This is a genomic window from Vreelandella zhuhanensis (assembly GCF_009793355.1).
In the GTDB taxonomy this organism is placed as follows: domain Bacteria; phylum Pseudomonadota; class Gammaproteobacteria; order Pseudomonadales; family Halomonadaceae; genus Vreelandella; species Vreelandella zhuhanensis.
The window spans coordinates 1-57,030 of sequence record NZ_WTKP01000004.1 but is presented as its reverse complement, the minus strand read 5'-3'; the positions used below and the strand labels follow the sequence as shown (position 1 = coordinate 57,030).

At 57.8% G+C, this 57,030-nt stretch carries 51 protein-coding genes, 2 tRNA genes and 1 other RNA gene (1 of these 54 only partly in view); 30 read left to right on the top strand and 24 right to left on the bottom strand.

Features of this window, described 5'->3' with window-relative positions; genetic code table 11:
* Both ssrA and smpB read right to left on the bottom strand, forming a co-directional pair.
* Nucleotides 1-294, bottom strand: a transfer-messenger RNA (tmRNA) gene (gene ssrA, locus GPM19_RS06455) (it extends 87 nt beyond the left edge of the window).
* A gap of 144 nt (nt 295-438) precedes the next feature.
* Nucleotides 439-930, bottom strand: a complete 492-nt coding sequence (gene smpB / locus GPM19_RS06450) for an SsrA-binding protein SmpB (protein ID WP_160418108.1) — start codon at nt 928-930, stop codon at nt 439-441.
* A 125-nt stretch (nt 931-1,055) separates the two neighbouring features.
* Between smpB and GPM19_RS06445 the strand changes: the two genes are divergently transcribed.
* Nucleotides 1,056-1,490, top strand: a complete 435-nt coding sequence (locus tag GPM19_RS06445) for a type II toxin-antitoxin system RatA family toxin (protein WP_160418106.1) — start codon at nt 1,056-1,058, stop codon at nt 1,488-1,490.
* Complete coding sequence (locus GPM19_RS06440; RefSeq protein WP_160418105.1) at nt 1,480-1,803, top strand: RnfH family protein; 324 nt, start codon at nt 1,480-1,482, stop codon at nt 1,801-1,803. Before GPM19_RS06445 ends, GPM19_RS06440 begins: the two co-directional genes overlap by 11 nt.
* Here GPM19_RS06440 and bamE read toward each other — a convergent pair.
* Nucleotides 1,782-2,258: an outer membrane protein assembly factor BamE gene (gene bamE, locus GPM19_RS06435; RefSeq protein WP_160418103.1), complete on the bottom strand. Its 477-nt coding sequence runs from the start codon at nt 2,256-2,258 to the stop codon at nt 1,782-1,784. The two genes, GPM19_RS06440 and bamE, sit on opposite strands and share 22 nt — an antisense overlap.
* 72 nt (nt 2,259-2,330) lie before the next feature.
* On the opposite strand from bamE, the gene fur reads away from it, so the two are divergent.
* Nucleotides 2,331-2,783, top strand: coding sequence for a ferric iron uptake transcriptional regulator (gene fur, locus GPM19_RS06430; RefSeq protein ID WP_160418101.1), 453 nt, complete (start codon nt 2,331-2,333; stop codon nt 2,781-2,783).
* A 110-nt stretch (nt 2,784-2,893) separates the two neighbouring features.
* On the opposite strand, the gene recN is transcribed toward fur, so the two are convergent.
* Nucleotides 2,894-4,567, bottom strand: a complete 1,674-nt coding sequence (recN, locus tag GPM19_RS06425; RefSeq protein WP_160418100.1) for a DNA repair protein RecN — start codon at nt 4,565-4,567, stop codon at nt 2,894-2,896.
* Nucleotides 4,568-4,777: 210 nt separating this feature from the next.
* On the opposite strand from recN, the gene grpE reads away from it, so the two are divergent.
* The 3 genes from grpE (at nt 4,778) to dnaJ (ending at nt 8,734) form a co-directional block, all read left to right on the top strand.
* Nucleotides 4,778-5,413: a nucleotide exchange factor GrpE gene (gene grpE / locus GPM19_RS06420; RefSeq protein WP_160418098.1), complete on the top strand. Its 636-nt coding sequence runs from the start codon at nt 4,778-4,780 to the stop codon at nt 5,411-5,413.
* Nucleotides 5,414-5,551: 138 nt separating this feature from the next.
* Complete coding sequence (gene dnaK, locus GPM19_RS06415) at nt 5,552-7,474, top strand: molecular chaperone DnaK (protein ID WP_160418096.1); 1,923 nt, start codon at nt 5,552-5,554, stop codon at nt 7,472-7,474.
* 108 nt (nt 7,475-7,582) lie between these two features.
* Entirely contained in the window at nt 7,583-8,734 is a 1,152-nt protein-coding gene (gene dnaJ, locus GPM19_RS06410; protein ID WP_160418095.1) for a molecular chaperone DnaJ, read from the top strand.
* Between the two features lie 72 nt (nt 8,735-8,806).
* Here the strand turns inward: dnaJ and GPM19_RS06405 are convergent, their stop codons facing one another.
* Nucleotides 8,807-10,909: an MBL fold metallo-hydrolase gene (locus GPM19_RS06405; protein WP_160418093.1), complete on the bottom strand. Its 2,103-nt coding sequence runs from the start codon at nt 10,907-10,909 to the stop codon at nt 8,807-8,809.
* On the opposite strand from GPM19_RS06405, the gene dapB reads away from it, so the two are divergent.
* The 4 genes from dapB (at nt 10,908) to greA (ending at nt 16,910) form a co-directional block, all read left to right on the top strand.
* Nucleotides 10,908-11,726, top strand: coding sequence for a 4-hydroxy-tetrahydrodipicolinate reductase (dapB, locus tag GPM19_RS06400; protein ID WP_160418091.1), 819 nt, complete (start codon nt 10,908-10,910; stop codon nt 11,724-11,726). The genes GPM19_RS06405 and dapB overlap by 2 nt on opposite strands.
* Nucleotides 11,727-12,011: 285 nt before the next feature.
* Nucleotides 12,012-13,157, top strand: coding sequence for a glutamine-hydrolyzing carbamoyl-phosphate synthase small subunit (gene carA / locus GPM19_RS06395; protein ID WP_202114744.1), 1,146 nt, complete (start codon nt 12,012-12,014; stop codon nt 13,155-13,157).
* 49 nt (nt 13,158-13,206) lie between these two features.
* Nucleotides 13,207-16,437 carry a carbamoyl-phosphate synthase large subunit gene (carB, locus tag GPM19_RS06390; protein WP_160418087.1) on the top strand — a complete coding sequence of 1,077 codons (3,231 nt, stop codon included), beginning with the start codon at nt 13,207-13,209 and terminating at the stop codon, nt 16,435-16,437.
* Nucleotides 16,434-16,910, top strand: coding sequence for a transcription elongation factor GreA (greA, locus tag GPM19_RS06385; RefSeq protein ID WP_160418085.1), 477 nt, complete (start codon nt 16,434-16,436; stop codon nt 16,908-16,910). The genes carB and greA overlap by 4 nt, the downstream gene beginning before the upstream one ends.
* A gap of 82 nt (nt 16,911-16,992) precedes the next feature.
* Here greA and yhbY read toward each other — a convergent pair whose 3' ends face one another.
* Nucleotides 16,993-17,319 (bottom strand): ribosome assembly RNA-binding protein YhbY, encoded by a 327-nt coding sequence (gene yhbY, locus GPM19_RS06380; protein ID WP_160418082.1) that lies wholly within the window; start codon nt 17,317-17,319, stop codon nt 16,993-16,995.
* Nucleotides 17,320-17,419: 100 nt separating this feature from the next.
* Between yhbY and rlmE the strand changes: the two genes are divergently transcribed.
* From rlmE to pnp, 15 genes are all read left to right on the top strand, one after another.
* Nucleotides 17,420-18,124 (top strand): 23S rRNA (uridine(2552)-2'-O)-methyltransferase RlmE, encoded by a 705-nt coding sequence (gene rlmE, locus GPM19_RS06375; protein WP_160418080.1) that lies wholly within the window; start codon nt 17,420-17,422, stop codon nt 18,122-18,124.
* Between the two features lie 248 nt (nt 18,125-18,372).
* Nucleotides 18,373-20,358 (top strand): ATP-dependent zinc metalloprotease FtsH, encoded by a 1,986-nt coding sequence (gene ftsH, locus GPM19_RS06370; RefSeq protein WP_160418077.1) that lies wholly within the window; start codon nt 18,373-18,375, stop codon nt 20,356-20,358.
* A 113-nt stretch (nt 20,359-20,471) separates the two neighbouring features.
* On the top strand, nt 20,472-21,374 hold the full coding sequence (gene folP, locus GPM19_RS06365) for a dihydropteroate synthase (RefSeq protein WP_160418075.1): 903 nt from the start codon (nt 20,472-20,474) through the stop codon (nt 21,372-21,374).
* Complete coding sequence (gene glmM / locus GPM19_RS06360; protein ID WP_160418073.1) at nt 21,371-22,720, top strand: phosphoglucosamine mutase; 1,350 nt, start codon at nt 21,371-21,373, stop codon at nt 22,718-22,720. Before folP ends, glmM begins: the two co-directional genes overlap by 4 nt.
* Nucleotides 22,721-22,801: 81 nt before the next feature.
* Nucleotides 22,802-23,551, top strand: coding sequence for a triose-phosphate isomerase (gene tpiA, locus GPM19_RS06355; RefSeq protein WP_160418071.1), 750 nt, complete (start codon nt 22,802-22,804; stop codon nt 23,549-23,551).
* A gap of 4 nt (nt 23,552-23,555) precedes the next feature.
* Nucleotides 23,556-23,915: a preprotein translocase subunit SecG gene (secG, locus tag GPM19_RS06350; RefSeq protein WP_160418069.1), complete on the top strand. Its 360-nt coding sequence runs from the start codon at nt 23,556-23,558 to the stop codon at nt 23,913-23,915.
* Between the two features lie 21 nt (nt 23,916-23,936).
* Nucleotides 23,937-24,023 (top strand) — tRNA-Leu (locus tag GPM19_RS06345).
* Nucleotides 24,024-24,140: 117 nt separating this feature from the next.
* A tRNA-Met gene (locus tag GPM19_RS06340) sits at nt 24,141-24,217 on the top strand.
* Nucleotides 24,218-24,460: 243 nt separating this feature from the next.
* The gene (gene rimP / locus GPM19_RS06335) at nt 24,461-24,919 is read left to right on the top strand and encodes a ribosome maturation factor RimP (RefSeq protein ID WP_160418067.1); all 459 of its coding nucleotides are present in this window, start codon (nt 24,461-24,463) and stop codon (nt 24,917-24,919) included.
* Nucleotides 24,920-24,995: 76 nt separating this feature from the next.
* Entirely contained in the window at nt 24,996-26,510 is a 1,515-nt protein-coding gene (gene nusA / locus GPM19_RS06330) for a transcription termination factor NusA (protein ID WP_160418066.1), read from the top strand.
* 27 nt (nt 26,511-26,537) lie between these two features.
* The gene (gene infB, locus GPM19_RS06325; RefSeq protein WP_160418063.1) at nt 26,538-29,087 is read left to right on the top strand and encodes a translation initiation factor IF-2; all 2,550 of its coding nucleotides are present in this window, start codon (nt 26,538-26,540) and stop codon (nt 29,085-29,087) included.
* Between the two features lie 19 nt (nt 29,088-29,106).
* On the top strand, nt 29,107-29,523 hold the full coding sequence (gene rbfA, locus GPM19_RS06320) for a 30S ribosome-binding factor RbfA (protein WP_114486807.1): 417 nt from the start codon (nt 29,107-29,109) through the stop codon (nt 29,521-29,523).
* A complete protein-coding gene (truB, locus tag GPM19_RS06315) occupies nt 29,523-30,443 on the top strand; it encodes a tRNA pseudouridine(55) synthase TruB (protein WP_160418061.1) in 921 nt (306 codons plus the stop codon). Before rbfA ends, truB begins: the two co-directional genes overlap by 1 nt.
* A gap of 107 nt (nt 30,444-30,550) precedes the next feature.
* A complete protein-coding gene (gene rpsO, locus GPM19_RS06310) occupies nt 30,551-30,820 on the top strand; it encodes a 30S ribosomal protein S15 (protein WP_114486805.1) in 270 nt (89 codons plus the stop codon).
* Between the two features lie 155 nt (nt 30,821-30,975).
* Nucleotides 30,976-33,123 carry a polyribonucleotide nucleotidyltransferase gene (pnp, locus tag GPM19_RS06305; RefSeq protein WP_160418058.1) on the top strand — a complete coding sequence of 716 codons (2,148 nt, stop codon included), beginning with the start codon at nt 30,976-30,978 and terminating at the stop codon, nt 33,121-33,123.
* Nucleotides 33,124-33,259: 136 nt separating this feature from the next.
* Here pnp and GPM19_RS06300 read toward each other — a convergent pair whose 3' ends face one another.
* From GPM19_RS06300 to dksA, 11 genes are all read right to left on the bottom strand, one after another.
* Nucleotides 33,260-34,438, bottom strand: a complete 1,179-nt coding sequence (locus GPM19_RS06300; protein WP_160418057.1) for an acetyl-CoA C-acetyltransferase — start codon at nt 34,436-34,438, stop codon at nt 33,260-33,262.
* Nucleotides 34,439-34,615: 177 nt separating this feature from the next.
* Nucleotides 34,616-34,996, bottom strand: coding sequence for an aspartate 1-decarboxylase (gene panD / locus GPM19_RS06295; protein WP_114486802.1), 381 nt, complete (start codon nt 34,994-34,996; stop codon nt 34,616-34,618).
* Between the two features lie 11 nt (nt 34,997-35,007).
* Nucleotides 35,008-35,910: a pantoate--beta-alanine ligase gene (gene panC / locus GPM19_RS06290; RefSeq protein WP_160418055.1), complete on the bottom strand. Its 903-nt coding sequence runs from the start codon at nt 35,908-35,910 to the stop codon at nt 35,008-35,010.
* A gap of 76 nt (nt 35,911-35,986) precedes the next feature.
* Nucleotides 35,987-36,778 (bottom strand): 3-methyl-2-oxobutanoate hydroxymethyltransferase, encoded by a 792-nt coding sequence (gene panB / locus GPM19_RS06285; protein WP_160418053.1) that lies wholly within the window; start codon nt 36,776-36,778, stop codon nt 35,987-35,989.
* Nucleotides 36,779-36,875: 97 nt separating this feature from the next.
* Entirely contained in the window at nt 36,876-37,406 is a 531-nt protein-coding gene (gene folK / locus GPM19_RS06280; protein WP_160418051.1) for a 2-amino-4-hydroxy-6-hydroxymethyldihydropteridine diphosphokinase, read from the bottom strand.
* A 5-nt stretch (nt 37,407-37,411) separates the two neighbouring features.
* Nucleotides 37,412-38,806 carry a polynucleotide adenylyltransferase PcnB gene (gene pcnB / locus GPM19_RS06275; protein ID WP_160418049.1) on the bottom strand — a complete coding sequence of 465 codons (1,395 nt, stop codon included), beginning with the start codon at nt 38,804-38,806 and terminating at the stop codon, nt 37,412-37,414.
* An 848-nt stretch (nt 38,807-39,654) separates the two neighbouring features.
* A complete protein-coding gene (locus GPM19_RS06270) occupies nt 39,655-41,031 on the bottom strand; it encodes a sigma-54-dependent transcriptional regulator (protein ID WP_160418046.1) in 1,377 nt (458 codons plus the stop codon).
* A 16-nt stretch (nt 41,032-41,047) separates the two neighbouring features.
* Nucleotides 41,048-43,960 (bottom strand): ATP-binding protein, encoded by a 2,913-nt coding sequence (locus GPM19_RS06265; RefSeq protein WP_160418044.1) that lies wholly within the window; start codon nt 43,958-43,960, stop codon nt 41,048-41,050.
* Nucleotides 43,950-44,126, bottom strand: coding sequence for a hypothetical protein (locus tag GPM19_RS15215; RefSeq protein ID WP_181870735.1), 177 nt, complete (start codon nt 44,124-44,126; stop codon nt 43,950-43,952). The genes GPM19_RS06265 and GPM19_RS15215 overlap by 11 nt, the downstream gene beginning before the upstream one ends.
* Nucleotides 44,127-44,132: 6 nt before the next feature.
* Nucleotides 44,133-45,032, bottom strand: a complete 900-nt coding sequence (gene gluQRS, locus GPM19_RS06260; RefSeq protein WP_160418043.1) for a tRNA glutamyl-Q(34) synthetase GluQRS — start codon at nt 45,030-45,032, stop codon at nt 44,133-44,135.
* Nucleotides 45,033-45,119: 87 nt separating this feature from the next.
* The gene (dksA, locus tag GPM19_RS06255) at nt 45,120-45,557 is read right to left on the bottom strand and encodes an RNA polymerase-binding protein DksA (protein ID WP_114486795.1); all 438 of its coding nucleotides are present in this window, start codon (nt 45,555-45,557) and stop codon (nt 45,120-45,122) included.
* A 151-nt stretch (nt 45,558-45,708) separates the two neighbouring features.
* Here dksA and GPM19_RS06250 point away from each other — a divergent pair, with 151 nt between their 5' ends.
* Complete coding sequence (locus GPM19_RS06250; protein ID WP_160418041.1) at nt 45,709-46,869, top strand: aminotransferase class I/II-fold pyridoxal phosphate-dependent enzyme; 1,161 nt, start codon at nt 45,709-45,711, stop codon at nt 46,867-46,869.
* Complete coding sequence (sfsA, locus tag GPM19_RS06245) at nt 46,869-47,636, top strand: DNA/RNA nuclease SfsA (RefSeq protein ID WP_160418039.1); 768 nt, start codon at nt 46,869-46,871, stop codon at nt 47,634-47,636. The genes GPM19_RS06250 and sfsA overlap by 1 nt, the downstream gene beginning before the upstream one ends.
* On the opposite strand, the gene GPM19_RS06240 is transcribed toward sfsA, so the two are convergent.
* From GPM19_RS06240 to GPM19_RS06215, 6 genes are all read right to left on the bottom strand, one after another.
* Complete coding sequence (locus tag GPM19_RS06240; protein WP_160418037.1) at nt 47,608-48,063, bottom strand: DUF4426 domain-containing protein; 456 nt, start codon at nt 48,061-48,063, stop codon at nt 47,608-47,610. The genes sfsA and GPM19_RS06240 overlap by 29 nt on opposite strands.
* A gap of 27 nt (nt 48,064-48,090) precedes the next feature.
* On the bottom strand, nt 48,091-48,687 hold the full coding sequence (gene metW, locus GPM19_RS06235; protein WP_114486833.1) for a methionine biosynthesis protein MetW: 597 nt from the start codon (nt 48,685-48,687) through the stop codon (nt 48,091-48,093).
* The gene (gene metX / locus GPM19_RS06230) at nt 48,687-49,871 is read right to left on the bottom strand and encodes a homoserine O-succinyltransferase MetX (protein ID WP_160418036.1); all 1,185 of its coding nucleotides are present in this window, start codon (nt 49,869-49,871) and stop codon (nt 48,687-48,689) included. The genes metW and metX overlap by 1 nt, the downstream gene beginning before the upstream one ends.
* A 30-nt stretch (nt 49,872-49,901) precedes the next feature.
* Nucleotides 49,902-50,495, bottom strand: coding sequence for a YggT family protein (locus tag GPM19_RS06225; protein ID WP_160418034.1), 594 nt, complete (start codon nt 50,493-50,495; stop codon nt 49,902-49,904).
* 48 nt (nt 50,496-50,543) lie between these two features.
* Nucleotides 50,544-51,368: a pyrroline-5-carboxylate reductase gene (proC, locus tag GPM19_RS06220; protein ID WP_160418032.1), complete on the bottom strand. Its 825-nt coding sequence runs from the start codon at nt 51,366-51,368 to the stop codon at nt 50,544-50,546.
* 78 nt (nt 51,369-51,446) lie between these two features.
* Entirely contained in the window at nt 51,447-52,151 is a 705-nt protein-coding gene (locus GPM19_RS06215; RefSeq protein WP_160418030.1) for a YggS family pyridoxal phosphate-dependent enzyme, read from the bottom strand.
* Nucleotides 52,152-52,186: 35 nt separating this feature from the next.
* Between GPM19_RS06215 and GPM19_RS06210 the strand changes: the two genes are divergently transcribed.
* Together GPM19_RS06210 and GPM19_RS06205 are read left to right on the top strand one after the other, a co-directional pair.
* Nucleotides 52,187-53,221, top strand: coding sequence for a type IV pilus twitching motility protein PilT (locus GPM19_RS06210; protein WP_160418028.1), 1,035 nt, complete (start codon nt 52,187-52,189; stop codon nt 53,219-53,221).
* A 43-nt stretch (nt 53,222-53,264) separates the two neighbouring features.
* Complete coding sequence (locus GPM19_RS06205) at nt 53,265-54,431, top strand: PilT/PilU family type 4a pilus ATPase (RefSeq protein WP_160418026.1); 1,167 nt, start codon at nt 53,265-53,267, stop codon at nt 54,429-54,431.
* Nucleotide 54,432: 1 nt separating this feature from the next.
* Here the strand turns inward: GPM19_RS06205 and GPM19_RS06200 are convergent, their stop codons facing one another.
* Complete coding sequence (locus GPM19_RS06200; RefSeq protein WP_227842221.1) at nt 54,433-55,581, bottom strand: anhydro-N-acetylmuramic acid kinase; 1,149 nt, start codon at nt 55,579-55,581, stop codon at nt 54,433-54,435.
* A 120-nt stretch (nt 55,582-55,701) separates the two neighbouring features.
* Between GPM19_RS06200 and tyrS the strand changes: the two genes are divergently transcribed.
* Entirely contained in the window at nt 55,702-56,901 is a 1,200-nt protein-coding gene (gene tyrS / locus GPM19_RS06195) for a tyrosine--tRNA ligase (RefSeq protein WP_160418022.1), read from the top strand.
* Nucleotides 56,902-57,030: the final 129 nt, after the last annotated feature.

The following is a 57,030-nucleotide window of genomic DNA, read 5'->3' as shown; positions in this document are numbered from 1 at the left end:
TACCGGCTCCGACGATCAGGATCCGGTAACGCGAGCCTTCTTAAGGTTTAGCAATTGGCGCGAAGACACCACCAACTGCGATCCCATTATTTTTAGCTCGTATCCCGTCCGTGCTGAATGGGCACAGCACTTCGGGGCCGGACAAGAAGCTAACAGCTATTAAGCTGCCAGCGCGCCCTGAGCGTAGTTGTCGTCGTTTGCGACTATTTGTCGTGATGTTGGATTTACGAGATACATCACGCTCTCGGCATGCACCGCAGGGGTTGTCACCGGCGTCGAAACCATGTCGCCCCCTTAATCAAGCGCCATTCTAACGCGCTTGTACTACATTGACCAGCGATGCTGTATTAGGTTCCGCATGCTGCGACATTTTTGTCGACTCCCGGACATTTCTCTACTTTTTCCCCGGGAGTGCCGTTTCCTGCAAAGATAGACCCGTCATGCCTTGTTTTGTTCCCGCATGATACGTCCTTTTTGACGTGTCCAGTCGCGATCTTTCTCCGTGGCACGTTTGTCGTGCAGCTTCTTGCCGGTGACCAGCGCCAGGTCGCATTTTACCTTGTTGCGCTTCCAGAACAGTTTGAGCGGCACGCAGGTATGCCCCTTATCCTGGGTGATCGAAAAGAGCTTGGCAATTTCCTTTTTATGCAACAGAAGCTTACGCGTACGGGTAGGGTCAGCGAGTTCATGGGTGCTGGCAGTATTCAGCGGCATGATATGACAGCCCAGCAGCCAGGCCTCGCCATTACGAATCAGAATATAGGTATCGGTCAATTGTGCCTTGCCGGCACGCAGGCTTTTGACTTCCCAGCCCGCCAGAACCAATCCCGCTTCGAATGTCTCGTCGATATGATATTCAAAGCGCGCTTTCTTGTTCTGGGCAATGACGCCGGTGCCGGTACCCTTGTTTTTACCTTTCTTTGTGGCCATGGAACCTCATGTTTGCTCTGTCGATTGCCTATCCTTGGTTGAATAGGAAGGCGTGATACCATTCAAGGCCTGGAAAATAATTCCCATGATACGCCTTGGGCACTGTGAAGTCAGCGGAGAGGTCAATGCCAACCGTCAATCGTTCCGCCTTGGTGCGGCACACCCCCAAACAAATGTTCGAATTGGTTAATGACTTCGAGCATTATCCAGAGTTCCTGCCCGGCTGTCGGCGAGCGCGTTTGCTTGAACGCGACGAGACACACCTGATAGGGGAAATGACCCTGGGACGCGCGGGCGTCGAACAGACCATCACTACACGCAATGACCTGGAGTCGCCCGAGCGAATCGAAATGACGCTGGTCAAAGGCCCTTTCAAGCATCTGAAAGGTCATTGGCGGTTCATGCCGATGGGTGAGGGCGTGTGCAAGATCAGCCTGGAGATGGAGTTCGAGTTTTCCAACCGTTTGCTAGGCATGGCATTCGGCAAGATTTTTCAGCAGATCGCCGGACAGTTGGTCGACGCTTTTCATCAACGGGCCGATGAGCTGTATGGCCGCTGAACTGCGCGTGGAAGTCGCTTTTGCGCTGCCTCACAAGCAACGGATCGTCGCCTTGCGCGTGATGGAAGGCACCACCGCTCGCGAGGCGGTGGCCCTTGCACAGTTGCCGCAATTTTTCCCGGAACTGCCGGTGGAAACATTCACCCAGGCAACCCTGGGAATTTTCGGCAAGGCGCTGCGCGATCCTGATGCGCATCAATTGCGTGAGGGTGAACGCGTTGAGGTGTATCGACCTCTGTTGATTGACCCTAAACAGGCCCGCCTGGCACGCGCACGGCGCCAGGCGACTGTTTACTCTTCGTCGGGAACATAGATCGGCACTGCTTCTGGGTCAGGTGCTGTGCGTGGTGTCTCCGGCAAGGGGTCATCCAGAACGCCAGGTTGTCTCGCAGGGGCGCGATCTTCAGCCGTGGGAAGCTCGAGATCTCCGGCAAAGTCTCCTTCGCGCTGAATTTGCTCCAGGCGGCCGTCCTCACCGAATACCAGGGTGACACGACGCTGCTCCACACCCTCATAAGCTTTGTCGAGTCGAAAGACATAGTCCCATTCGTTGGCCTCGAAAGGGGCCTGCAGCAGGGGGCTACCCATGAGGTAGGTGACTTGGTCCTGGGTCATGCCGGGCTGTAATTGGCTGACCATCTCTTGGGTCACCAGGTTGCCTTGAGGTAAATCCCGCTTGTATACCCCTAAGTAGCTACAGCCTGTGGTTATCAGCACAGTGGCGGAAAGGGCAACGGAAAGCGTTACGATTCTAGTCAACTTTTGCATTTGGGCCTGTTCTTCACTATCGTGGTTTCGGTCGATCATACCCGACCTAACCTGTCACTGCGAAGAGCAACCATGGCCCATCAGAACCATGAATTACGCAAAGCCGGGCTGAAAGTCACCCTGCCGCGCGTCAAGATCCTGCAAATCCTCGAGAATGCTTCTGGCCAGCACCATCTGAGTGCTGAAGAAGTATATAAAACACTCATCGATACGGGTGAAGACGTAGGTCTTGCAACCGTTTACCGGGTGCTGACTCAGTTCGAGTCGGCGGGACTGGTGATTCGTCATAATTTCGATGGCGGTCACGCGGTCTTCGAAATGACCCAGGAAGACCATCACGACCATATGGTGTGCCTGGAAAGTGGGCAGATCATCGAGTTCGTGGACCCCATCATCGAGCGCCGTCAGCAGGAAATTGCCGAAGAACATGGCTACGAACTGGTCGACCATGCGCTGGTACTGTATGTGCGTCCGCGAGGCTCCAATGTGACTCGCCAGGACAGCGGGCCGGTTAACAAGAAGTAATCAACCGAAAGTAAATGGATTCATTTGCTTGGCAAGCGCCCTGGCAGGCCCTGACCTGCCAGGGCGCTTGTGGTGTCGATGTTTCAGGCCAAGTAAGTCAGACCAAGTAATTAGTGAGGTGCCCGCTGGCTGGCGTGGAGCATTTCGCGGGCGTGAGCCAAGGTCTGTTCGGAAAGCGTGACCCCGCCCAGCATGCGCGCCAATTCACTGATCCGCCCCCCTTCATCGAGCACCGCCATGCGCGTAAGCGTCGTGTCGCGCTTGGCCTGTTTCTCGATATGTACATGCTGGTGGGCCTGAGCCGCGACCTGCGGCAAGTGAGTGACGGTCATCACTTGGCCGGTATCGCCTAGTCGACGCAACAGCTTGCCGACGATTTCCGCCGTGGCCCCCGAAACGCCTACATCGACTTCATCGAATACCAAGCTGGGAATGGTCGAATGCGTGGCGGCTACCACCTGAATGGCCAGGCTCAGGCGTGAAAGTTCACCCCCAGAGGCAACTTTTGCCAGTGGGCGTGCCGGCTGGCCGGGGTTGGCGCTGATAAGAAACTGAACGTGATCCATGCCCATGGCGCAGGCGGAGTCGCGTTGGCTGACCGCGACCTCGAAGCGGGCCTTGTCCATGGCTAGAAACGCGAGTTGCTGCTGAACATCCTTGCCGAAACGCTTTGCGGCCTGCTGGCGCGCTGTACTGACCTTTTTGGCCTGGGCGCGCCAATGCTCGCGTAACGCGGCAATTTCAGCGCCCAATGCTTCCAGGTCTTGTTCACCGCTATCGAGTTGATGGTATTCCGTCTTTAGCTGAGCGTGCAGCGCACAGAGTTCTTCCGGCGCCACATGATGCTTGCGTGCGACGCGATGAATATCGCCAAGCCGCTCTTCCACCCAGGCCAGGCGTTCGGGGTCGAGCTCGGTAGCGGCGGCCAGTTGGTTAAGCTCGCTGGTGGCCTCCTCCACCTGAATGCGGGCATCACGCAGCATGGCGAGGGTATTGGCCAGCGTGCCCTTGTCGGCGCCGGGCAAGGCACTTAAATGCGTGAAGGCCTGGTTAAGCAGAAATAGCGCGCCGCCTTCTTCGCCGGCACAGCAATCCGCGGCAAGCTGCGTTTCGCGTAAGCTCTCTTCGGCATGCGCCAAGGTGTGCTGCTCTTCTTCAAGTAGGTCCAATTCACCGCTTGCCAGGGCCAGTTGATCGAGTTCTTCGACCTGATAGCGCAGTAGCTGACGTTTGGCTTCCAGCTCACCGTCGTCCTGAGTGAGGCGTTTGAGCCTTCGCCGCGCAGCTTGCCATTGACGGTAGGTTTCGGTGAGTTGGTCAACGTCCTTGCCCAAACCTGCGTAGTCGTCGAGCAGTGTCAGGTGGGTATCTTCACGTAACAACGCCTGATGCGCGTGCTGGCCATGTACCTGGACCAAGCATTCGCCGAGTGCCTTGAGGTCGCTGATAGTGGCGGGCTGGCCGTTGATCCAGGCCTTCGAGCGGCCATTGGCGGTTACCGCACGGCGCAGCAGGCAATCATCCGTGGGCAGCTCGCGGGTTTCCAGCCATGCCTGTGCCGCAGGCAGATGAGCAATGTCAAAGCGTGCGCTGATATCCGTCCGGGGGCAGTCATGACGCACGCTGCCGGCATCGGCGCGCTCACCCAGGCATAGCCCCAGGGCACCTAGCAGAATGGATTTTCCAGCGCCGGTTTCGCCGGTAATGGCCGTCATGCCGCTCATGAAGTCGAGTTCAAGGCAGTCGACGATGGCGTAATCCTGAATGGCAAGCTGCGTGAGCATGTTTCCTCCTGGCACCGAGACTGATAAGAGCAGCTGGATAGGTATACATGAATTGTTGATTTATACAGTAGCCGAAAAGTCGCTGCAACGCCCTCTTGACTTCAAGCGCATGGCCCCCATATAGCCCCGCACACGATAATTTCTAGACAGTTGCTCGCGATGCCAGGGTTCATGTCGGCACGGTATCACTCAAATTTTCAGGAGACTCGCATGGCTAAAGATCCACAGACCCCCCTTGATGAAGAGCTGAAGCGGCGCGATGAAAAGCCGGAAACGCCCGAACAGGAAGCCGAAGAGCGCCTGGTGGAAGGGGAACTTGAAGGCTTGATTGAAGATGAAGAGCCGCTGGTGGAGCCAGCCTCGGGCAGCGAAGCGGAAGCCGATGTGTTGGCGGCCCGTGTGCAAGAGCTGGAACAGAGTCTGGAACAGGCCAATGACCAGGTCTTGCGTGCCGCTGCCGAGGCTCAGAACGTACGTCGACGTGCCGAACAGGAAGCCGAAAAAGTGCGCAAGTTCGCCTTGGAGCGCTTCGTGAAAGAACTATTGCCGGTGGTCGATAGCCTGGAAAAAGCCTTGGAATCCATGGGCGAGGATGCTTCCGAAGTTCACCGCGAAGGCGTGGCGATGACGCTGAAGATGCAGCTGGACGTACTGGGCAAGTTCGGCGTGGAAAGCATCGAGCCGCAAGGTGAACCGTTCGACCCCCAGGTGCATGAAGCCATAGCCATGGTGCCTAACCCTGAGCTTGAGCCCAATACTGTGATGGAAGTGATGCAGAAGGGCTATCTGCTCAATGGACGCCTGGTTCGTCCTGCCATGGTAGTGGTCAGCCAGAAGGCCGGTTAAGTCGCAGGGCAGATGCTCAATCGGTAAAAAAGCCCTTGAAAAGCTGCCGGCGGCCCCCAAATAGAGGGGCAACCCGCGGTAAATGCCGCACTTAACATCTTCGTATTTTTTGTCACAACTAATTTTGAGGTTTTCGCTATGGGACGCATCATTGGTATCGACCTGGGCACCACTAACTCCTGTGTTGCTGTGCTTGACGGCGACAGCGCCAAGGTCATTGAAAACGCTGAAGGCGGTCGCACGACGCCTTCCATCATTGCTTACACCGATGAGGGTGAAATCCTGGTGGGCCAGGCGGCCAAGCGCCAGGCGGTCACCAATCCGGAAAATACCCTCTACGCCATCAAGCGTCTGATCGGCCGTCGCTTCAAGGATGACGTGGTTCAGAAAGACATCCAGATGGTGCCTTACACCATCACTGAGGCCGACAACGGTGATGCCTGGGTGCAGGTGAAAGACAAGAAGATGGCGCCGCCGCAGGTCAGTGCCGAAGTGCTGAAGAAAATGAAGAAGACCGCGGAAGACTACCTGGGTGAAACCGTCACCGAAGCTGTCATTACTGTTCCGGCCTACTTCAACGACAGCCAGCGTCAGGCGACCAAGGATGCTGGGCGCATCGCCGGTCTGGACGTCAAGCGCATCATCAACGAGCCAACTGCAGCCGCTCTGGCCTATGGCATGGACAAATCGCGTGGCGACAAGACCATCGCGGTCTATGACCTGGGGGGTGGTACCTTCGATATTTCCATCATCGAAGTGGCCGATGTCGACGGCGAAACTCAGTTCGAAGTGCTGGCCACCAACGGAGACACTTTCCTGGGTGGTGAAGACTTCGACCTGGCGTTGATCAACTATCTGGTCGACCAGTTCAAGGCGGATAGCGGTATCAATCTGTCCGGCGACAACCTGGCCATGCAACGTCTGAAAGAAGCTGCAGAAAAAGCCAAGATCGAGCTTTCCAGCGCCCAGCAGACCGACGTCAATCTGCCGTACATCACGGCTGACAACACCGGTCCGAAGCACCTCAACGTCAAGGTGACCCGCGCCAAGCTGGAAGCCCTGGTCGAAGAGCTGGTTCAGCGCTCACTCGAGCCGTGCAAGATGGCGCTCAAGGATTCCGGCCTTTCCGCTTCCGAGATCGACGAAGTGATTCTGGTCGGCGGCCAGACGCGCATGCCGATGGTGCAGAAGAAGGCGGCTGAATTCTTCGGCAAGGAAGCGCGCAAAGACGTCAACCCGGACGAAGCCGTGGCGGTGGGTGCCGCCATTCAAGGTGGCGTATTGGGCGGCGACGTGAAAGACGTACTGCTACTTGACGTCACACCGCTGACCCTGGGTATCGAAACCATGGGCGGCGTGATGACACCGCTGATTGAAAAGAACACCACCATCCCGACCAAGAAGACCCAAACCTTCTCGACCGCGGATGACAACCAGACGGCCGTGACCATTCACGTCCTGCAGGGTGAGCGCAAGCAGTCCACCGGCAACAAGTCACTGGGTCGCTTCGACCTGGCCGACATTCCGCCGGCGCCGCGTGGCGTGCCGCAGATCGAGGTTGCCTTCGACTTGGATGCCAACGGTATTCTTAACGTCTCGGCGAAAGACAAGGCCACCAACAAGGAACAGTCCATCGTCATCAAGGCGTCCAGCGGCCTGACCGATGAAGAAATCGATCAGATGGTACGTGATGCCGAAGCGCATGCCGACGAGGACAAGAAATTCGAAGAGTTGGTGCAGCTGCGTAACCAGGCCGATGGCATGATTCATGCCACGCGCAAGACGTTGGAAGAAGCCGGTGACAAGGCCTCGGATGACGAGAAGCAGGCGATCGAAACTGCGATTACCGAGCTTGAAGAAGTGATCAAGGGGGATGACCGCGAGGTGATCCAGACCAAAGTCGACGCCTTGACCGAAGCCTCGGGCAAGCTGGCGCAGAAGCTCTATGCCGAGCAAGCCGATGCCGCCCAGCAAGAAGGCGGTGAAAGCGAAGCCAAGCCGGAAGAAGACGTGGTTGACGCTGAGTACGAAGAAGTCAACGACGACAAGAAAAAGCAGTAACCACTCTTTCTGCTTCTGCCAAGGAATGCGGTGACGCGGGGGCCAACCCCCGCGTTGCTGTATCCGTGGTCAAGACTCTTTGCTTAAACCAGGAGGCGCAAAGGACCCATGTCCAAACGCGATTATTACGAAGTCCTGGGTGTGGAAAAAGGGGCCGATCAGAAAGAGATCAAGCAGGCCTATCGCCGACTGGCGCAAAAATTCCACCCTGACCGTAACCCCGAAGATAGTACTGCCGCCGAAAAATTTCGTGAGGTTTCCGAAGCCTACGAAGTGCTTAGCGACAACGAAAAACGGGCTGCTTATGACCAGTTCGGTCATGCAGGCGTTGATGGCCAGGGCGGCGGTGGCGGCTTCGGTGGAGGTGGCGCCGGCGACTTCAGCGATATCTTCGGCGATGTGTTCGGCGATATCTTCGGTGGAGGTGGCGGAGGCCGTCGGCGCGGGCCCAATGCCCCAGCCCGCGGTTCGGACCTGCGCTACAATCTGGAGCTTGACCTGGAAAGCGCGGTATCCGGGACCACAGTGGATATCCGAGTGCCGCGTCATGTGGCATGTGACCGCTGCGATGGAAATGGCGCCGAGCCGGGTTCCAGCGTGGAAACCTGCCCGACCTGTGCCGGGCATGGCCAGGTGCGCATGCAGCAAGGCTTCTTTGCCGTCCAGCAGACGTGCCCGACCTGTCATGGCAGCGGCCAACACATCAAGGTGCCGTGCCACAAGTGTAATGGCGAAGGCCGTGTGCGCGAGACACGCACCCTGTCGGTCAAGATTCCGCCCGGCGTGGATACCGGCGACAGGATTCGCCTGAACGCCGAAGGTGAAGCGGGAATCAACGGTGGCCCACCCGGGGATCTGTATGTCCAGGTGGCCATCAAGCCGCACCATATCTTCCAGCGGGAAGGGCGTCATCTGCACTGCGAGGTGCCGATCAACTTCGTTGACGCGGCGCTGGGCGGCGAGCTGGAAGTGCCAACCCTGGACGGTCGGTTGAAGCTGAAGATTCCGCCCGAGACCCAGACAGGCAGGCTGTTCCGCTTGCGTGGCAAGGGTGTCAAGCCGGTACGAGGCGGCCCGCCTGGAGACCTGCTGTGCAAGGTGGTGGTGGAAACTCCGGTCAAGCTCAATGAAGAGCAGAAAGACCTGCTGCGCCGGTTCCAGGAAAGCCTGGAGAGCAGCACCAGCAAGCACAGCCATTCGCCTAAGAAGAGCGGTTTCTTCGACAGCGTGAAGAAGTTCTTCGAAGAGATGAAACCGTAACAGGCAATGTGCTTTGCATGTTGAACAAGCCCCGGCCTTCGCAAGAAGTCGGGGTTTTTTAATGACTTTAGCTCAGTCCGGCTCGTGGCCAAGCGTCTCGGCCAGGCGGGGGAAATAGGGCCTGATCTCGGCATAAAGCGTTTCAGCATCGTTGGCGTGGCGCCGCGAGAAATGAAAGGGTACTAGCTGGCCGACACCTGCGGCGGTGGCTATTTCGCCGCAGGCGCGAGCGGTCAGGTGGCCGGTACGCTTGGCCTGGTCGGCTTCATCTTCACGAAAGGGCGCCTCGCAGAATAGCACATGAGCATTTCTAGCCAGGGTAATCAAACGCTTGCGGTTATCTTCGGTGTCGCCCAGGTCGGTGGCGTACACCAACCGTTTAGCTGGCTCGGTAAACAGCAAGGCTTGGGACAGCGCTTCTATCGGTGCAGTCTCGCCATTGGGCAGGGTCATCCGGGTATCGCTGTTGCCTGCTCGAACGTGGTGCTTGAGTTCGCCCAGCCAAGGCCCCGGTGCCAAGCCATGGGCTTCAAGTCGCTCTTTGCGCACTTTTAGCTGGGTTTGGGGTTCGAAAGCGAACGCCAGCACTGGCGTGCCGTGATCGAGCGTCGTGGCGCGTACCCGAAACTCGCGTTCTTCGAGCAATACGCCATCTCGGGCCGGGCGGGCGGGAAGTGCTGTCAGCGCTTGACCGGCGGTCAACAAATAACGCTTGAGGGTGTCCCCATGAAGTTCCTGGATTTCAAAGCGTGGCGCCCTGTCGGCCACCCTGTCCCAAAGTACCCCGCGCACCAGCCCGGCCAAGTGCTCGGCAAGGCCGGGCGGGCCGTAAAATCGGCAGGCGGGAAAGTCCCCAATTCGCGAGCGCAGTAGCCAGAGAAAACCGCCAATGTGATCGATATGCGCATGGCTGATAAACACATCGCTCACTTGGTGGGCGAGGCGCGATGTCAAGCGGCCAGGGTCGCCCAGATCGAAAAGCAGGCTGCGCTTTTGGTGCCGTATGCGTAAATGCAGCAAAGGGTCACCGTAAGCCCCGTTCATCAACGTTGCTATGCAGTCATTGAGACGCACCGTCGGACGCGGCCCGCTTTGCGCGTCGAGTGGGGGGAGCACCATGGCCGGCTCAATAGTCGACGCTGGCTGAGGTGTCCGGTAAGGTCGAGCGGTGCCTAGCTGGCCATTGCGACGGCGTTGCGCATCGCGGACCACTAGGGTGCGGGGAGGCTGCTCAAGGGCTGGGGTTAGAAAGTGCAGCCTGCCGTCCCGAAGCTCAATGACCTCGCCCAGGGCCAGTGTATTGCCTTGGGCATCGAGTAAGCCGAGCTGTCGGCCACGCCAGGCATCGGTGGCGCTGCGCGGGGGTGGTGTGCCGATCACGGCCAGGTGCGAAAGCTCGATACTCTGCTCGGTGGCGTCGGACAGATAAGCGTCCCAGGCCTGGGTGCGGCGTTGAGTGCGCAATTGCTTGCCCGGATGCTGCGCCTGGGGGTCGGGGGTGAGTGTCAATTGCTCGATGACCAGAGCGCGATATTCCTGGCTGAGTGTATCGGGAGCATCACTGGGTTTCAGCTTGACCAAGGTATCGATGTGCCCCGCACTGACAAGTGCCGGCAGCAGTTCGGCGCCACCAATGCCTCGTGCTACACCGGGTGCGTCGACGATCAAGGGAGCTTCGGCCAAGGAGGCACAGAGGTGGCGCAGTGCCTCGATCAACGGCAACCGGAAGCGCGAAGCGTCGAGTGTCGCCAAGGCTGCCATTTTCTTGAGCTGCCAGTCACCTGCGCCATGTTCATCCTGCTGCCATTTTCCCAGGCACAGCGCTCCGGGCGGGCCGAAACCGGGCAGGCCGGGGTCGGCGCTCAGGCAGTAGCAAGGTAGGTTCTGATCGACGAGGCTGGCTGCGGCAGCTCGGGCAAGGGTGGTCTTGCCGCTGCCGGAAGGGCCGGTCAATAACACTCGCGAGTGTCGCTTCAGCCGTAGAACTAGAGGGTGGTCTGTCGAAAGAGGACCAGGGATTGGCTGCATGGCGGCTCCTTGTGTCGGCTTGCCGGGGGTATCTCCAGTGTGGTTGATTCGGTTGTGCTTGCCCAGCCGCCTGCTGCCCGAGAAGGGGGTGGCTCTGGTATACTCACCGCCATTGTCGATGTCATTGAACTTTGCAGGAGTCCGCATGAGCCGTCACACCCCTCGTATCGCCATTGTCGGTGTCGCCGGCCGCATGGGCCGCACCTTGGTAAACGCTGTTGAACAAGAGGCTGGTGCCACCTTGGCTGGCGGTATTGTCGAGCCGGGAAGTTCGCTTGTCGGGACGGATATCGGTGAGCTGGCCGGACAGGGCAAGCTGGGCGTGACGGCGGTGGATTCGTTGGCCGCGATCGTCGATGACTTCGACGTGTTGATCGACTTCACCGCTCCCCAGGTGACACTTGCCAACTTGGCGTTTTGTGCCGATCACGGCAAACGCATGGTGATCGGCACCACCGGCATGAACGATGCCGAGCTTGCCCAACTGGACGGCTATCGTACCAAGTTGCCCATGGTATTCGCGCCCAACATGAGCGTGGGGGTCAACTTGACGCTTAAGCTATTGGAAACCGCTGCCAAGGCACTGGGCGACGAAGGCTACGATATCGAAGTGATCGAAGCCCACCATCGCCACAAGGTGGATGCACCTTCGGGTACCGCGCTCAAGATGGGAGAAGTAGTGGCTGAATCCCTGGGGCGTAGCCTCGATGAACACGGAGTATTCACTCGCGAAGGGCAGTGCGGGCCGCGCACCGATAAGGAAATCGGCTTTGCCACGGTGCGGGCCGGCGATATCGTGGGGGAGCATACGGTGATGTTCGCGACAGAAGGCGAGCGCATCGAGATCACTCATAAGGCCAGTAGCCGCATGACATTCGCCAAAGGCGCAGTGCGTGCCGCGCGCTGGGTGGCGGACAAGGAAATCGGCCGTTACGACATGCAGGATGTGCTGGCATTGAACTGAGGCTCCTTGGGGGTAGTCGAGGGGTGCTAAATCCTGTAAAATTGCAAAAATTTTGGCCGGGTGCCTGAAGTAGAGAAGTCATAAAGCGACGCGCTTGTTGCGTTGGCCAACCCGAGCATCGAACAACAAGCGGGATGAAACCGATTTTTCCATCGGCTTTGTCCCGCTTTTTTACGACCCGAAATTCGTTGATCGTGGGTGCGAACGTTCGCATCCGCAGGATTGCCGAGCCTGCGCCCACGGGCTCCACCAGCATGGGAGGATCTTGTCTTGAACAAACCCGCATTGAACAAACCCGCGATACTGGCTCTGGAAGATGGCAGTGTATTTCATGGCACGGCCATCGGTGCCGATGGACAAACCAGCGGTGAGGTGGTGTTCAATACGGCCATGACCGGTTACCAGGAGATTCTGACCGACCCCTCCTATACCCGTCAGATCGTTACCCTTACCTACCCGCATATCGGTAACACCGGGGTTAACGCTGAAGACGTGGAGTCCGGCGGTATCGCTGCTGCCGGCCTGGTAATTCGTGACCTACCCTTGATCGCCAGCAATTTTCGCAGTGAACAGACTCTTTCCGATTACCTGAAAAGCCAGAACGTCCTGGGTATCGCCGATATCGATACTCGCCGCCTGACGCGGATTCTGCGCGACAAGGGGGCTCAGAAAGGGGCGATTCTGGCGGGGCCGGATGCTGAGGGTGAAGACGCTGTCGAGCGTGCGCTTGAAGCAGCCAAGGCGTTCCCGGGGCTCAAGGGGATGGATCTGGCCAAGGTGGTCTCCTGCCAGGCGCCTTACCAGTGGTCAGAAGGTGAATGGGATCTGGGTAGTGGCCATGCCGATGCCCCCCAAGGCGAGCATCCCTTCCATGTGGTGGCCTTCGATTACGGAATCAAGCGCAACATCATGCGCATGCTCGCGTCACGCGGTTGCCGCCTGAGTGTGGTGCCGGCGCAAACACCGGCCGCCGAGGTACTGGCGATGAACCCCGATGGGGTTTTCCTGGCCAATGGCCCGGGCGACCCGGAGCCCTGCGATTACGCCATCAAGGCGATCGAGCAGCTTCTGGAAACCGATATTCCCTTGTTCGGTATTTGTCTGGGCCATCAACTGCTGGCCCTGGCCAGTGGCGCCAAGACAGTGAAAATGAGCCATGGCCATCATGGCGCCAACCATCCGGTGCAAGACCTGGATACCGGCAAGGTAATGATCACCAGCCAGAACCACGGCTTCGCTGCCGATGAGTCGACGCTGCCCGCGACACTGCGCGCCACGCACCGTTCGCTGTTCGACGGCACCTTGCAGGGAATCGAGCGTACCGATCGCCCGGCCTTCAGTTTTCAAGGCCATCCGGAAGCCAGTCCTGGCCCGCGCGATGTCGCACCCTTGTTCGATCGTTTTGTCGCGATGATGCAGGCGCGTCGCTAACGCGAGCCCGAAATCCGTCGTCATTCGTCACTTTTTTGCGGGAACCGTCATGCCCAAGCGTACCGATATCAACAGCATTCTTATCATTGGCGCTGGCCCGATCGTGATCGGCCAGGCCTGTGAATTCGACTACTCCGGCGCCCAGGCGTGCAAGGCGCTGCGCGAGGAAGGCTACCGAGTCATTCTGGTCAACTCCAACCCGGCCACCATCATGACCGACCCGGCTATGGCCGATGCCACCTATATCGAGCCGATTACCTGGCAGACGGTGGAGAAGATCATCGAAGCCGAGCGCCCCGATGTGATCTTGCCCACCATGGGCGGCCAGACCGCGCTCAACTGCGCCCTGGAGCTGGACGAGCATGGCGTGCTCGAGAAATACGGGGTGGAGATGATTGGCGCCAACGCCGAGGCGATCAACAAGGCCGAGGATCGCGACCTCTTCGACAAGGCAATGAAAAACATCGGCTTGGCGTGCCCCAAGGCCAAGGTGGCTCACTCCATGGCTGAGGCCTGGGAAATCCAGGCCGAACTCGGCTTTCCGACCATCGTGCGACCCTCCTACACCATGGGTGGCTCCGGCGGCGGGGTGGCGTACAACAAGGAAGAGTTCGAGGAAATCTGTGGGCGCGGCTTCGAGCTTTCCAGCAACCATGAGTTGCTGATCGATGAATCGCTGCTGGGTTGGAAGGAATACGAGATGGAAGTCGTTCGCGACAGGAACGACAACTGCATCATTGTCTGTGCGATCGAAAACTTCGACCCCATGGGCGTACATACCGGCGATTCCATCACCGTGGCCCCGGCCCAGACGCTGACCGATAAAGAATATCAGATCATGCGCGATGCCTCCCTGGCGGTGCTGCGTGAAATCGGTGTCGAGACCGGTGGCTCCAACGTCCAGTTCGGTGTCGACCCCAAGACCGGGCGCATGGTGGTGATCGAGATGAACCCCCGCGTCAGTCGCTCGTCGGCGCTGGCCTCCAAGGCGACCGGCTTTCCGATCGCCAAGATCGCCGCCAAACTTGCCATCGGTTACACCCTGGATGAGCTACAAAACGACATTACCGGCGGCCGCACCCCGGCGTCGTTCGAGCCTTCGATCGACTACGTGGTCACCAAGATTCCGCGTTTCACCTTCGAGAAGTTTCCTCAGGCCAATGACCGTCTGACCACGCAAATGAAGTCGGTCGGCGAGGTGATGGCCATCGGGCGCACGTTCCAGGAGTCCTTGCATAAGGCATTGCGCGGTCTGGAAACCGGCAACGACGGTCTCGATCCGATCATTACCGATTTCACACCGGATGCCATGGCGCGTATCAAGGGTGAGCTTCAGGCTGCTGGCGCCGAGCGCATCTTTTATATCGCCGATGCCATGCGTGCTGGCATGAGCGTCGAGGAAATTTTCGAGCTAACCAATATCGACCCCTGGTATCTGGTGCAGATCGAAGACCTGGTACGCACTGAGCAGGAAGTCGCCAAGCGCTCTCTGGCCGACTTCAGCGCAAGCGAGCTGTATGCCATCAAGCGCAAGGGCTTTTCCGATGCGCGTCTGGCAAGCCTGTTGGGCGTCTCGGATAAAGAGTTCCGCAAGACACGCCAGAAACACGGTATTCGCCCGGTCTACAAGCGCGTGGATACCTGTGCCGCCGAATTTGCCTCCGATACCGCCTACATGTATTCCACCTATGAGGAAGAGTGCGAGGCTGAGGTTTCCGATCGCCAGAAAATCATGGTGCTGGGCGGTGGGCCCAACCGTATCGGTCAGGGGATCGAGTTCGATTATTGCTGCGTGCATGCGGCGTTGGCGATGCGCGAGGATGGTTACGAGACCATCATGGTCAACTGTAATCCGGAAACTGTCTCCACCGATTACGATACCTCGGACCGTCTCTATTTCGAGCCGGTGACGTTGGAAGACGTTTTAGAGATCGCCGACAAGGAAAAACCGGTCGGTGTGATCGTGCAGTTTGGTGGTCAGACACCGCTCAAGCTTGCTCGTGAGCTGGAAGCCGCTGGTGTGCCGATTATTGGCACCACGCCGGATGCCATCGACCGTGCTGAAGATCGCGAGCGCTTTCAGGTGATGATCGAAAAGCTAGGTCTCAAGCAGCCACCCAACGCCACGGCGCGCAGCTTCGATGAGGCCTTTGCCAAGGCGGAGAACATCGGCTATCCATTGGTGGTGCGTCCCAGTTATGTGCTGGGCGGTCGGGCCATGGAGATCGTCTACGACGCCTCCGAGCTTGAAAACTACATGACTAATGCGGTCAAGGTGTCCAACGATTCGCCGGTACTGCTGGATTACTTCCTGAGTGCGGCCGTCGAGATCGATATCGATGCGGTCAGCGACGGCAAGCAAGTGGTGATCGGTGGCATCATGCAGCACGTAGAGCAAGCAGGCGTTCACTCCGGCGACTCCGCCTGCGCTTTGCCGCCGTATTCGCTGCCTGCCGAGGTGCAGGATGAAATGCGCGCCCAGGTCAAGCGCATGGCCGTGGAGTTGGGTGTGGTGGGGCTGATGAACGTCCAGCTGGCCTGGCAGGATGGCGAGATCTACGTGATCGAAGTCAACCCGCGTGCCTCGCGCACGGTACCCTTCGTCTCCAAGTGCATCGGCACGTCGCTGGCCAAGATCGCCGCACGCTGCATGGCAGGGAAATCCTTGGCCGATCAGGGCTTTGAGCGTGAAATCGTGCCGCATTTCTACAGTGTCAAGGAGGCGGTATTCCCGTTTAACAAGTTTCCCGGGGTCGACCCCATCCTGTCGCCGGAAATGAAGTCTACTGGGGAAGTCATGGGAAGCGGCGACACCTTCGCCGAGGCCTTCTACAAGGCGCAGCTAGGGGCGGGCGAAGCCATTCCGGCGCTTAGCGGCGAGCGCAAGGCGTTTCTTTCGGTGCGTGAGCCGGACAAGGCGGGTGTTATCGAAGTTGGCCGTTCTCTGCTAGCATTAGGGTTCACGTTGTGCGCCACAAGCGGCACGGCGGTAGCCTTGGAGGCGGCCGGGCTTGCTGTGGAGCGTGTCAATAAAGTCTTTGAAGGCCGCCCGCATATCGTCGATCTACTCAAGAACGACGAGATAGCCTATATCGTTAATACCACCGAAGGTCGTCAGGCGATCAACGACTCTTCGGTCATCCGCCGTACCGCACTTGCACGCAAGGTGCCTTATGCCACCACCTTGGCGGGCGCTAATGCGGTGTGCATGGCACTGGAATACGGCAGTGACATTACCGTACGGCGGTTACAGGAACTGCATGCAGGAGCAACGCAATGAATAAGGTCCCGATGACCGTCGCTGGTGAGAAAAATCTGCGCGATGAGCTGAATCATCTCAAGAGTGAAGCGCGCCCTCGGGTGATCGCCGCGATTGCCGAAGCCCGCGAGCATGGCGACCTCAAGGAAAATGCTGAATACCATGCCGCCCGTGAGCAGCAAGGATTCATCGAAGGGCGGATTCAGGAGATCGAAAGCAAACTTTCCACCGCTCAGGTGATCGACGTGACCAAGCTGCCCAGAACGGGCAAGGTGATTTTTGGTGTCACCGTCGAATTGATCAACCTGAATACCGATGAGGAAGTTACCTATCGTATCGTGGGTGAAGACGAAGCCAATATTAAAGAAGGGCGTATCTCCGTGACGTCCCCCATTGCGCGAGCCATGATCGGTAAGGAAGAAGGCGATGTCGTCGTGGTGAAAACCCCCGGCGGTGAAGTCGAGTACGAGATTGGCAACGTCGAACATAGCTAGCGTCTTGTCGGCATAAAAAAGCCCGCGACCAAGTCGCGGGCTTTTGCGTACGGCTAGCCCCGGTTAGGGGCGAGCAATGCGTTCAGTGGCGGCCGTGATGATTCTCGAAGCGCTTGATGTTGGAAAGCTTCGGGTTGACCTGAGGGTTGTGACGATACAGCAGCGCCATCTTGCCGATGGTCTGGATCAGTTCGGCGCGGCTATCAGCCAGTAGTTCCCCGATCATCACCGCCCGATCATCGCGCTCCGGCAAAGCTAGCTTGACCTTGATGAGCTCGTGATCGTTGAGGGCGCGGTCGAGTTCCGCCAGCAGATTCTCCGACACACCATTCTCGGAAACGGTGACGACGGGGCTGAGGTGATGGCCGATGCTGCGAAATGCTTTCTTTTGTGCCTGTGACAAGCTCATGGTATCTTGCGGTATCCCAGTTAGCGCTTAACGCTCCATCTTACGGTGAAACGCCTTAGGGTGAAAGCGCTCTTATTTTTCCGACGTGCCTAGATCCCTCATGCAACAAAAGCCTTCAAGTCGCAAGCGTACCAATGTCAGTAAAAAGCCTAGTAGCAATGAAGCTGCTGGTGGCCACAAAAAAACCAGCAAGACAAAAACCAGTTCCACCTGGATGAAAGAGCATTTTGACGATCACTATGTACAGCGCAGCTGGGAAGATGGGTACCGCTCGCGGGCCAGCTACAAGCTGTTGGAGCTGGATGCCAAGGATGCGTTGTTTCGTCCCGGGATGACAGTAATCGACTTGGGGGCGGCGCCTGGTGGCTGGAGTCAAGTGGCCGCGGAAAAGGTAGGGCCCGAAGGGGTTGTGATTGCCTCGGATATTCTGGAAATGGATGCCCTGGCGGGGGTTGAGTTCATACAGGGAGATTTTACCGAGCAGAAGGTGCTGGATGCGATCCTCTCAACGCTGGGGAATCGGCCGGTTGATCTTGTGTTGTCGGATATGGCCCCCAATATGAGTGGTATGGCGGCTATTGATCAGCCTCAAGCGATGTACCTGGTCGAGTTGGCGCTGGAATTGTCGAGGGAAACGCTTTCTCCACAAAGCCGTTTTTTGGCCAAAGTTTTTCAGGGGGAAGGATTTGATGCCTACCTGAAAATGCTGCGCGTCCACTTCAAACGTGTGGTAACGCGCAAACCAGAGGCCTCTCGTGCGCGTTCGCGGGAAGTGTATCTGTTGGCGGAAGGTTTTCGTGGCTAAACTCGATATTAGCTGTATCAAGGCCAAGGTGAATGTTTTCTCTTGAATGGATTGAAGCTGCAATAGACTGAATTAATCGAAGCGATTGCCGGACAGGCAGCGCAAGGTGTGTCACATTAGGCAGCATTGACAGGCGTGACACAGATGGCCCGAAGCCGACCGGCTTCGGTAATGGTTGAACGCTTGATGCCGGAGTAGGTCAAACCATCAACGTTTAACTGACAGATTCTTGCAATGAGGGTACTCCCTTGAATGATATGGCGAAGAACCTGATTCTGTGGTTGGTCATCGCGGCCGTTCTGCTGACAGTGTTCAATAATTTCACGACGGAAAGCGCTCCTCAGACCATGAACTATTCTCAGTTCGTGGAACAGGTGCAGAATCAGCAGGTACGCAGCGTCACCATCGATGGTTACACCATCAGCGGTGAGCGTGCGGATGGATCACAGTTCCAGACCATCCGTCCGGCGGCGGAAGATCCCAAGCTGATGGATGACTTGCTGGCCAATGACGTCACCGTGGTAGGCAAGGAACCCGAACAGCAAAGTATCTGGACGCGACTGTTGATCGCGAGCTTCCCGATTCTGCTGATCCTGGCGATTTTCATGTTCTTCATGCGCCAGATGCAGGGCGGTGCTGGTGGCGGCAAGGGCGGCCCCATGAGCTTTGGTAAATCCAAGGCCAAGCTGCTTTCCCAAGATCAGATCAAGACGACGTTTGCCGATGTAGCCGGCTGCGATGAAGCCAAGGAAGAAGTTGAAGAGCTGGTCGACTTCCTGCGCGAACCCACCAAGTTTCAGCGTCTGGGCGGTACCATTCCCCGTGGCGTGCTGATGGTGGGGCCACCGGGTACCGGTAAGACGCTGCTGGCCAAATCGATTGCCGGCGAGGCCAAGGTGCCGTTCTTCTCGATCTCGGGTTCCGATTTCGTCGAGATGTTCGTGGGTGTTGGTGCATCCCGTGTGCGTGACATGTTCGAGCAGGCTAAAAAGCAAGCGCCTTGCATCATTTTCATTGATGAAATCGATGCCGTAGGCCGTTCACGCGGTGCAGGCATGGGCGGCGGCAATGACGAGCGTGAGCAGACGCTGAACCAGTTGCTGGTGGAAATGGACGGTTTCGAGGCCAATGAAGGCGTTATCGTCATCGCTGCCACCAACCGTCCCGACGTGCTGGATCCGGCGCTGATGCGTCCGGGCCGCTTCGATCGCCAGGTAACGGTGGGCCTGCCCGATATTCGTGGTCGCGAGCATATTCTGGGCGTTCACCTGCGCAAGGTGCCGCTGGCGGATGACGTCAAGCCGCAACTTATCGCACGGGGTACCCCGGGCTTTTCCGGTGCCGACCTGGCCAACCTGGTCAACGAGGCGGCACTGTTCGCCGCACGGCGTAATCGGCGTCTGGTGGGTATGGACGAGCTGGAACTTGCCAAGGACAAGATCATGATGGGTGCCGAGCGCAAATCCATGGTCATGACCGACAAGGAAAAGCTCAATACCGCCTATCATGAATCCGGTCATGCGGTGATCGGTCTGGTGATGCCGGAGCACGACCCGGTCTACAAGGTGACTATCATTCCGCGCGGTCGAGCGCTGGGTGTGACCATGTTCTTGCCGGAAGAGGATCGCTATAGTCTGTCGCGCCAGCAGATCATCAGCCAGATATGTTCACTGTTTGGCGGGCGCATTGCTGAAGAGATGACCTTGGGGCCGAATGGCGTGACCACCGGGGCCTCCAACGACATCAAGCGTGCTACCGAGTTGGCCCATAACATGGTGGCCAAGTGGGGCCTTTCCGATGAGATGGGCCCGATCATGTACGATGAGGACGAGTCACATCAGTTCCTCGGTGGTCCGGGTCAGGGCGGCTCCAAGATGAAGTCCGGTGACACGACCACGCGGCTCGACAAGGAAGTGCGCAAGATCATCGATGGTTGTTACCACCAGGCCAAGCAGATCCTGGAAGACAATCGCGACAAACTTGATGCCATGGCCGAAGCATTGATGAAGTACGAAACTATCGATGCCGACCAGCTCAAGGATATCATGGGAGGGCGTGCTCCTCGGCCGCCCAAGGACTGGGATGAAGGTGATTCCAGCGGAGGTGCCAAGGTCGAAGATGATGTTCGAAACGATACCAAGGCATCCAAGCCAAGTGACGATAGCGATGGGGAAGGTGATGACGAGCCGAATCGTCGCCCCTCCGACCCCTTGGGTGGGCCGGCCGGCTCCTAGTCGCTGGTCCGCTTGATATGTGCTTTCGTACTGATGGGCGTCCCTAGTGGGGCGCCTTTTTTGCTATTCTGGAGAGAATCAGTAACATTTCTTCTTTTTAACCAGGCGACAACATGCAATCCACGGTTGACACCCATACCGACCACGAGCCCCATTTGCGTTGTGGGCGACACCTTCTGGATCTTTCCTTTCCCCGCGTCATGGGAATCCTTAATGTAACGCCGGACTCCTTTTCCGATGGCGGCCAGCATCTGGCTCAGGAGGATGCCCTGCGCCATGCCGAGACGATGTTGGCCGAAGGGGCGGCAATCATCGATGTCGGCGGGGAGTCGACGCGTCCTGGCGCATCGCCGGTCAGTGCTCAGCAGGAGCTGGACCGCGTTGCGCCGATTGTTGAGCGGTTGGTGCGCGAGCTGGATGCGTTGGTATCGGTGGACACGAGTTGCCCGAAGGTGATGCGTGAGGTTTCCGCCTTGGGGGGAGGCATGATCAATGATGTGCGGGCGCTTGAACGTGAAGGGGCGCTGGCGGCGGCCATGGGAAGTGGTCTGCCGGTATGTTTGATGCATCGCCAGGGTGAGCCGCAGGATATGCAGCAGGCGCCGCACTATACGCTGCCGATTGAAGAGGAAGTGGCCGAGTACCTAATCCAGCGAGTCGCCCAATGCGAAGCCGCCGGGCTGCGTCGAGAGCGGTTACTTGTGGATCCAGGTTTTGGTTTCGGCAAGAGCGTGGAGCACAATCTGCGCCTGCTCAGCCGTATGCAGGGATTGACCCGGCTAGGATTGCCGCTGCTGGTGGGGATGTCGCGCAAGAGCATGATCGGCAAAGTGCTCGGGCGTCCCGTGGAAGAGCGCCTGGCCGGTGGATTGGTGTTAAGCGCCATGGCGGTGGAGCGCGGTGCCAGAATTCTACGGGTGCATGACGTCGCCCCTACAATGGATGCCATCAACATGGCGTGGGCGGTGCTCCAGGAAGGAAGTGAACAGCAGGCAAGAGAGGGAGCCGGCTCATGACACGACGTTATTTTGGTACCGACGGTATTCGAGGGACGGTAGGGCAAGCCCCGATTACCGCTGACTTCATGCTCAAGCTGGGCTGGGCGACAGGCCGTGTGTTGAATCGCGAGCGTGGGCGCGCCCGGGTCTTGATCGGCAAGGATACGCGGATTTCGGGGTATATGTTCGAATCTGCTCTGGAGGCAGGATTGTCGGCGGCAGGTGTCGATGTGTCACTGCTTGGGCCGATGCCGACGCCGGGTATTGCTTACCTGACGCGTACATTTCGTGCCGATGCGGGCATTGTAATTTCTGCTTCGCACAATCCTTTTGCCGATAATGGCATCAAGTTTTTCTCTTCGGAAGGCACCAAGCTTGACGACGGAATCGAAGAGCGGATCGAAGCTGAGCTCGAAAAGCCGTTGACCACGGTGGCTGCATCACAGCTGGGCAAGGTGGCGCGTATCGACGATGCAGCAGGTCGCTATATCGAGTTTTGTAAATCAACGCTAGCGGACCGCTTGAGCCTGCACGGGCTGAAGATCGTACTCGATTGCGCGCATGGGGCGACGTATCATATCGCGCCTAATGTATTCAGGGAGTTGGGCGCCGATGTCAGTGTCATCGGCGCCAGCCCGGATGGCTTGAACATCAACCACGAAGTGGGTTCCACCCATCCGGCGGCTCTGCGCGCCGCAGTGATCCAGCAGGGTGCGCAGCTGGGTATCGCCTTTGATGGCGATGGCGATCGTGTCTTGCTGGTGGATGCCGATGGCCGTGAGATCGATGGCGACGACATTCTGTATCTGATTGCCACGGACCGTCATGCGCAAGGCAATCTCAACGGCGGGGTGGTGGGCACCCTGATGTCCAACTTTGGATTGGCCATGGCCATGGAGCAGTTGGATATTCCTTTCGAGAGGGCCAAGGTTGGCGACCGCTATGTGGTGGAGCGCATGGCGGCCAATGGCTGGTATTTGGGTGGGGAATCCTCCGGGCACATCGTTTGTGGCCATGTACAGTCTACCGGTGACGGGATCGTCTCTGCGCTGCAGGTGGTGGCGATAATGATGCGCGAGGGCAAGCCCTTGTCGAAACTGCTCGCCGGTTTGGAGAAAGTGCCTCAGGTGCTGGTTAATGTACGTTTGCCGACCGGCACTCATGCCAAGACGGTAATGGCATCGGAGCCGTTGCAGCAGGCGGTGATAGCGCTGGAAGCCGAGCTCGGCGATCAGGGGCGTGTCTTGCTGCGGGCCTCGGGCACCGAGCCTTTGATCCGCGTGATGGTCGAAGGCAGGGCGCATCTGGATGTCGAGGCGCTGGCGCAGACGCTGGCCCGAAAGGTACAAGCCTTGCTCGATTAGTCCAGCTGTGCTTGCGTCAGCGGTTGTCTTGACAAGGCCGCTCCTATACCATTTCGCTCCACCTTGAGTTAGGAAAGTACGATGCGTACGCCCTTGATTGCCGGCAATTGGAAAATGAATGGCTCCACTGCGTTGGTGGAAGCTTTTGGTAAGGTATTCTCACAGCCAGGGTTGCCGGCGAACGTGGACGTTACGATTCATCCGCCTTTCCCTTATCTGGAAGCGGCGCGGCGTGCCTTCGCCGATACGCGGCTCACCCTGGGGGCGCAAACACTGAACCCGTTGCACTCTGGAGCGCATACTGGCGAAGTGAGTGGCGGTATGCTCAAGGAGCTGGGTGTCGAATACGTGCTCATCGGCCATTCCGAGCGGCGCGAGCTGTATCGTGAAAGCGATGGCCACGTTTACGATCGTGTGCTGGCAGCCTTGAATGCGGATATAAAGCCTATCTTGTGTGTCGGAGAAACACTTGAAGAGCGTGATGCCGGGCGCACCATGGACGTGGTGTTGCGGCAGGTGGGGTGTGTGATGGCGCCTCTGGATCCAGTGCAGCGTGCCCAGTTGGTAGTCGCCTATGAGCCGGTATGGGCCATTGGCACCGGTCGCACGGCAACGCCTGAGCAGGCTCAGGAGGTCATGGCCGGGATTCGCCACCATCAAGCGGGTTATGATGAAGAATTGGCGCAGCAGTTGCGCTTGCTTTACGGCGGTAGCATGAACGCCAAAAATGCGGCTGAGCTGCTTGCTCAGCCGGATATCGACGGCGGCCTGGTGGGGGGAGCCTCGCTTAAGGCCGAAGACTTTTACGCCATTTGTCAGTCAGCAGGATAATTCCATGCAAGTTGCAATTCTCATGATTCATGTGGTGATCGCGATCGCCTTGGTTGTCTTGATCCTGTTACAGCAGGGCAAGGGCGCAGAAGCTGGTGCCGCTTTTGGTGGGGGGGCCTCGCAAACCGTATTCGGCTCACGCGGTAGCGGAAGTTTTCTTGCGCGTTTTACCGCCTTCCTGGCAGCGGCGTTCTTCGTGACATCAATGACCTTGGCGTATTTCGCCACCCAGGCCGGTCAGGCGCCTGAGGCCGGTGTGCCGGGTGCGCGTTTAATCGATCAACAACGCAGTTTGCCAACGCTTGACGACGAAGCCCCAAGTGTGGATAATACCGCGCCAGTGCTTGAGGAAAGCAGCGACTAGCTTTCTTGAGCCTCCCCTGATGCCGAAGTGGTGGAATTGGTAGACACGCTATCTTGAGGGGGTAGTGACCGTATGGTCGTGCGGGTTCAAGTCCCGCCTTCGGCACCATCTGATTTACTGACAGCTTTAACGTCAGTTCTCCAGAATTCAGGTTTGGTACCTGAGACGAAAAAGAATAGCTTGACGTAAGCGCCAAGTAGGTCTATTATCGTCAACCTAGATTGATGCGGGGTGGAGCAGTCTGGTAGCTCGTCGGGCTCATAACCCGAAGGTCATCGGTTCAAATCCGGTCCCCGCTACCATTTTTTAGGCAGTCACTTGTTGGTCCACTTGAGTGGAAGCATGTGGGGATAGCCTAAGTGGTACAACAGGTTTCTTTCAAAAAGCCCCTTCCTGTGAAGGGGCTTTTTGTTAGCAAACCTTCTCAATAGCGGATGTCTGCCGGTTTGCCGGAGACACGTTTCCGGGTAATGCCAATCAGCCACCTAGCTTCTCTTTCAACGCCTGGCCAGGTGCCTGATGCAACGGCTATAGGAGCTTTGTCTGTGGCCATTAAACACGCTGCGCTTCACGCGCTGATCGAGCCTGTCGTTGCCGCCATGGGATTTGAACTATGGGGTATCGACCATCTGTCCCAAGGCAAGCACTCGCGACTGGTAGTTTACATTGAACGCGATAGTGGCATCAGCGTTGAAGATTGCGCCGATGTCAGTCGTCAAGTAAGCGCTGTCTTCGATGTGGAAGATCCCATTGCTGGTGAATATCGGCTTGAAGTCTCTTCTCCGGGTATGGCGCGCCCACTTTATACCTTGGACCATTACATCCGCTTTCAGGGACACCAGATAGCCTTGAAGTTACGTCTTCCTTTCGATGGACGACGCAAATTTCAAGGATTGCTAGCCGGTGTTGAAGGGGACGACGTGCTGCTCCAGTTCGAAGGTGAAGAGTACTGTTTTCCCATAGAAAGTATTGACCAGGCGCATATTGTACCGCAGTTCGAGTAGTGCTCTATGGGGTGACGCCGTCGGCAGGCAGCCGGGCTGATGCACATAAGGACAGGTTTTCTGGCGAGGCAAACGCATGAGTAAAGAAATTCTAATGGTCGTTGACGCGATCTCCAATGAAAAAGGCGTCCCGCGAGATGTAATCTTCGAAGCGGTCGAGGCAGCATTGGCTAGTGCGTCGCGTAAGCGGTTCGAGAACGAAGAAGCTAATGTGCGCGTGCATATCGATCGGCGCACCGGCGAATATGAAACGTTTCGTTTCTGGACGGTGGTAGAAGACGATGAGTTCGAAACCCCGGATTACGAAATCAAGGAAAGCATTGCCGAGCAGCGTGATCCGCCGCTCAAGCGTGGCGATGTGGTTGAAAAGCTGATCGACAATGCCATGTTCGGACGCATTGCGGCACAAACCGCGAAGCAGGTCATCGTGCAGAAAGTGCGCGAGGCCGAGCGAGCGGAAGTCGTGCGGCAATATACCGATCGCGAAGGCGAACTGGTGGCGGGTATTGTCAAGAAGACGACCCGCGACGGCTTGATCATCGACCTTGGGGATAATGCAGAAGCGTTCCTGCCGCGCCAGGAAATGATCCACGGCGAACGCTACCGCATGAATGAACGAGTGCGGGCGTTGCTGGTCAAGGTGGATCCGGAGGCACGTGGCGCACAGCTGCTGCTGTCACGCACTTGCCCCGAACTGATCATTGAACTATTCAAGATCGAAGTGCCGGAAATTGCCGAGCAACTTATCGAGATCAAGGGCGCAGCCCGGGATCCCGGCTCAAGGGCCAAGATCGCGGTCAAGACCAACGATCGCCGCATTGACCCGGTCGGCGCCTGTGTCGGCATGCGTGGTTCGCGGGTGCAGGCGGTGTCCAGTGAGCTGCAAAATGAGCGTGTGGACATCGTGCTATGGGACGACAACCCGGCGCAACTGGTTATCAATGCCATGGCACCGGCGGATGTGGGTTCCATCCTGGTGGATGAAGATGCCCACGCCATGGATGTCGCGGTGGCCGAAGATAATCTGGCTCAGGCGATTGGTCGCAGTGGCCAGAACGTACGCCTGGCGTCGGAGCTTACCGGCTGGCGGATCAACGTCATGACCGAGGGCGAAGCCGAGTCAAAGCGCGATCAGGAAATTGATACGTTAGTGGATTCCTTCGTTCAGCACCTGGGCATCGATGACGATGTTGCCCGGCTGCTGGTGGAAGAGGGCTTCACTACCCTGGAAGAAATTGCCTACGTGCCGCTGGAAGAAATGCTTGAAATCGAGGAGCTGGACGAAGACTCGGTGGAAGAGCTCAGAGCGCGCGCCAAGGATGAACTGCTGACCATGGCGATTGCCTCGGAAGAAGCACTCGACGGGGCCCAGCCGGCAGAAGACTTGCTGGAAATGGAAGGCATGGAACGTCATCTGGCGTTCATTCTTGCCAGTCGCGGTATTGTCACAATGGAAGATCTTGCCGAGCAGGCTGTCGATGATCTGGTCGATATCGAGGAGTTGGACGAAGCGCGCGCAGCGGCACTGATCATGACTGCCCGTGCGCCCTGGTTTGAAGACGACGCCGTGTCGGAATCAAACACACAGTAAACAGGTCACGGGCTGAGGAGGGTCGAGATGTCAGATATGACAGTAAAAGATTTTGCAGCAAAGGTGGGCCGCGATGTGCCCCGCCTGCTGGAACAAATGAAAGAAGCCGGATTGGAACACGCGTCTGAAAACGCCGTGGTGTCCGAAGAAGATAAGCATAAATTGCTGAGTTTTCTGAAGAAAAGTCATGGTGATGAAAGTGATGCCAGCAAGAATCGGGTCACGCTGACCCGTAAGACGCGCAGCCGGATAAAAACCGGTGAACGTGGCAAGACGATTGAAGTTCAGGTGCGTAAGAAGCGTACTTACGTCAAGAGTGACGAGGAAGAAAAGCCCAAGGCACCGGAACCCAAGCATAGCGGACCGCGTCAGCTGGTCGGCGATATGGCGGATTCTCAGCAAGCCAAGGCTGAAAAGAAAGTCCGTGACGCTGAAGAAGCCCGCGTGCGTGAAGCCGAGCAAGCCAAGGCTCACGCCGCTGAGAAAGAAGCGCGTGAGGCTGCCGTCAGACTCGCCACTGCCAAGTCTCAAGAAGTACCTGAGGTGCCGGTCCCCGAGCTTGACGACAATCAGCCTTCCGAGGAGCAGCCTCCGGCACCGCCCAAGGAAGGTCGCAGCGACCGTCGTACCGCACCGCCCAAGAAGACCGCGGCGAAAGCCAAGAAAGGGCATCGGGATGACGAGGATCGCGGTGATCGCGAAGAGCGCAAACGGGGCGGCGGGGCTAAAAAAGCCAAGCGCGCCGAGCGTCGTGGTGGCCGTCGCAGTGGCGGTGGCAGCCAGGGCGGCGGCAAGCACGGCTTTCAGAAGCCTACGCAGCCGATCGTGCGTGAAGTGTCGATTCCTGAATCGATCAGCGTCGCTGAGCTGGCGGACAAGATGTCGATCAAGTCCAATGAAGTGATCAAGGCGATGTTCAATATGGGCGCCGCGGTCACCATCAATCAGACTATCGATCAGGACACCGCTGCGGTCGTTGTCGAAGAGATGGGTCACAAGGCCAAGCTGGTCAAGGACGATGCGCTCGAGACTGAAATGCTCGCGGGCATCTCCTATGAAGGCGAAGAGATCACCCGTTCACCGGTAGTCACGGTGATGGGTCATGTTGATCACGGTAAGACGTCTTTGCTGGATCATATTCGTCGCGCCAAGGTGGCAACCGGCGAAGCCGGCGGTATTACCCAGCATATCGGCGCCTACCATGTTGAAGATCAGCACGGTGGTGTCACCTTCCTGGATACACCCGGCCACGCGGCCTTTACCGCCATGCGTGCTCGCGGTGCCAAGGCGACCGATGTGGTCATTCTGGTAGTGGCGGCCGATGACGGCGTTATGCCGCAAACGGTCGAGGCGATCGAGCATTCCAAGGCTGCCGAAGTTCCCATGGTGGTGGCGGTCAACAAGATCGATAAGCCAGGTGCCGATTTCGATCGTATCCGTAATGAATTGTCGCAACACGGCGTCATTTCTGAGGAGTGGGGTGGCGATACGCAGTTCGTGTATGTCTCCGCCAAGACCGGTGACGGCATCGAAGAACTGCTGGAAGCCATTCAGCTGGTCTCGGAAGTGCTTGAGCTTAAAGCCGTGCCGGAAGCGCCGGGTAAAGGTGTGGTGGTCGAATCACGCCTGGACAAGGGCCGCGGCCCGGTCGCCACGGTGCTGGTACAGAACGGCACCTTGAAGAAGGGCGATATCGTGCTGGCTGGCCTGCATTACGGCCGCGTACGTGCTCTGACCAACGAACTTGGCAAACAAGTTGCGGAAGTCGGCCCGGCAATGCCTGTGGAAATTCAAGGGCTAGACGGTACACCTGATGCCGGTGATGACTTCATGGTCGTCGCGGACGAAAGAAAGGCGCGTGAAGTCGCCAACTTCCGTCAAGGCAAGTACCGCGAAGTACGCCTGGCACGCCAGCAGAAATCCAAGCTGGAGAATATGTTCAGCCAGATGGGTCAGGATGAAGTGGCCAAGGTCAACATCGTGCTCAAGGCTGACGTTCAAGGCTCACTGGAAGCTATCAAGGGCGCGCTTGAAGAGCTGTCCACCGATGAAGTCGAAGTGGCGGTGGTGTCTTCCGGTGTGGGTGGTATCACCGGTACCGATGCCAACCTGGCCTTGGCCAGTGACGCTATTGTGGTCGGCTTCAACGTGCGTGCTGATGTCGCGGCCCGTGAGATCATCGAGCGTGAAGGCTTGGATCTGCGCTACTACAGCGTCATCTATCAGCTGATCGACGAGGTCAAGCAGGCGATGAGCGGTATGCTCGCGCCCGAGTGGAAGGAAGATATCGTCGGTATCGCTGAAGTGCGTGATGTCTTCCGCGCGCCCAAGATTGGCGCCGTGGCAGGTTGCATGGTTGTCGAAGGCAGCGTGCATCGCAACAAGAAGATCCGCGTGTTGCGTGAAAACGTCGTCATTTACGAAGGCGAGCTCGAATCCCTACGTCGTTTCAAGGACGATGTCCAGGAAGTGCGTAGCGGCATGGAGTGCGGCATCGGGGTGAAGAACTACAACGATGTTCAGGCCGGCGACAAGATCGAAGTCTTCGACCAGATCAGAGTCGAGCGTAGCCTGTAACGCCTAGCGGGAGATAACGATGCGTGAATTCAAGCGTACCGACAGAGTCGCCGACCAGCTCCAGAAGGAGCTGGCGGTACTCATCCAGCGTGAAGTGAAAGATCCACGTCTGGGCATGGTGACTGTCAGTGGTGTGACGGTAAGCCGCGATCTGGGCTACGCCGATGTCTATATCACGCTGCTAGGTGAAAATAGCGATGAGGACATCAAGGAAAACCTGAAGGCACTCAAGCGTGCCGGCGGGTTTCTGAGAAGCCAAGTCGCTAAACGCATCAAGTTGCGCCACGTACCGGAATTGCGCTTTCATTACGACGAGAGCGTAGTACGCGGTCAGCATCTCTCTTCACTGATTGATGAGGCCGTCACCACTGACCGTGCACGCTATCAAGGCGATGAGGATGACACTGACGCCGAGCAAAGTGAGGAAACTCGCTAGTGGCGCGTCAACGTCGCGGTTTGCCAGTGAATGGCGTACTGCTGCTGGACAAGCCTAAAGGGCTTTCCAGCAACCATGCCTTGCAACGTGTTCGGCGCCTGTTTCAGGCGCAAAAGGCGGGGCACACTGGCACGCTCGACCCCATGGCGACCGGCTTGCTGCCGGTGTGCCTGGGGGAGGCGACCAAGTTTTCTGCACACTTGCTGGAAGCCGACAAGGTTTACCGTACCCGTGTCGAGCTAGGGGTGATAACCGAGACCGGAGATGCCGAAGGTGAGGTCATCGAACGGTGTGAAGTGCCACCCTTGGCAAATGCCGAAATAGAGGCGGTGCTTGAGCGTTTTCGTGGTGAAATCGAGCAAGTTCCCCCGATGTATTCGGCGTTGAAGCACCAGGGCCGCAAGTTGTACGAACTGGCCCGTGAGGGCAAGACGGTCGAGCGTGCAGCGCGTCGCGTAAGCGTGTATGATGCGCGCCTGCTGGCATGTGAAGCGCTGGCTTTCGAGCTGGAAGTCAACTGCAGCAAGGGCACTTACATCCGTACCCTGGCTGAAGATATCGGGCATGCCTTGGGCTGCGGGGCGCACATCAGCGCACTGCGCAGGCTCAAGACAGGCCCCTTCACGGCGCAACACATGTGGACACTTGAAGCGCTTGAGGCGCTACCGGATCAGGCCGCGCGCGAAGCGCAGCTGCTTTCGGTGGATGCCTTGGTTGAGCATTTGCCAATATTGATGGTGGATGCTCAAGCTTCGGCTCGATTGAGCCATGGCCAGAGTACCCAGCTTGATGGCTTGTCGTTGGGCTCGGGTGAGCTGGCAAGACTTTACCATGATGCGGCCTTTATCGGTCTCGGTGTGGTGAAGGGCGCACAGGAAATCGCGCCCAAGCGTTTGTTGAGTACGGTCGCCATTTCTTGAAATGGGCCCAAGCAATGAACGTAAAATGGAACAAGCACGCTTGAGACTGCAAATATGCGTGGTCTCACACATTCATTTATTAGGCATATTGCTTACTGGAGAAACAGATGGCACTGACCGCTGAACAGAAAGCCGGAATCGTCAACGATTTCGCGCGCGGCGACAACGATACCGGCTCCCCTGAAGTGCAAGTTGCACTCCTGAGCGCCAACATCAATGGCCTGCAGGATCACTTCAAGACCAACAAGCAGGATCACCACTCCCGTCGTGGCTTGATCCGCATGGTTAACCAGCGTCGTAAACTGCTGGATTACCTTAAGCGTAAGGACCTGGCGCGTTACCAAGCGTTGATCCAGCGTCTGGGCCTGCGTCGCTAAACAGCACGCAGCCGAGGTACCGAAACGGGCAACCCCAAGGGGTTGCCCGTTTTGCTGTGGGGGTGGTGAGCAACGATGGTAGCCCTCGGGCGCTACAGCGCCTAGAATGACGAGAGTCAAAACGACCAAACAGAATAGACAAGTAGATATCGATAATGCTGAAGGAAGTCGCCGTGAATCCGGTCAAGAAAACGTTCCAGTACGGTCGTAGTACCGTTACTCTCGAAACCGGGCGTATCGCCCGTCAAGCCACTGGCGCTGTCATGGTCACCATGGATGATACCGTGGTGTTGTGTACGGTCGTGGCCAAGAAAGAAGCCAAGCCCTCTCAGCCGTTCTTTCCGCTGTCGGTCCACTATCAGGAAAAAACCTACGCGGTAGGCAAGATTCCTGGCGGTTTCTTCAAGCGTGAAGGTCGCCCGACCGAGAAAGAAACCCTGACATCGCGATTGATCGACCGCCCGATTCGTCCGCTGTTTCCCAAAGGCTTCATGAACGAAGTCCAGGTGATCTGTACGGTGCTTTCGACGGATCGTAATCACGATCCCGATATTGCCGCGCTGCTGGGCACGTCGGCGGCATTGATGATTGCCGGTGTGCCGTTCAATGGGCCGATCGGCGCGGCACGCGTGGGCTTCAACGAAGAGCAGGGTTACTTTCTCAACCCGACCGTGGAAGAACTGGCCTCCTCCGAGCTGAACATGGTGGTGGCGGGTACTGAAAAAGCTGTCCTGATGGTGGAGTCGGAAGCCCAGGAGCTACTCGAAGACGAGATGTTGGGCGCCGTCTTGTACGCTCATCAGGAAATGCAGATCGCTATCAGCGCAATCAAGGAACTGACGGCCGAAGCGGGTAAGCCCAAGTGGGGTTGGCAGCCGGCGGAAGAAAACGTTGCTCTGAAAGCCGCCGTTGCCGATGCCTTTGAAGCCAAGGTCGGCGAAGCCTATCGCATTATCGACAAGATGGCGCGCCAGGATGCGTTAAGTGCTTTCAAGGCCGAGGCTATCGAAGTCCTGGCTGGAGAAGAAAACGCTTTCAGTGCCGAAGACGTTGCTTCCGCCTTCTCCGCTCTTGAAAAGCGGGTGGTGCGCTCGCGTGTCATCAAAGGCGAACCACGCATCGATGGTCGTGACAACTTTACCGTTCGTCCGTTGGCCATTGAAGTCGGTGCGCTGCCCAAGGCTCATGGCTCGGCCATTTTCACCCGAGGTGAAACTCAGGCGATCGCAATTGCCACGCTGGGCACCTTGCGCGACTCTCAGCTGATCGAATCACTGGAAGGCGAGCGTAAGGATCGCTTCATGCTGCACTACAACTTCCCCCCTTATTGCGTGGGCGAAGCGGGCTTCATGGGAGGCCCCAAACGGCGTGAAATCGGACACGGTCGTCTGGCTCGCCGGGGCGTGCAGGCAATGCTGCCCTCGGAAGAGGCTTTCCCCTATACCATTCGTGTGGTGTCGGAAATCACCGAATCTAACGGCTCAAGCTCAATGGCCTCGGTGTGTGGTACCTCTCTGGCGCTGATGGATGCCGGGGTGCCGCTCAAGGCGCCGGTAGCCGGTATCGCCATGGGGTTGGTGAAAGATGCCGATGGTTTTGCGGTACTCACCGATATCCTGGGTGATGAAGACCATCTGGGCGACATGGATTTCAAGGTGGCCGGTTCCGCTGAAGGCGTGACCGCGCTGCAGATGGACATCAAGATCGAAGGCATCAACGAAGAAATCATGGAGACCGCACTGCAACAGGCAAATACGGCGCGTTTGCAGATTCTCGACCAGATGAGCCTCGTCATTGGCCAGAGCCGTACCGATGTGTCCGACAATGCTCCCTCGATGGCCACCATCAAGATCGCGCCGGACAAGATCCGTGACGTGATTGGCAAGGGCGGCGCGACCATTCGCAAGATCTGTGAAGATACCGGTGCCTCCATCGACCTCGACGATGACGGCAGTGTGCGTATTTACGCGGAAGACAAGGCCGCTGCGCAACGTGCCATCGACACGGTATTGGAAATCACCGCAGAAGCGGAAATCGGCAAGCTCTATATGGGCAAGGTCGTGCGTATTGCCGATTTTGGTGCTTTCGTCAACATCATGCCGGGTACCGACGGGCTGGTGCATATCTCCCAGATCGTGCCGGAACGGGTCAATGATGTGCGTGAATACCTCAACGAGGGCGATAATGTCGTGGTCAAGGTGCTCGACATCGATAACCGTAACCGGGTGAAGCTCTCGATCAAGGAAATCACCGAAGAAGAGAAGACGGCTTTCGACGCGGAAGGTGTGGCGACAACGGAATAACTCTAACGCTTAGAATAACTCTAGCCGTTAGGATGTAGCTACACTGCAAGAAAGCAGAGTAAGAAAACGCCCGCGATGAGGTTTCACTAACCTTGTCGCGGGCGTTTTGTTTTAGGCGAGTCTTAGCCGCTTGGTGTTAGTTGCGCTCGATGGCGAGTGCCACGCCTTGGCCACCGCCGATACAGAGTGTTGCCAGGCCTTTCTTGGCATCACGCGCAATCATTTCGTGCAGCAGGCTGACCAGTACCCGGCAGCCGGAAGCGCCGATCGGATGACCCAAGGCAATCGCACCGCCATTGACATTGACCTTGTCGGTATTCCAGCCCAGTTCCTTGTTGACTGAAAGGGCTTGAGCGGCGAAGGCTTCGTTGGCTTCGACCAGGTCCAGGTCATCCAGGCTCCAGCCGGCTTTTTTCAGGCACAGGCGAGTAGCGGGTGCCGGACCCAAGCCCATGATCGCCGGGTCGACGCCGGCATTGGAATAGGCGACGATGCGCGCGAGCGGCTCAAGGCCCAGCTGCTTGGCCTTTTCCGCCGAGCAGAGCATGGCTACTGCAGCGCCATCATTGATCGAAGAGGCATTACCTGCAGTCACCGCGCCGTCTTTCTTGAAGGCCGGGCGCATGCCGCCGAGTTTTTCCGCCGTTACTTCGCGCGGCCCCTCATCGGTATCGAACACGACCGGGTCGCCTTTGCGTTGGGGAATCTCCACCGGCACGATCTGGCCCTTGAACCGACCTTCCTTGATCGCCTGGGCCGCATTGTGTTGAGACGCTGCGGCAAATTCGTCCATCTGCTCACGGGTGATCCCGTATTTCTCTGCCAGATTTTCGGCGGTAACGCCCATATGATAATTATTAAAAGCATCCCACAGTCCATCGTGCACCATGGTATCGAGGGCTTTCCAATCGCCCATACGCTGCCCGGTGCGTGAATTGGGCAGGACATGGGGCGAGAGGCTCATGTTTTCCTGGCCACCGGCCAGAATCAAGTCAGCATCGCCACAGCGAATCGCCTGGGTCGCCAAGTGCAATGCTTTCAAGCCGGAACCGCATACCTTGTTGATGGTCATGGCTGGAACACCGTCAGGCAATCCGCCCTTGATAGAAGCCTGGCGTGCCGGGTTTTGGCCGACACCCGCCGTTAATACCTGGCCTAGCAGGACCTCATCCACCTGGTCGGGAGCAACACCGGTAGAAGCCAGGATATCCTTGATTACGAGCGCGCCTAGGTCGCTAGCAGGAATACCGGCGAGAGAGCCGCCGAAAGTGCCGATAGCGGTACGGCGGGCGGCTACAATTACCACTTCTTGCATAACATAACTCCTCAACAGGATAGAGCAGACAGGCCGGAGGGCGGCTGCCCGATTAATGACATTACCCTGTCAGCATAGGGGAGGGTAGTGCAGTGCGACAATAAGCTTTTCGTTTACATCGTGTAACGCAAAACGGGCCGACAACGTCGGCCCGTAAAGGGAGGCAAAACTGGGGAGTTACGCTAGCTGTATCGGAATTGCGTTACTGGTGTGGCTGACCACATTGCCTTCCTGTAAATACACCAGGGCGGGTTGATGAGCATCCAGCTCCGCTTCACTGTAGTGAGCGTAACTGCAGATGATTACCCGGTGGCCGGGGCTGGCTAAATGGGCGGCGGCGCCATTGATGGAAATCATCCGTGAACCTTCTTCACCGCGAATGGCATAGGTGGTGAAACGCTCACCATTTTCCACGTTGTAGATCTGGATCTGTTCGTTTTCACGAATGCCGGCCATATCGAGCAACTCGCCGTCAACGGCACAAGAACCTTCGTAATTGAGTACCGCGTGCGTTACGCGGGCCATGTGAAGCTTGGCCTTGAGCATAATGGTATGCATGAAAATATCCTTTATTGCGACCCGGGCGGGTTTGCGCCTGGGGTGGTATCAGTGGTGTCGACAGGCGTTTCGGGTAAACGCAGGCTGAGGTTGTCGATCAGGCGCGTAGGCCCAAGCTGTACCGCCGCTAGCAAGACGGCCTCCCGGGTTTCGGCGTCGACGGGGCCGAGCAAGGTATCGCGCAGCTCAAGATAATCGGGAGTAAGGCCGGCATCATACAGGGCGCAGTAGCCTTGGTGTAGTACCTTTTTTAATGAGTCGCCTGCTTCCAGCGCCGTACGTATATCGCACAAGGTGCGGTAAAGCCTGGTGGCGATCTCACGCTGTTCGAGGCTCAAATAACCATTGCGTGATGACAAGGCCAGGCCGTCTTCAGCGCGAACGATCGGCACGCCGATAATCTCGATAGGCAGATGCAGGTCGCGCACCAGTTTGCGAATCACTGCAAGCTGTTGATAATCCTTTTCACCGAAGCAAGCCACATCCGGTTGCACCAGGTTGAAAAGCATTGTGACCACCGTCGAGACACCGTCAAAATGACCGGGACGTGAGCCACCGCACAACCCTTGACTAACCTCGGTGACATGCACGCGCGTCTGACCTTCTAGCCCATCAGGGTAGAGAGTCGTGGTCGTCGGAGCAAACAACACATCACAGCCGGCGGCTTCGAGTTGAAACTGGTCGGCCTCGAAGGTGCGCGGATAGGCATCAAGATCTTCACCCGGCCCAAACTGCATGGGATTGACGAACAGGCTGGAAACCACCACATCGGCATGTTGGCGAGCACGCTCCACCAAGGCGAGGTGTCCCGCATGCAAGTTGCCCATGGTAGGCACCAAGGCAATGCGTTGTCCGCGACGACGGTATTCACCGAGGGCATCACGCAAGGCTTGAATGTCTCGCAAGGTACGCATCAAAGGCTCCTAGGAGTGAAAACCTTGAAAAGGCATATGCTCAGCAACGTTCTTGCAAGCAGTCTCAAAAACGCTCTTAAAAACAATGTTCAGGCGCCGGAAAGGTTCGTGCCTTGACGGCCTCATGATAGGCCTTGAACGCTTGCTGAATAGACCCGCCTTCCTGGAGGAAGTTTTTAACGAAACGCGGGGTCTTGCCGTGGGTCACCCCAAGAACGTCGTGCATCACTAGGATTTGGCCGTCGACATCAGGACCGGCACCGATACCGATAACCGGTACATCCAGCGCCTCGGTTATTGCCTTGCCCAAGCTCGCGGGGACGCATTCCAGCAGAATCACCGACGCACCGGCCTCTACCAGGATGCGGGCATCGGCAAGAATCTGCCCGGCTTGCTCAGATTCGCGGCCCTGCACCTTATAGCCTCCCAGTTGGTAGACAGACTGCGGTGTCAGTCCCAGGTGGGCACAGACGGGAACGCCGCGGCGAGTCAATTCGCGAATGCCATCGGCCATCCAGGCTTCGCCTTCCACCTTGACCAGCTCGGCACCCGCGCGCATCAATGCGCCCGCATCTTGTAGCAAGCGTTCGGTACTCGAGTTGCTCATGAACGGCAAATCCACCATCAGCAGGCTCGCCCCTTTGCCACGGGCGGCGCAGCGGCTGTGATAGCAGATATCGTCCAGGGTGACCGGCAGGGTGCTGGTATGGCCTTGCAGTACCATGCCCAGGGAATCGCCCACCAGCAGTACTTCTATACCGGCGTGACTGGCAGCGTGAGCAAAGGAGGCATCGTAGGCGGTCAGGCAGCTGAACGTCTCACCAGCGCGCTTGAACGCTTGCAATGTGCTCAGGGTGACAGTTTTCATGGCGTGCTCTCGTTTTTCTGAGGCCGGCGCAAGGAGCCGAGCGTGATGGAAGTCGCCAGCCGAATGTACATGACACTCGGAGCGTAACCGGCAATTGTTACCTGAATTCACCACCGCTGTCGAGATGTGTGTCCAGGGGTAGCGCTTGGGGTATTGCCTCGGGAGAGAGTGCTGCCAGCCAAGCGTGTAAAGGACGCTGGCCGATCGACAGAGTGGGGGCGATTTCCTGCAGGGGTAACAGGACAAAACCGCGCTGCTGGATGTAGGGATGAGGGACGCAAAGCCGCGGCAAGGCTAGTTCCTGTGTATCAAACAGCAAAAGGTCGAGATCCAGGGTGCGGGGCCCCCAGTGGCGCGTACGCCGACGTCGATGCTGTTGCTCCAGCGCCTGTAACTGATCCAGCAATGCCAGGGGAGAAAGCCGGGTGTGAAGGGCCGCTACGGCATTGATGAAGTCTGGTTGATCCTGTGGGCCGACCGGGCGGCTAAGGTAAAGCTGTGAGGCTTTTACCAGGGAGGTGAGGGGTAACCGGTTCAGCGCCTCCAAGGCCTGGATAACCCGAGCGCGGGGGCCATCCAGGTTGCTGCCCAGGCCGATATAGGCACGATGAGGAAAAGTAGGACTCACCGCGATCAGCTGTCTTGAGTGGGGCGTGGCTTACGGCGTCGCCGACGTTTACGTTGGCCCGAGCCTTGGCTGGCGGGATCGCCTCCTACCTTTTGCAGTAAGCGGCGCTGCTCATGCTCGTCGCCTTGCTGAAATGCCGTCCACCAATCACCTAGCCCCGGTTCCAGCTCACCGGCTTGTTCACGCAACAGCAAGAGGTCATAGGCGGCACGGAAGCGTGGATGCTCGCGAGTCTGAAAGGCACGCTTGCCCCGACGTAGGGGAAGACGTTGTTGCAACTCCCAGATATCGCGCATCGGCATGCCGAAACGCTTGGGAATCGAGGTGTGATGCAGTTGGCGCGAAATAACCTGTTGCGCAGCCGCTTGCAGGGCCGGGATCGGCGGCATACCGCTATTTTCCAGCTCGGCCAGGCGTTGGACTACTGGCGCCCATAAAAAGGCGGCAAGCAAAAACGCCGGTGTGACCGGTCGATTTTCGGCAATGCGTTTGTCGGTGTTCTGGAGCGCCTGTTCGATCAAGGGCTCTGCCCAAGGCAAGTCGACCATGGCTTCTTCAGCTTCGGGGAAGAGCATGGCAAACAAGCCGTAATGGCTAAGCAGTCGGAATGTCGCCAAACCATGCCCCGCCATGAATAACTTGAGCACTTCATCGAACAGGCGTGCCGGGGGGATCTGCAATAACAGCGGCGCCAGTTCATGGATAGGCGCTTCACTATCGGCAGCGATATGGAAATCGAGCTTGGCGGCAAAGCGGACGGCGCGCAGCATGCGTACCGGATCTTCACGATAGCGTGTGGCCGGATCGCCAATCAATCGCAGCGTACGGGTTTCGATGTCGTGCACGCCGCCAGCGAAGTCGTGAATCGAGAAATCGGCAATGTTGTAGTACAGGGCATTTATGGTGAAGTCGCGGCGTATGGCATCTTCCTGGATATCTCCCCAGACATTGTCTCGCAGCAGCAAGCCATTCTCGGATTGATGGGCGATGTGGTTGCCATGATCATCACTCGGCTTGCCACGGAAGGTAGTGACCTCGATCACTTCACGACCGAAGCGCACATGCACAATACGAAAGCGACGACCGATCAAGCGTGAGTTGCGAAATAAATCCCGTACCTGTTCAGGTGTGGCATTAGTGGCAACATCAAAATCCTTCGGCATTTTACCCAAGAGGGCGTCACGAATGCAGCCGCCCACCAAGTAGGCACCGAAGCCTGCACTATCTAGGCGATAAAGCACCTTGAGCGCGGCCTCACTGAAATGTTGACGTGAGACGGGGTGTTCGTCACGAGGAATCACTTGGGGAACCATGGGGCCGGATGGGCTCTCCTGGGGCTCGAACAGCGACTTTAGGCGCCCACTCGGGCTTTGTAGAAAACGGGTAAATCCTTTGAACATGCGGCGTTATCGACTCGCAGAGTACAGAAAAATAAACGATGCAGGGCGCTGAGTGTAGCCGACCCCCAATGCCTTGCAAAGTGCGGGAGGCACGCAGTGACAAAAACCAGGACGCCAAACGCACAAAAGGGAGGCTTTTGGGCCTCCCCTATCAAGTGGTTGCTCGGCGTCCATGCCGGTGTTTTTCTTTGTGATGGGCATCGCCCTGAATACGCACCACAGTCAGGAAAAGTCATTATTGCTATTGATCCGACCGTCTCGTATTCAAAACAATAAACCAACTACGATGTTTTTCTCCCGGCGAGTTGTTTTTGTTACCGGTAGGTACTTATTGAGACGCTTGTTGTTATTGGACGTCTCGCTGTACATCGTATTCTGATTATCGGGCCACTCACTTGTTGGACTTGTTGTTGTTATTAGCCGCACACATTGGCGCGGACAAGTGATCGTCGAGATGGCATTGGCGGTTGTTCTTGTTGGCGCCGCTATCTCAAAAGGCTTGAAGCATTGTTATTGTTGGTGTTCAAACCGGCGGGTGTTGTCCTGTTGTTATTGTGAGAGGACTGCCGCTATGCCCGGGTTGTTTTTCTTACCTAGTAATACTGCAGGCCCTGTGCCATGTATTTTTTTATCAATATATTTCAATGGCTTAATTTTTTTTGGATCAGGCTGAGCAAGGAGAGAAGGAATAGTGTTACCGCCAACTCGGTGCTTTTCGACAGTCTGTGTGTGGGAAGGTAACAGTTACGAAGTAACACTTAAGGAAAAGTGTTTTTATAGATCAATGGCTTATACGTTAGTCTAAAAGAAAGTTAAGCTATTCGTTAAAAAATTTGTTACGACAAGCATCAAGAAGGTCTTCGTGCTGTTTTCTTGCGAGGTATGCCTAGACGTTGGCGACGTTCCCACAAATTCTTGCGACTAATCCCCAGCTTTTGGGCGAGCTCCGTTTCACTCATTTGTTCCTGGTGTTCCAGCACAAAATGCTGGAAGTAATCCTCCAGCGAGAGGTCATCCTCGTTGGGAGGTACAGCTACGCTGGATGATGTCGAATTAACCGGCGCCGCTCGCATGGATAGCTCCGTGGGTGCAAGCCCCAGGTCATCGGTGTGAATCAGATGGCCTTCGGCAAGAATGACGCCACGCTCCAGGGCGTTTTCCAGTTCTCGCACATTGCCCGGCCAAGGGTAATCCTTGAGTTCGCTACGTGCGGATTTGGATAGCCGCAGCCCCTCGCGAGAATGGCGCTTGCACGCCTTGCTCAACAGAATGTCGGCAATCTGCAAAACATCATCCTCGCGTTCCCGTAAGGGGGGAAGGTCAATCTGCATGACATTCAAGCGGTAATACAGATCGAGGCGAAATTCACCGCTTTTCGACAATGCCCGCAGATCGCGATGGGTGGCGGCGATCAGACGGACATCGACATGCCGGGTTTCCACCGAACCGATCTTGCGGATCTCGCCTTCCTGAAGAACGCGCAGCAGACGCGCCTGCGCATCCAGCGGCAGTTCGCCGATTTCATCCAGAAACAAGGTGCCGCCATCGGCCGCTTCGACCAGACCGGTACGGGCGGCGCTGGCCCCGGTAAAAGCACCTTTTTCATGACCGAAAAGCTCGGATTCGATCAGGGTTTCCGGAATGGCAGCGCAATTGACGCAGATCAGCGCCGCGCGGGCGCGCTTGCTTTGCTGGTGTAACGCCCGAGCCACCAGTTCCTTGCCGGTACCCGATTCGCCCTGAATCAATACCGTGACATCGGCAGGAGCGGTCTTGCGAATACGGGAATAGACCTGCTGCATGGCCACGCATTCGCCGATCATGGTCTGGCGGCTACCACCTTTATCGGTAACATCCGGTGGCTCGCTGTGCTGGATGGTCTGCTGGCGCAGGATCTGCGAAACCGTCTCGAGCAGCTCGTCGTGATCGAATGGCTTGGCGATATAATCCACTGCGCCTTGCTTCAGAGCATCCACCGCCGAGCGCATGCTGGCGTAGCTGGTCATTATCAATACCGGTGCGGGAGCAGCGGCTGTAATCAAGCTGGTGCCCGGTTCGCCGGGCAGGCGCAGGTCGCTGATGATCAGGTCAAATTGGTTTAGCGCCAAGGCCTGGGCATCCTCCGCGCTTTCCACTTCCTGGACATGGTAGTCGTGGCGCTCGAGCAATCGCTTGAGCGCGCTGCGAATAATCGCTTCATCTTCAACAATCAGTATTCGACGCATCGCTGAGCTGATCATCCTATGAGTAGAGCGGCAACCAGAGGGTAATGGCGGTGCCACGGGAATGGCCGAGAGGGGGTGAGGTAATCTCGATCTTGCCTTGGTGTTCGGTCACGATCTGGTAAGCCAGTGCGAGCCCCAGACCGGTACCTTGGCCAGCGGCCTTGGTGGTAATGAACGGTTCGAACAAACGGTCACGTACCCTTGGGTCGATGCCCTGGCCATTATCGATCACCCGCCACCAGGCTTGAGCGTGTTGAGCGCCGGCCTCAATACGAATATGGCCTTGTGTCTGGCAGGCGTCACGGGCATTACTCAATAGATTGACCATTACCTGAGTCAGGCGCTGTGCATCGCCGCGCACCACCAGCTGGTCAGGGCAGCTATTTTCGAATGTGACATCGTCGCCCGCCCGGGCCAGATGGATCAAGTGCAAGGCGTCTTCGGTGATGCTCGACAAGGCGACGGGTTCTATCGGTAGGGGAGTCGCCTGGCGCCCGCCATGGGCGAATCCTACCAGGGAATTGACGATTCGCGTCACTCGCTGGGTAAGTTGCTGGATCTGATCGGCGGTCTCGAGTAACGCTGGGTCGTCGGTGTCATAGCGCAGGTTCTGCGCCAGTGAGGAAATCCCGGTGATGGGATTGCCGATCTCGTGAGCCACGCCGGCGGCCAGCTGGCCGATTGATGCCAGGCGGGCGGCATGGACCAGTTCATCTTCAAGCCACTTCATCTCGGTATGGTCTTCGATGAGTATGACACTGCCGCCACGGCTGTCATGGTCGCTGAGTACCGCTTTATGCAGGGTCAGAAAGTAAGTTTTTCCATGCAGCGTGACGGCCTGTTTGTAGAGAGGGGTATGATCCAGTGCCAGGGCCTGACCCAGCAACGCCGCCCAGGGGGTGGGGAGGCTGTCTCGTCGTGCGCCGATGACACTGTCGCCCTCGATACCGGAAAGGGCAGTCAAGGCCTGGTTCCACATCAGCAATTCTTCATCATCACCGAACACGCAAAGCCCGATAGGCAGGTAGGCAAGGGTGCGACGATGGTGGCGACGCAGGCCGTCGAGTTCCCGAGCTAGGCCGGTTAGTCGTGAGCGGTAGGCTTCCAGGCGGCTTTCAACGAAATGTATATCATCGGTGGCGGGCTGATCGTCATGGCGATAAGGCAGGTAGCGGTCGACGATATCACGGGCCACGGACGGCCCCATCAATCCGGAGAGATTGGCCTGAATTCGGTCCCTTAGGCGTCGCAGCGCATAAGGGCGGCGCTCATTAACGGCTAACCCCAGATCTTTCAATGCACGAATGACTTCGCGTTGGGCGGCCTCGTCACCCAAGGCTTGAGCCAGGTGTTGGGGGAAGTCCTCCGCCGTGGCGGCATCCAGTGGCAGTCGTTTGGAGCGAATCACCGCGTCCACCGAGCAGGCTTCTGCGGCGGATTTTTCGCCTGTGGAGGTCCGGGTAAATAGCGACACCACAATCAAAGCCATGATATTCAAGACCAGGGCGAGCAAGGTGACGTGATACCACAACGGCGCATCGGCGGGTGCCAGGGGCGTAACAGGAAAGGCCGGAATGACTGTCGGAAACAATAAGGGTAACCACAGCCCCCACAGCCATATCATCACGCCTATCAATAACCCGCTGACCATGCCTTTGCGGTTGGCTCCCGGCCAGTATAGCAACGCCAGCATGCCAGGCAGGCACTGGGCCATTCCCACAAAGGCGGCCAGGCCCAGGGTGGTCAGGTCATTGTGCATTCCTACGGTACGATAGAATAGCCAGCCACCGAAAATCACCGCACCGATCAGGGCGCGACGCAGCCAGCGCAGCCAGCCGTAGAGATCGGCACGGGCTTCGGGCGGGTGAGCTACCAGCACCACATGGTTGAGAATCATGCCTGAAAGTGCCAGGGAAATAATAATCATGGTGCCGCTGGCGGCGGCCAGGCCGGCAATGAATACCAGCGCCCCCACCCACCAGCTTTCCGACAAGGCGAAAGCTGAATAGGCCGCGATGGAAACATCGAAAGTGCCGCGTGCCTGAGTGGCCCATAAAATCAGCGGAATCGGCAGTGCCATCAGCAGCAAGAACAGCGGCAGAGTCCAGCTCGCCTGTAGCAAAGTGCGCCGGGAAAGCGTTTCGGCAAAGGTGATGTGAAACAGGTGCGGCATCAGAAAGGCTGCGGCAAAGAACAATAACAGCAAGGTGCGCCACTGAGCCGGCTCCAGCTGAGGTGTGGCAGCTTGATAGGCCAGCCCCGGCCCTTCCAGCCACTGTTGCAGATCGCCTGGGCCGTCGAATACCCCAAACAGGGCAATGCCGCCCAACGCTAACATGGCCAGAAGCTTGACGATGGATTCAAGCGCGATCGTTGCCAGAAGCGTGTCGTGACGTGCATGAAGCTGGCTGTGACGGGCACCGAAAACCACGGCGAACAAAGCGATGGCAGCGCAGAATAACAGGGCAATGAGGGCCGGTGAGTCGCTGCCCGTCATGAGATGGGTCGCTTCACCCAGGATTTTCACCTGCAAGGCCAGAAGGGGCAGTACTGCCAGCAGGCTGACCAACGTTACCAGGGAACCGGCCCAGCGTGAGCGAAAGCGAAAGGCAAAGAGGTCGGCGAGGGATGCTAATTGATAGGTGCGAGTGATGCGCTGAATGGGTACCAGTAACACCGGTGCCAACAGAAAGGCACCGGCGGCACCCAGGTAATACGCCAGATAACCGTAGCCGGCATGAGCGGCCAGCTCAAGACTGCCATAAATCGCCCAGGCACTGGCATAGACCCCCACTGCTAGGATATAGACCACCGGGTGGCGGACAACACGCACCGGTACCCAGCCGCGTTCGATGACGAAGCCACAGCCGAACAGTAAGACAAGGTATCCGAAACCGAGCAGCAAAAGGCCGACTAACTCAACGCTCATCGAGCTTCCTTTTCTGTTCCAGCCACAGCGTCAAAGCGATCAACCCCCCCCAGATAACAAAGGGGCGGTACCAGGCGATATCCGGGTCGCCCCAGCCATTCATCAACAGGGGCGAGAGCAGGTAACCGCCGAATACCAGAAATAACATGATGCGATACACGTACATGGTCACTTACTCCGAGTGCTTCCATGGGCGGGAAGGGGTGGCGCTCAGGCGAGAAACCGACCAATGGGAGATCGCCCATTCAAGCTGGGATTCAACCGATGCCCCGGCAAGTGTCATAGGCGGCGCTTGATCCAGCACCTGCAAGGCTTGAAACAGCAGGCTGCGAACGGCGTCACCTTCTTCCGGCAATGCCGGCGTCAGGTTCTGTTTGGAAAGCTTCTGCCCTTCGGTGCTCACGATCAAGGGCAAGTGCAGGTAACGGGGCTCGGCAAACCCCAGCGCCTCTTGCAACTGACGCTGCCAAGGCGTGTTGTCGAGCAGGTCCAGCCCCCGCACCACATGGGTAATGTGTTGCTCGGCGTCGTCGACCACCACGGCCAGCTGATAAGCCCAGAGGCCGTCTTTACGTTTGAGCACCACATCGCCCAGGGTGGCGGGGTCGAAGCTCTGCGTGCCGAATAAACGGTCGTGCCACTCTACGGGGCGCAATCCCAGGTCGCTGCGCAGGCGCCAGGCCACCGGTTTGCCAGATTCACGAACGCCGTCACGGCACCAGCCGGGGTAGATGGCGTACTGGCGCCACTGCTTGCGTGAGCAGCTGCAAGGATAGGCCAGGCCAAGATGTTCAAGGCGCAGGAGTGACACGGCATACGCCGCCTCATGACGGCTTTGATAGCTCACCGAACCATCCCAGTGCAGGCCGAACGCTTCGAGCTGACGCAGGATCGTATCGGCAGCCCCTGGCGGGCAGCGGGGCGGGTCGATATCCTCGATGCGCAGAAACCATTTCCCTCCCACGGCGCGAGCATCGAGATAACTGCCGAGGGCGGCTACCAGCGAGCCGAAATGCAGCGGGCCGGAAGGCGTGGGCGCGAAGCGGCCGCGATAACCGGCGGTGTGAGGCATGCGCTGTCCTCGTTTGATGCGTTCGGAGTAACATGCAAACGGGCACCCTGAGGTGCCCGTGCAAGCGATCAACATTCAAGGATAAGCTTAGCTGCCTAGCTGCTTTTCCTTGAGTTCGGCCAAGGTTTTGCAATCGACACACAGCGTGGCTGTGGGCCGCGCTTCCAGGCGTCGAATACCAATTTCCACGCCACACGCCTCGCAGAAGCCGTAATCGTCTTCGTCGATCTTGTCCAGCGTTTCGTTGATCTTCTTGAGTAGCTTGCGTTCTCGATCCCGGGTGCGCAATTCCAGGCTGAAACCTTCTTCCTGAGTCGCGCGGTCTGCGGGGTCGGCGTAATTGTTGGCATCTTCCTGCAAGTGGCGCACGGTGCGATCCACTTCTTCCATGAGGTCCTGCTTCCAATCCAACAAGAGCTGCCGGAAGTGTTCCAGCTGCTGCTCGTTCATGTATTCTTCACCCGGTGCCGGCTGGTAAGGGGTGAATGGCTTGGACGCTTCCTGTTGCTTTTCCGCTACTGGCATGGGACTGCCTCTTACGTAAGTGACTGCTGATCAATCATCGACGCGTCAATGATCTCACGCCAAAGGGATGCTTGTTTATCTGAAAAACACAGGCTTTGCAAGCCTAATGATGTATTTAATACGTTAGTTTATTATCCAAAAGGAGGCCGTCATGGCCTGGAATCCACGCGTCAATCTCGTTGCCCCTTTTCGGGTCATGCATTTACTGGAATTAGCCCAGGCCAGAGAAGCGGCGGGGCATGATGTGATTCACCTTGAAGTCGGCGAGCCGGATTTCGCCACGCCGGCACCGGTGATGGCTGCCGGACAGCAGGCCCTGGCGCAGGGGCGCACGCGTTATACGCCGGCAGCCGGCCTTCCTGCCTTGCGTGAGGCGATTTCACGCCACTATGCCGAGCATTTCGCTGCCACAGTGGCTCCCGAGCGAATCCTGGTGACTCCGGGGGCTTCCGGCGCCTTGCTGCTCGCGAGCCAATTGCTCGCGGGTCCTGGTGACCGGGTGTTGATGGCCGACCCCAACTACCCTTGCAACCGGCATTTCATGGCACTGGCCGGTGCCGAGGTGGATACCGTCTCGGTAGGGCCGGAAAGCGGCTGGCAGCTGGATGCCGAGCTTATCCAACAGCATTGGCAGACCTCCACCCGTTTGGCGATGCTGGCCACCCCCTCCAACCCCACCGGTCACACCCTGGATGCCGTTAAGCTCAACGCCGTGGCCGAAGGGGTCTTCGCCAAGGGTGGGGAGTTGGTGGTCGACGAGATTTATCAGGGGCTGAATTACGATGACGCCCCGCTTTCGGCCACGGCATTGACGCCGGACGCCTTCGTGGTCAACAGTTTCTCCAAATATTTCGGCATGACCGGTTGGCGCCTGGGGTGGTTGGTGGCGCCGGAAGCTGCCGTTGAGCCGTTGACCCGGCTGGCGCAGAATGTCTTCCTGGCAGCTTCCACACCGGCGCAGTATGCCGCCTTGGCTGCGTTTACCCCGGAGTGTCGCGCGATTCTCGAAACCCGCCGAGAAACGCTGAAAGCTCGCCGCGATGCGCTACTGGCTGGTTTGGTGCCGCTGGGGTTGGCGCCGTCCTTGCCGCCTCAGGGGGCGTTTTATCTATGGCTGGATATCTCGCGCTACAGCCGCGACAGCCAAGCTTTCTGTGAACGCTTGCTGGAAGAAGAAAACGTGGCGATTACCCCGGGCATTGATTTCGCCGTGCGGGGGGGTGAGCACCATGTGCGAATCGCCTTCACCAATGAGGTGGCGCGCCTGGAAGAAGCCGTCTCGCGTCTAAGCCGCTTCGTGGGCCGGCTGTAATGCTGGTCTATCCTGAACTGGTTCCGGGCGTGCTGCTCAAGCGTTATAAGCGGTTTCTGGCCGATGTGCGCCTGGATGATGGACGCGAGGTGGTGGCGCACTGTCCCAATACCGGCTCCATGCGCGCGGTCAATGTGCCGGGTTGTCGGGTATGGCTCTCGCCCAGCGATAATCCCAAACGCAAGTTGGCCTGGACCTGGGAGTTGATCGAGCTGTCGCAAACCGACGGCAGCTTGGCGCTCGCCTCGGTGCATACTGGCCGCGCCAATCGTATCGTCGAAGCAGCCTTGCTTGCCGGGCATTTGGCACCGTTACGTGGCTATGCCAGCTTGCATCGGGAAGTGAAAGTGGCGGATTCACGGCTGGATTTTAAACTGGATGATCCGCAGCGCGGTAGCGCCTACGTGGAGGTCAAGCAGGTAACCCTCAAGGAAACCGATGATCATGGCTATTTTCCGGATTCCATCAGTGTGCGCGGCACCAAACACTTAAAGGCATTGAGCGCTCTGGCACGCCAGGGAGAGCGGGCGGTATTGGTGTTTTGCGTGGCCCATGAGGGCATCGAGGATGTGGCGCCGGCGGCGCATCTGGATGCCGCCTACGCGGTGGCTTTACGCGAGGCGGTAGCCAGCGGTGTGGAGATACTGGCTTATGGCATCAGCGTGACACGAGAGGGGTCAAGGCCCATCAGTATTTCACTGGAACGGGCCTTGCCGGTGCGGGTGGCAGGACCCGTTTTCAGCGGTCCAGGTAAAATCGCTGAATGAAGCTGACTTCCGCCGGGGCCTGATTGCGATCGTAACGTACGTCCAGGTCGAAGCGCATGGGTTCGTCTTCCTGAATACGGAAGGTTGCCAGCTGATAAGTGGAATCGCCGTCGTGAACCGTGCGAAATGCCAGGTTGCGCGGTGTGTCGGTCAAGCCGCTGACACTGCCTTGAACGCTGGCGCTGACCGGGCGGCTACTCCCGTCAGGTTGTGTTTCAAGTACGCTGACATTGAGCAAGGCGATGCCTTGGCTACGCTGAATGTTGTTAGCCTGGGCGACTTCCGGCGTCAGGAAACTGGTATTGACGGCGCTGTAATGAATCTCGTAATCGCCTACCTGAGTGTATTGCTGGGCAAGGGCGTGACTGCCTAGCCCAAGTGCCAAGCCAACGGCAAGGCTGGCGCAGGCCATGAAACGTCGCAGCATGGTGGTATTGCTCCTGTAAGGATTGAGTTAGGTGCGCTGGCAGACCCGGAAGATGGCGATTTCACCAAACAGGTTGGGCCATAGTCGCGATGTCCAGTGACCGCGGTGGTCTCCCACTCCCACGGCGCGATCGACAATCATCAGACCCTTGTCACGGCACAGGTGTTCAAAATCATTGAATGTGGAGAGATGGATGTTGGGGGTGTCGTACCAGGCGTGGGGCAGCGATTTGGACACCGGCATGTAGCCGCGAATTCCCAAATGGACGCGATGCCGCCAGTAGGCGAAGTTGGGGAAAGTGATAATACCCTCTTTGCCAACGCGCAGCATTTCATCGAGCATCTTGTCCGGGCGGCGAAGGGCCTGGAGCGCTTGCGTCATGATCACCAGGTCGTAGCTTTGGTCGGCGAAAGCGCCAAGGCCATCGTCCAGGTTGTGCTCGATGACGCTAACCCCCCGGGCGATGCAGGCGGTAATGCCATCCGGCGCAATCTCCAGACCGTAACCTGAAACGTTTTTCTGTTGTGAGAGCGTCTCCAGCAGTGTGCCGTCGCCGCAAGCCAGGTCGAGAACATGAGCCCCTTGCGGTACCCAGTCGTAGATCAATTCCAGGTCCGCACGCATCATCTTGCCTCCCTAATGCCGAGATCACGGGCCACACGTGACATGTAACCACTGAAAATCGCCTGATAACGCGCTTCCGGCAGCAGGAAGGCGTCATGGCCGTGAGGTGAGTCGATATTGACGTAACTCACGGGTTTTCCGGCACTCACCATGGCATCGACCAATTCGCGCGAACGCGGAGGGGGGAAGCGCCAGTCGGTAGTGAAACTGACCACTAGAAACGGACACTGTGCCGGGGCCAAAGCGCGCGCCAGATCACCGCCGTGGATCGCCGCAGGGTCGAAATAATCCAGTGCCTTGGTCATCAGCAGGTAGGTGTTGGCATCGAAGGAATTGGAAAAAGTGTCACCCTGATAGCGCAGGTAGGACTCCACCTGAAATTCCACCTCATAGCCGAAATTCAGGTCATTGGTGCGTAGGTCCCGCCCGAATTTGGTGCCCATGGCATCTTCGGAAAGATAGGTGATATGCCCCACCATCCGCGCCAGTTTGAGGCCGCGCCTGGGTACGGTGTCATGCTCGGCATACCAGCCATCGTGAAATTCGGGGTCCGAGCGAATGGCTTGGCGAGCCACTTCGTTGAAGGCAATGTTCTGGGCCGAAAGGCGTGGTGTGGCGGCAATCACCACCGCATTGGCTATCCGTTCCGGGTAGGCCGTTGTCCATTGCATGACCTGCATGCCGCCCAGGCTTCCGCCCACCGCCGCGGCGAAGCGCTCGATACCCAGGTAGTCGGCCAGGCGTACCTGGCTATTGACCCAGTCGCTGACCGTGACCATGGGAAAGTCCGGCCCCCACTGGCGCCCGGTTTCCGGGTTATGGCTGACCGGGCCGGTACTGCCGTGGCAACCGCCCAGGTTGTTGAGCGACACAACGAAAAATCGGTTGGTGTCGATCGATTTTCCGGGGCCGATATGCGCATCCCACCAACCTGGTTTAGGGTCTTCCAGGGAGTGATAGCCAGCGGCATGGTGATGGCCGGACAGCGCGTGACAGATCAATACTGCATTGTTGCGCTGCGCATTCAAGGTGCCGTAGGTCTCATAAACCAAGTCATAAGCCGGAAGCACCTTGCCGCAGGCTAGCGCCAGAGGCGTGTCGAAGTGTGCCACCTCTGGAGTTATCAGACCGACGGAATCGGCCGGTATCGGTTCAGTGACGGCGCTTGGGTGTGAATCAGGCATCGAAAATGTATGTCCCACTGATAAGTCGAATCACAAGCCCACCAAGGAGCCGGAAATGCCGGCGGCGCGAATCAAGGATCCAACCACCAGGCCATCAATCAAGTTGATGAGGATGAATACCACGATGGGGGAGAGATCGATCATACCCAGCGGTGGAATCACCTTGCGTACCGGCGCCATGATGGGTTCGACCAGTTGCATGACCAGCAATGCGCCGGGATGACTGGCATTGGGCGCCACCCAGCTCAGGATTATCATCACGATCAAAGCGAAGAAATAGATCTTCAAAATGGCATTGGCCAAGGCTGCCACACCGGCGATCATCAATCCGCCGATTGGCGGCAATCCCACGCCGATCACTTGAAAGATCACCACGATACTGATGACCTTGAGTACGAAACCGGCGGCAAGCGTGGCCAGGTCGAAGCGCCCGGCTACCGGGCCAAGAAAGCCCTGAAAGAGCCCGACCACTGGCTGTGTGAGCTTGACCACCGACTGGCTGATCGGGTTGTAATAATCGGCGTGTGAGGCTTGCAGCAAAAAGCGCAGCATCAACAAGAACAGGTAAATATTGATCAGGGTATTGACCAGCATCAACCCGGCGCTTCCCAATTGGTTGCCCATGAGGCTCCTCCGTTACAGTCGTCCGTTGGCTTATTTGGCACCAGATGCTTATTTACCGGCAAGCTCTTTGCCCATTTCCTGAGCGCGATGAGCGCAGGCATCCATGGCGTCTTGAATGGTTTTGCGCAACTGGGCATTTTCCATATGTTCGATGGCCCGTTCGGTGGTGCCACCGGGGGACATGACATTCTTCTTCAGCGTGGCGGGGTCGTGCTCACTTTGCTGCGCCATGCGGGCAGCACCCAGGGCGGTCTGAATCGCCAACCGGCGAGCCGTGGCGGCAGGCAAACCGAGCTTGACCCCGGCGGCTTCCATGGCTTCGAACATCAAGAAAAAATACGCCGGTGCGCTGCCGGAAACCGCCGTGACGGCGTCGAGCAAGCGTTCTTCTTCCACCCACTCCACCAGGCCCACGGCTTCCATCAGTTGGGTGGCGGTCTGACGCTGTTGTTCGCTGACCGCTGCGTTGGCGTAAAGGCCGCTGGCGCCGCACCCCACCAGTGAAGGGGTGTTGGGCATGCAGCGTACCACGGCCAGGCCGCCGCCCAGCCAGGTGTCGATGGTGGTGGCATCGAGCCCGGCGGCAATCGAGATGATCAAGGGCCGCTGATGCTGGATGCTGTCGCGCATCTTCTCGCATACGTCGCGCATGATTTGCGGCTTGACCGCCAGCACCACCACATCGGCGTTGGCCACGGCGGTTGAGTTGTCGGTCTGGGTGTTGATGCCGAAGCGTTCATTGACCGGTTCCAGCGCAGCATCGCTGGGTGAGGTGGCGGTAATCGAGGCGGGCGCCATGCCGCTGTCGATCATGCCGCCGATGATGGCACCGGCCATGTTGCCGGCACCGATAAAGGTAATCTGGGTCGTCATGAAGTGCTGTGTCCTGTGTCGAGTCGTTAGCGTGTCGGCGCAAAGCCGAGCGTTTGGCTGTGTTCTTGAAGAGCTATGTTAATGCGTCTCGCGTGCCCCGAAAATCGCGGTTCCCAGCCGAACCAGCGTGGCGCCTTCTTGGACCGCGGCTTCCAGGTCGTCGCTCATGCCCATGGAGAGCGTGTCCAGAGGCGTTTCGGGAAGCGCTTGCTGCAGCTGCTCCAGAGCATGGCGCAGCCTTGCAAAAGGTTGGCGCTGTTCCGCCAGGGAGTCCGCCGGGGCGGGAATGGCCATCAGGCCGCGTAGCCGCAGGTTGGGCAAGCTGGCGACTTCCCGAGCCAGGGCGGGAAGCGCTTCGAGACTGACCCCGGATTTCGAGGGCTCCGCGCTGATGTTGACCTGCAAGCATACATTCAACGGAGGCAGGTTTTCCGGTCGTTGCTCATTGAGACGCCGGGCGATCTTTTCACGATCGACGCTGTGCACCCAGGCAAAATGCTCGGCCACGGCACGCGTTTTGTTGGACTGCAAGGGACCGATGAAATGCCAGACGATGTCGTCAAGGTCGGCAAGTTGCGTCTGCTTCTCCAGGGCTTCCTGAAGGTAGTTCTCACCGAATTCCCGTTGGCCGAGTTGCCAGGCCTGGCGGATCAGCTCGGCAGGCTTGGTCTTGCTCACCGCCAGAAGTCGCGCTGCATTGAGAGGGCGCCCGGCTTGCTCCAGAGCAAGGTGAAGGCGTTCGCGGGCACTGGCGAGTGACGCTGGGAGTGTGATGTCTGTCATACTCAAGGCAACCTTACCGCAGCTGGGAAAGTGACATGGATATTACCGAACTGCTGGCGTTCTCGGCAAAGCAGAATGCCTCGGACTTGCATCTTTCGGCAGGTTTGCCTCCGATGATACGCGTTGATGGCGATATTCGCCGTCTCAATGTGCCCGCCATGGACAATACTGAGGTCCGGAAACTGATCTACGACATCATGGGCGATCGACAGCGCCGTGACTACGAAGAGCATCTGGAAGTCGATTTCTCCTTCGAAGTGCCAGGGGTAGCGCGCTTTCGTGTCAATGCCTTCAACCAGGCCCGAGGCGCTGGCGCTGTCTTTCGTACCATTCCCAGCAAGGTCTTGAGCATGGAGGATTTGGGACTGGGCACCACGTTTGAACAACTCGCCATGCTGCCACGCGGACTGGTGCTGGTAACCGGTCCTACTGGCTCGGGCAAAAGTACCACCTTGGCGGCAATGCTCGACTACATCAATGACAATCGCTACGAGCATATTCTCACCATTGAAGACCCGGTGGAATTCGTGCATACCAGCAAACGCTGCTTGATCAACCAGCGCGAAGTGCATCGCGATACGCATGGGTTTGCCGAAGCTCTGCGCAGCGCCTTGCGTGAAGACCCCGATGTGATCCTGGTGGGGGAACTACGTGACCTGGAAACAATCCGCCTTGCCCTGACCGCAGCTGAAACCGGCCACTTGGTGCTGGGTACGCTGCATACCACCTCGGCGGCCAAGACCATTGACCGAATCATCGATGTGTTTCCCGGCGAGGAAAAAGCCATGGTGCGCTCGATGCTCTCGGAATCCTTGCAGGCGGTAGTGTCGCAATCACTGCTCAAGCGTCAGGGCGGCGGTCGGGTGGCCGCTCACGAAATTCTGATAGCTACTGCGGCAGTGCGTAACCTGATCCGTGAAGACAAGGTGGCGCAGATTTATTCCGCCATTCAGACCGGGGGGAACTTGGGCATGCAGACCCTGGATTCGTCTCTTGCGCGTTTGGCTAAAGAGGGGCTGGTGAGTGTGGAAGCCGCCCAGGCGCGAGCCAAAGGTGAGCTTGCTTTGTAGATTTCGGTTGATTAACTGCGATGAAAACGCGAGGGGAGAGAGCATGAGTGAATCGCAAGCCGACCGTGTGACGGCAACGCAATGGCTGCACCAATTACTGGATATCATGGTGGATCAGCAGGCCTCGGACCTGTTGATTTCGGTGGATGCGCCGCCGAGTCTCAAAATGGCCGAAGGGGTGGTGCCGCTGGGCAAGCAGCGTTTGTCGAGTCATCAAGTGAACGAGCTGGTTAGCGTCACCGTTCCCGAAGGGTTACGTGAACGCTTCAAACAGGAGCGTGAAGCCAACTTTGCGCTGAGTTTTGGGGAAAAAGGGCGTTTTCGCGTCAGTGCCTTTCAGCAGCGCAATCAGCTGGCGATGGTGGTCCGGCGTATCTCGCTGGAGATCCCGGAACTCGAGACCCTGGGCGTGCCGCCGCAATTGGCTGAGCTGGCGCAGGCCAAGCGCGGGCTGGTGCTGGTCGTGGGGGGGACCGGCACGGGTAAATCGACCACGCTGGCATCGATGATTCAGCAGCGTAACGAAACAATAGGCGGCCACATCATCAGTGTGGAAGACCCGATCGAATACCTTCATCCGCACAAGAAGGCCATTGTCAATCAGCGTGAAGTCGGGATTGATACCGAGTCTTTTGAAGTGGCGCTGAAAAATACCCTGCGTCAGGCGCCGGACGTGATTCTGATCGGCGAGATTCGTACCCGTGAAACCATGGAACATGCGCTAACCTTTGCCGAGACAGGGCATCTGTGCCTGGCCACCCTGCATGCCAACAATGCCAATCAGGCGCTGGACCGGATTATCAATTTCTTCCCCCACGAACGTCACCAGCAGATCTGGATGGATCTGTCGTTGAACCTGCGTGCGATCATCGCTCAACAGTTGCTGCCTTCCCGAGACGGCGGGCGCTGCGCGGCAATCGAAATCATGCTGCAATCGCCACGCATCGCCGATCTGATCAGCAAGGGCAATGCCGGCGACATCAAACCAGCCATGGCCGGTGCGCGAGATATGGGTATGCAGACCTTCGACCAAGCCTTGTATGACTTGTACCGCGAGCAAAAAGTCAGTGCAGAGGTCGCGCTATCGCATGCCGACTCCGCCAATGAACTGCGCATGATGATCAAGTATGGCGAAGCGGGGGAAGGGGGAGATTCCTCGGTGGATAATGCCCCCAGTGGCCTGGCGCTGCGTGATGAAGACGATTTCTGACTCAGGCTGAATAAATTCCTCCCAATACGCGTAAGCCCTTGGCGCCGGTTACCGACGGCAGGTTTCCGGGCAATTGGGCAAGCCGCTGATGTGCCAGCCAGGCAAAAGCGCCGGCTTCTATCCAGTCGGCGGGCCAACCCCAGTCAGCGCTTTCGACCAGCGCTGTTTCGGGCATTCGCCGGCCCAGGCGAGCGAGCAAGTGAGTATTGTGAGCACCCCCGCCACATACGATCAATGCTGCAGCCGGCGGGGCGGCCAGTTCTTCTCTGGCCATTTCCACGCCGAGCGCCACACTGGCGGCGGTCAGTTCAGCCAGGGTGGCCTGGACATCTTGCGGTGCTTCGTGACCGCTGAGGTGTGTCGTCAACCAGTCCATATTGAACACTTCGCGGCCGGTACTGCGTGGCGGTGGCCGATGAAAGAAAGGCTCGCTCAGCAGGCGTTCCAGTAGCGTTTCATCGAGCTTGCCCGATGCCGCCCAGGTGCCATCCTTGTCGAAGCGCTCGCCAGGGTGATGATAGGCGTGCCAGGCATCCATCAAGGCGTTGGCCGGGCCGGTATCGAATCCCAGGGGAGCAATGTCGCTGTCTCGGGGGGCAAGCCAGGTGATGTTGGCAAAGCCGCCCAGATTGAGCACCAGGTGGTGCTTCTCGTCTGCGGCAAAGACAGCTTGATGAAAGGCGGGAGCCAAGGGCGCGGCTTGCCCGCCTGCGGCGAGATCGCGGCGGCGAAAGTCGGCGACTACCGTGCAATGAGTCAATTCGGCCAGCAGGCTGGGGTTGTCCAGCTGCAAGGTGTAAGGCGGTCCCTCGCCATGCCCGTAAGGCGCATGTTCGATCGTCTGGCCATGGCTGCCGATGGCGGTAATGTGTTCGCTCTTCATGTTGGCTTTGGACAGCACTTTGCGTACCGCCTTGCCTTGAAGCTCGCAAAAAGCGGTTTCGGCCTCGGCCAGTTGGGCAAAGCTTGTCTGGTCGGCATGGCAGAGTTCGAGCAACGACCGTCGTAAGGCGTCCGGCATGACTTCGTCATGGGTGGCAATCAGCTCAGGAGGCGTATTGTTGCGAATGGCCACGAGGGCGGCATCAATTCCATCCATACTGGTGCCGGACATCAGTCCTATATAGTAGCGAGTTGGTTCTTGTGGCATCGGTAGTGTCATCCCTGCTGTCCGTAGGCTCAACCATGGGGGTCTGACATGGTAACATCATGCGCTATTTATCCCTTGAACCGCCCTGGCGGGCAACATGGTCAAACTGGAGAGCATCTAATGAGTGAGGTGGCACAGGCCTTGGCGCTATTGCAGCGCGGTACGCAAGAAATCTTGCTGGAAGATGAGTTAAGAAAAAAGCTTGAGTCCGGGCGTAAGCTGCGCATCAAGGCGGGGTTCGATCCTACGGCACCCGATCTGCACCTGGGGCATAGCGTGTTGCTGACCAAGATGCGCCAGTTCCAGGAGTTGGGGCATGAAGTGATTTTCCTGATTGGGGATTTCACCGGGCGTATTGGCGACCCCACCGGCAAGAACGTCACACGCAAGCCGCTCACCGAAGAAGAAGTCAAGGCCAATGCCCAGACCTATAAAGAGCAAGTGTTCAAGATTCTCGACCCGCAAAAGACCGAAGTACGATTCAATGCTGAGTGGTTCTCGGCGATGAGTGCGGCGGATATGATCGAACTTGCCGGCCAGACAACTGTGGCACGTATGCTTGAACGGGATGATTTCGAGAAACGCTATAAGTCTGGGCAATCCATTTCAATCCATGAGTTTCTTTACCCGCTGGTCCAGGGCTACGACTCCGTGGCGTTGAAAGCCGATGTGGAACTGGGGGGCACCGATCAGAAATTCAATTTATTGATGGGACGCGAGATCCAGAAACATTTTGGCCAAGAACCCCAGGTGGTCATCACGATGCCGTTGCTCGAAGGTCTCGACGGCGTGCAGAAGATGTCCAAGTCGCTGGGCAATTATGTGGGAGTCGATGAATCGCCAGGCTCAATGTTCAACAAGCTCGTGTCGATGCCTGACAGCTTGATCTGGCGTTATTTCGAATTGCTTTCGCTGAAATCCAACGAGACAATCGAAGGGCTCAAGCGTGACGTCGAGGCCGGAGCGAACCCGCGAGACATCAAGATGACCTTGGCACGTGAATTGATTGGTCGTTATCACGGCGAAGAAGCCGCAGCCAATGCCCATAAATTTTCCGGCAATCAGCTGGCCGAAGGCGAACTCCCGGAAGACCTTCCGGAAGTCGAGGTGGACTTCGAAGGTATCGATCGGGTGCCGATTGCTGCCGTACTCAACCGTGCCGGTCTTGCCAACAACAGTGCTCAAGCCAAGGATATGCTGGGCAATGGCCGAGTCAAGGTGAATGGCGAGGTGATCGAGCGCGACCATATGCTTGAGGTGGGAAGCAGTTATGTCATCCAGGCAGGTAAGAAGCGTTATGCCCGTGTCAGTGTACGCTGAAGTTTTTTTACACGGAAGGCTTGCCAGTGTCCCGGCCAGGGGGTAGAGTACGCATCCGCTGCCGGGAACGCCAGGCGTTTCCAGCGGTGGAGCTTGCTGAAAAGCAAGCAGTGTCAAGGGGTTAGCGCT

Excerpts from the sequence above, each read along its gene's own strand:
- nusA (WP_160418066.1), top strand. The coding sequence starts at position 24,996 with ATGAGTAAAGAAATTCTAATGGTCGTTGACGCGATCTCCAATGAAAAA.
- GPM19_RS06445 (WP_160418106.1), top strand. The coding sequence starts at position 1,056 with ATGCCAACCGTCAATCGTTCCGCCTTGGTGCGGCACACCCCCAAACAA.
- smpB (WP_160418108.1), bottom strand. The coding sequence starts at position 930 with ATGGCCACAAAGAAAGGTAAAAACAAGGGTACCGGCACCGGCGTCATT.
- GPM19_RS06300 (WP_160418057.1), bottom strand. The coding sequence starts at position 34,438 with ATGCAAGAAGTGGTAATTGTAGCCGCCCGCCGTACCGCTATCGGCACT.
- dapB (WP_160418091.1), top strand. The coding sequence starts at position 10,908 with ATGAGCCGTCACACCCCTCGTATCGCCATTGTCGGTGTCGCCGGCCGC.
- pnp (WP_160418058.1), top strand. The coding sequence starts at position 30,976 with ATGCTGAAGGAAGTCGCCGTGAATCCGGTCAAGAAAACGTTCCAGTAC.
- GPM19_RS06240 (WP_160418037.1), bottom strand. The coding sequence starts at position 48,063 with ATGCTGCGACGTTTCATGGCCTGCGCCAGCCTTGCCGTTGGCTTGGCA.
- rpsO (WP_114486805.1), top strand. The coding sequence starts at position 30,551 with ATGGCACTGACCGCTGAACAGAAAGCCGGAATCGTCAACGATTTCGCG.
- rbfA (WP_114486807.1), top strand. The coding sequence starts at position 29,107 with ATGCGTGAATTCAAGCGTACCGACAGAGTCGCCGACCAGCTCCAGAAG.
- dnaJ (WP_160418095.1), top strand. The coding sequence starts at position 7,583 with ATGTCCAAACGCGATTATTACGAAGTCCTGGGTGTGGAAAAAGGGGCC.
- gluQRS (WP_160418043.1), bottom strand. The coding sequence starts at position 45,032 with ATGCCTCACACCGCCGGTTATCGCGGCCGCTTCGCGCCCACGCCTTCC.
- infB (WP_160418063.1), top strand. The coding sequence starts at position 26,538 with ATGTCAGATATGACAGTAAAAGATTTTGCAGCAAAGGTGGGCCGCGAT.
- panD (WP_114486802.1), bottom strand. The coding sequence starts at position 34,996 with ATGCATACCATTATGCTCAAGGCCAAGCTTCACATGGCCCGCGTAACG.
- GPM19_RS06215 (WP_160418030.1), bottom strand. The coding sequence starts at position 52,151 with ATGACAGACATCACACTCCCAGCGTCACTCGCCAGTGCCCGCGAACGC.
- metX (WP_160418036.1), bottom strand. The coding sequence starts at position 49,871 with ATGCCTGATTCACACCCAAGCGCCGTCACTGAACCGATACCGGCCGAT.
- GPM19_RS06440 (WP_160418105.1), top strand. The coding sequence starts at position 1,480 with ATGGCCGCTGAACTGCGCGTGGAAGTCGCTTTTGCGCTGCCTCACAAG.
- tpiA (WP_160418071.1), top strand. The coding sequence starts at position 22,802 with ATGCGTACGCCCTTGATTGCCGGCAATTGGAAAATGAATGGCTCCACT.
- panB (WP_160418053.1), bottom strand. The coding sequence starts at position 36,778 with ATGAAAACTGTCACCCTGAGCACATTGCAAGCGTTCAAGCGCGCTGGT.
- greA (WP_160418085.1), top strand. The coding sequence starts at position 16,434 with ATGAATAAGGTCCCGATGACCGTCGCTGGTGAGAAAAATCTGCGCGAT.
- tyrS (WP_160418022.1), top strand. The coding sequence starts at position 55,702 with ATGAGTGAGGTGGCACAGGCCTTGGCGCTATTGCAGCGCGGTACGCAA.
- fur (WP_160418101.1), top strand. The coding sequence starts at position 2,331 with ATGGCCCATCAGAACCATGAATTACGCAAAGCCGGGCTGAAAGTCACC.
- sfsA (WP_160418039.1), top strand. The coding sequence starts at position 46,869 with ATGCTGGTCTATCCTGAACTGGTTCCGGGCGTGCTGCTCAAGCGTTAT.
- GPM19_RS06200 (WP_227842221.1), bottom strand. The coding sequence starts at position 55,581 with ATGCCACAAGAACCAACTCGCTACTATATAGGACTGATGTCCGGCACC.
- grpE (WP_160418098.1), top strand. The coding sequence starts at position 4,778 with ATGGCTAAAGATCCACAGACCCCCCTTGATGAAGAGCTGAAGCGGCGC.
- GPM19_RS06225 (WP_160418034.1), bottom strand. The coding sequence starts at position 50,495 with ATGGGCAACCAATTGGGAAGCGCCGGGTTGATGCTGGTCAATACCCTG.
- GPM19_RS06250 (WP_160418041.1), top strand. The coding sequence starts at position 45,709 with ATGGCCTGGAATCCACGCGTCAATCTCGTTGCCCCTTTTCGGGTCATG.
- rlmE (WP_160418080.1), top strand. The coding sequence starts at position 17,420 with ATGCAACAAAAGCCTTCAAGTCGCAAGCGTACCAATGTCAGTAAAAAG.
- GPM19_RS06210 (WP_160418028.1), top strand. The coding sequence starts at position 52,187 with ATGGATATTACCGAACTGCTGGCGTTCTCGGCAAAGCAGAATGCCTCG.
- GPM19_RS06265 (WP_160418044.1), bottom strand. The coding sequence starts at position 43,960 with ATGAGCGTTGAGTTAGTCGGCCTTTTGCTGCTCGGTTTCGGATACCTT.
- bamE (WP_160418103.1), bottom strand. The coding sequence starts at position 2,258 with ATGCAAAAGTTGACTAGAATCGTAACGCTTTCCGTTGCCCTTTCCGCC.
- glmM (WP_160418073.1), top strand. The coding sequence starts at position 21,371 with ATGACACGACGTTATTTTGGTACCGACGGTATTCGAGGGACGGTAGGG.
- recN (WP_160418100.1), bottom strand. The coding sequence starts at position 4,567 with ATGCTCACGCAGCTTGCCATTCAGGATTACGCCATCGTCGACTGCCTT.
- panC (WP_160418055.1), bottom strand. The coding sequence starts at position 35,910 with ATGCGTACCTTGCGAGACATTCAAGCCTTGCGTGATGCCCTCGGTGAA.
- yhbY (WP_160418082.1), bottom strand. The coding sequence starts at position 17,319 with ATGAGCTTGTCACAGGCACAAAAGAAAGCATTTCGCAGCATCGGCCAT.
- dnaK (WP_160418096.1), top strand. The coding sequence starts at position 5,552 with ATGGGACGCATCATTGGTATCGACCTGGGCACCACTAACTCCTGTGTT.
- carB (WP_160418087.1), top strand. The coding sequence starts at position 13,207 with ATGCCCAAGCGTACCGATATCAACAGCATTCTTATCATTGGCGCTGGC.
- folP (WP_160418075.1), top strand. The coding sequence starts at position 20,472 with ATGCAATCCACGGTTGACACCCATACCGACCACGAGCCCCATTTGCGT.
- GPM19_RS15215 (WP_181870735.1), bottom strand. The coding sequence starts at position 44,126 with ATGTACGTGTATCGCATCATGTTATTTCTGGTATTCGGCGGTTACCTG.
- GPM19_RS06405 (WP_160418093.1), bottom strand. The coding sequence starts at position 10,909 with ATGCGGACTCCTGCAAAGTTCAATGACATCGACAATGGCGGTGAGTAT.
- dksA (WP_114486795.1), bottom strand. The coding sequence starts at position 45,557 with ATGCCAGTAGCGGAAAAGCAACAGGAAGCGTCCAAGCCATTCACCCCT.
- GPM19_RS06205 (WP_160418026.1), top strand. The coding sequence starts at position 53,265 with ATGAGTGAATCGCAAGCCGACCGTGTGACGGCAACGCAATGGCTGCAC.
- metW (WP_114486833.1), bottom strand. The coding sequence starts at position 48,687 with ATGCGTGCGGACCTGGAATTGATCTACGACTGGGTACCGCAAGGGGCT.
- secG (WP_160418069.1), top strand. The coding sequence starts at position 23,556 with ATGCAAGTTGCAATTCTCATGATTCATGTGGTGATCGCGATCGCCTTG.
- GPM19_RS06270 (WP_160418046.1), bottom strand. The coding sequence starts at position 41,031 with ATGCGTCGAATACTGATTGTTGAAGATGAAGCGATTATTCGCAGCGCG.
- proC (WP_160418032.1), bottom strand. The coding sequence starts at position 51,368 with ATGACGACCCAGATTACCTTTATCGGTGCCGGCAACATGGCCGGTGCC.
- pcnB (WP_160418049.1), bottom strand. The coding sequence starts at position 38,806 with ATGTTCAAAGGATTTACCCGTTTTCTACAAAGCCCGAGTGGGCGCCTA.